Here is a 56,781-nt window from a genome sequence, read left to right as displayed (position 1 = left end):
CCGCCCACCCGGGTTCAGGATCCTCGCGACCTGTTCCAGCGTCGACCGCAGATCCATATGATGCAGGACGGCGATCATCGTCACCAGGTCGGCGCCTGTCGGCAGGTCTGCGAGGTCCGACAATGTCACCGTCGCATTCGGCAGCCCGGCACACCGGGCGGAACTGACCCGTCGCATGTCGGCGTCGATGTCGACGCCCTGAACCCGGTCGAAGCGTTCGGCGAGCAGTGCGAGGAGTTCGCCGCGGCCGCAGCCCACGTCGATCGCCAGTCCGTGCGCTGCCGGCAGGCGCGTCAGGATCCACGGATGGAAGGCATCGTTGTGATTCCACGGATGCCGACTGTTCAAGCGGCGCAACGCGTCGACAGTGCCCCCAAAGGGGCGCGGAGGTTCTCGTCGGTCATTCATGCCCACGACGATAGGCAGCCGACCGCATCGGAGTGTGTACGTACATTTGTCAGGGGTGGTCAGGAGGCGCCACGCAGACGTAGCGTGATCGCCGGATCGGAACACCCGCAGACGAGGGGATTCTTGATGGATGCGCGGCTACTGCAGCCGGAAAGGTGGGCCGGACATCTCGATCGGTTGCGTGCTGCGTTGCCACCGGATGCGGTGGCGGTGAGCTTCAGCGGGTCGATGAGCCGCGGGCAGCACGGCGGGAGTGAATGGTATGTCGCCGCGGTGCGTCGGCCGATAGCAGTGTCATCGGTGTATTGCCGGCGAAATATCTTCCGTCATTTCGGAGTTGGGGATAGTGCGTCGGCGTCCCACCAGTCCACGGCTGATCGCCACCCCCACCAGCGCCAGCGTTCCGCCGGCGATCCGGACCGCGGTGGGTACCTCGGCCAATAGCAGCCACGACATGACGACGACGATCGCGGGTACTGCCAGCGTCGTCGATGCCATGGCGCCGGCGTCGGTGCGGGCCAACGCATATGCCCAGGTGGTGAAGGCAACCGCGGTGGGTCCCACTCCCAGGTAGATGACGGCGGCCAGGTCGGGCCACGACGCGGCGGCCACCTCGGCGATGGCGGTGGGCGCGAACGGCAGGGTGACCGCGAGTCCGACGGCGGCACCGATGAGGGTGGCCGTCACGGTGTCGACGGTCCGTAGCACCACTTTCTGCAACAGCACCCCGGCCGCGTACAGCATCGCGGCCAGTAGTCCGAACACGATGCCGATCGTATCGGCATGTGCTCCAGCCGATTCCGGTCCGAAGGCAATGAGTGCGATACCGCTCAGCGCCACCGCCGTGCCCAGAGCCAACCGCATCGTGTATCTCTCGGAGAGAAACGCAGCAGCCCCGGCCGCCACGAGGATGGGTGCGAAGTTGACCAGCAGGGAGGCGGTGCCGGCGTCGACATGCTGCTCGGACATGTTGAGCAACACCGTGTATCCGCCGAACCATGCTGCGCCATAAAGGATGACCAGCAGCAGTTCTCGTCCGGTGAGCCTGCCCGAGCGCGCCGGGTCGGCTCGGTGGCGCCGTGCCGTGACCCGCCACACGACGGCGAGTGCGGTCACGCCGGTCACCATTCGCAGCAGTGCCATCGCGCCGGGGGAGAAGACATCGCCGAGGTGGCGGATCACCACGAACGCCGACGCCCAGAGAATGATGGTCGTCGCCGCGGCAAGTGCGGGTAGTGACGTGGTCCGAGAGAATCCGTTCTGGTTCATGTAGTCGATTGTGGACAGATGGATTAGACAGCACAACTGAAAATTTCTTACTAACATTTCAGTGGAGCTGTATTATTGTTCGGATGATTGATGTCCACAGGCTCCGGGTGTTCCGTGCCGTCATCGCCGAAGGTTCCATCGGCGGAGCGTCGGAGGCGTTGGGGTACACCGCATCCGCGGTCAGCCAGCACGTCAGCGCACTGCAACGAGAGCTCGGCCTGACGCTGGTCGAACGCAACGGTCGCGGGATTCGGCCCACCGAGGCCGGCCTTACCCTCGCCACGGGATCGGTGCGGGTCTTCGACGAGCTCGCCCGCGTCGAGGCGATGGTCTCCGACCTGCGCAACCACAGGTCCGGGCGGCTGAGCGTGGCCTACTTCGCGTCGGCCGGCGACGCGTGGATGCCCTCGATCGTGGCACAGATCCGCGACGAGTTCCCCGACATCCGGCTCGACCTGCGACTGATCGAATTGATGACCGCAGACCGCGAGTCCGCACCCGACATCGAGATCTGCGTCGACGACGATACGCCGGTGACACGAGCGGGATACCACAGTGTCCCGCTGCTCACCGATGAGTATGTGGCGGTGGTTCCGTCGGATTCGGGGTTCGGTGCGTGTGAGGAGGTGGTGCTGCGGGACCTGGTGTCGCTGCCCTGGATCGACAACGACGTGGCCCGCGGGATCTGCCGGGCCAATCTCTTGAAGGCTTGTACCGCAGCAGGATTCGCACCGGACTTCGCGGTGGAGGCCCACGACTTCCGCACTGCGATCCGATTTGTGGCCGCAGGTGTGGGACTGACCGTCGTACCCGGGCTGGCGGTGCGCGATCTCCCCGACGGCGTGCATGTCGTACGGATCTGCGATCCGACCCCCGTCCGGCAGATCGTGCTCCGCACGCGAAACGGTGTCCGCGGCGTTCCCGTTGCCGATCGAGTGATGGAGTTGCTTGTCGCCCAGGCGAATGCGATGGTCGGCGGGGCGGATGCCGGACTGCGTTGAGTCCGAAGGTGGCGATCACCACCGGGGGTGTGATGTCCGGATGCAGGCAGGTCGTGCGGAGCGGCTTGATGAGTGGAACTCCCGGATCGAACGGGGGACCCGTACATATGTCGACGGTGACGCGGCTGGAGACCGGCTTCGCGGTCCGATCCGACGAGGCGATCGCGGTGTGGCAGGCTCGTCAGATGGCATCGATTCAGGCTCTGAGCGATTCGGACCGCCGCACAGTTGCGCGCTGGGCGCTGGCTTGCGCTGAGCGAGTTGTTCCGCTGTTCGAAGCTGATCTATTGGCGCAGAATGATATTCAGGACGCGATCGCGCGTACTCGCGCCTACAGCGAAGGACGTGGTAGTACCGCCGAGGAGATCGGGAAGCGGATGATCGCGGTGAAGGCCGCAAAAGCCGCTACCACCCCCGCCGGTGCCGCGGCGGCGAGGGCGGTAGCCCAGGCTTCGGCCGTCGCTCACATGGGTGCGCATGCACTGGGTGCTGCGGCGTATGCGGTGAAGGCGGTCTCGTTGGCGAACAAGGATCAGCCGGAGCGGGTAGATGACGAGATCCTTTGGCAGATTGCGGATCTCAGGCCGAACGAACGTGCAGCGCTGCGACTGCTCCCACCTTTGGGGCAGGACCGGTCAGGTCCACTGGGTACCGGGCTTCTGTCGCAAGGGATTCTGGGGTCGACGATTCGTGAGATCCAGGCGCTGATTGGGTGAACGTCCATCCCGAAGCCAACAGCCTGGACAGACTATCGGGGACCTGCCAGTGCCAGTGAGCCGGGTCGGGCAACCGGCGGAATCACCGGTGACTACACGATCGGAGCAGGCAGTCGCTCTACGATGATGCGATGACCGATGAAGGCGGCACATTGCCACCCTGTCCACAATGCGCCGAGCCGTATGCCTATGAGCAGGGGCCGCTGCTCGTGTGCCCGATGTGTGGGCACGAATGGACGCCCGGCGAGAGCGAAGGTACCGACTCCGGGGCCGGTGACATCAAGGATTCGGTCGGCAACCCTCTCGCCGACGGCGACACCGTGACCGTCGTCAAGACCGTGAAGGTCAAGGGGGGTGGCGGTGGTGTCATCAAGATCGGCACCAAGGTGAAGGGGATCCGGCTCATCGCCGACGGCGTCGGCGACCACGACATCGACGCCAACGTCCCCGGGTTCGGTCGCATGCAACTCAAGTCGAGTGTGGTCAAGAAGGGCTGAGGGCCCGGATCACCTTCTTGCAGTGTGAGTTTGCTGCTGGTCCCGTTTTCCGGGATCAACAGCAAAATCAACGATCCGCGCGGCCGTCGTGTAGGCGAGCAGCTGGTAGTAGTCGCTGCTGCGTCCACGGCCGCTGTCGGTCAGCTTGTACTTGATGTACCCGACATAGCGGACCTGCCCCTCACGCAGGTCACGGAAGACGAGGTCCGGATACATCGCCACCTGGTTGCCCGCTCCCAGATACTCGGTCGGCTCATCGATCACATTGAGACGTCCACGCAGCTCCCGCCGGAGGCGCTCGCATCGGTGCGTGCGGCACAACGAATGAAATGTTGCTGTTAGTTCCGGATTTCGGAACTAACAGCAACATTTGCGGGTTTGCCGACAGTCAGTCCGCGTGCACGATGACTCCACGGATGTTCTTACCTGCGCGCAGGTCCTCGTAGCCCTCGTTGACCTGCTCCAGGCTGTACTTGGTAGTGATCAGCTCGTCGAGCTTGAGCTGACCGGCGTCGTAGAGACGTAGCAGCCGGACGATGTCGTACTGCGGGTTCATCGAACCGAACAGTGTGCCCATGATGGTCTTCTGGTTCAGTGTCAGATCGCAGCCCGAGACGTGCACGGTCAGCTTCGTCGGATCGGCCAGACCGGTGATCACCACCCTTCCGCCCTTGCCGATCACCGCGGTCGCGGCCGACACCACGGCCTCGTCGACGGTGCCTACCAGGATCAGGGCAGCGTCGGCGCCCTGTCCCCAGGTCAGTTCGGTGACTTTGGTCTGGGCTTCCTCTGCGGTCGCAAAGGCATGTGTCGCACCGAATTTAAGCGCCTGGTCGCGTTTCATCTCCACCGGGTCGACGACGACGACGTACTTGCATCCGGACGCCACCGCACCCTGGACGGCGTTGATGCCCAGGCCGCCGATCCCGTAGATGACGGCGGTGTCGCCGGCTCGCAGGTTTCCGGCCGTGGTCGCCGTTCCCCAGCCCGACGGCACACCGCAGCCGACCAGCACAGCGGTCTCCAAAGGTAGCCAGTCGTCCACCTTGACCACTGAATGCTGGGAGATCGTCGCATACTCGGAGAAGGTGCCGAGCATGCACATGGCGCCGAAATCCTGGCCGTTGCCGTGGAATCGGAAGCTGCCGTCGGGCATGGAGCCCTCCAGGATCGTCGCTCCCATGTCGCACAGGTTCTGCCGTCCGGTCGAACAGTACCGACAGGTGCCGCAGTTCGGAATGAAGCTGCACACCACGTGGTCACCGGGCTTCACCTTGCCCACCCCGGGCCCGACTTCCTGGATGATCCCGGATCCTTCGTGCCCGCCGACGATCGGATAGCGCGGCGGCAGGTCGCCGTCGGTCAGGTGCAGATCCGAGTGGCACAGTCCTGCGGCGGTGTATTTGATCAGAACCTCGCCGACTCCGGGTGCGTCGAGGTCGAGTTCCATCAATTCGAATGGCTTACCTGGTTCGAGGAGTACTGCGGCCTTGGTCTTCATTTCTCTCCTTTGAGATGGTGTGGGTATGTGTGGGTGAATATCGCACCTACAGTGCGATATTCACGGCCTTTACCTGCGTGTAGAGATCGATCGCGGAGTCGCCGAGTTCCCGGCCCCAGCCCGACTGTTTGAAACCGCCGAAGGGCAGCGCGGTGTCGAAGCCGTTGTACTGGTTGACCCACACCGAACCGGCTTGCACGGCGGCGGCGGTGCGATGCGCTTTCGACAGGTCCTTGGTCCAGATCCCGGCGGCCAGGCCGTAGATCGATTTGTTGGCGGCCGCTGCGATGTCTTCTTCGTCGTCGAACGGAAGTGCGGCCACCACCGGGCCGAAGATCTCTTCGTCGACCACGGAGAATCCGGGTTCGACGTCGACGAAGACGGTCGGCTCGATGAAGTAGCCGCTCTCGCCCCAGCGTTTTCCGCCGGTGAGTGCACGTCCGCCGTCGGCCAGCCCCGCTTCGATGTATCCGCTGACCCTGTCGAACTGCTCCTGAGACACCAACGGGCCGAGTTCTGTCGTCGGGTCGAGTCCCGGTCCGATCTTGGCCTGGGCGGCGGCATCGGCGACGGCCTGGGTGAAGTCGTCGAAAATATCGCGCTGCACGAACATTCGGGTTCCGGCCACGCAGCACTGACCGTGGTTGAACATCCAGGCCGCGACCGAACCGGCGACAGCGGCTTCCAGATCGGCGTCCGCGAACACGATGTTGGGGCTCTTGCCGCCCAGTTCGAGGGTCACCTTCTTCAGGTTCCCGGTCGCGGCGTGCACGATCTTCTTGCCCACCTCGGTGGACCCGGTGAAGGCCACTTTGTCGACGTCGAGGTGCGCGGCCAGGGCTGCACCCGCGTCACCGAAGCCGGGAACGATGTTCACCACCCCGGGCGGGAATCCTGCTTCCTCGAAGATCTCGCCGAGTAGCAGCGCACTCAGTGGCGTCTGCTCGGCGGGTTTGAGCACGACGGTGTTTCCTGCGGCGAGCGCGGGCGCCAACTTCCAAGTCGCCATCAGGATCGGGAAGTTCCAGGGGACGATCTGGCCGCACACGCCGAGTGCTTCGCGGCGGGTGTAGGCGTGAAATTGGCCGCCGGGCGCGAACGGCATCGACGGGTTCACCGAGGTGCCGGTGATCTTGGTGGTCAGTCCGGCGTTGTACCGCCACACGTCTGCCGACCAACCGACGTCGACGGCTGTCGCGATCGCCACGGATTTGCCGTTGTCAAGCGCCTCGAGCTGGCCGAAGATCTCAGCACGCTCGGACAGGAGATCGCCGACCCGCCAGATCAGGCGTTCGCGCTCGTTCGGCTTCATCCGGGACCATGGCCCCTCGAATGCGGCCCGCGCCGCGGTGACCGCGGCGTCGATATCGGCGGCCTCACCCATGGCGACACGGGTGATCAGGTTTCCGGTCGCCGGATCGTGGGTCTCGAAGGTCTTCCCGGATACCGCGTCGACCCAGCGCCCGCCGATCAGCATCTTGCGATCGGCGGCGACAAATTCGGCAACGGCGGGATGTAGGGCAGGGACGGTACTGGTCATCTGTGCTCCTGAGGACGGGCAACGATCTGTGATATCCGCCACGTTGGCGTATGTCATTTCTCGCATGGATCCCAGGCACCGGCATGTGCAGAATCTGGACAGTGCAGTCAGCTTCGTATGTCGAGTGCCCGCATTCGCGTGTAAAGGGTGGTGCGGCTGATGCCGAGGGCTTTGGCGGCCCGGCTCTTGTTTCTGTCGGCCGCGTCGAGGGCGCTGATGATCGCCTGCCGCTCGGCTCGTTCGCGGCCGAGCAGTCTGCCGACCCGCGTCGGTGTGCGGTGGCTATCGGGCAGGTCGGCGCCCGACACCTGGCGATCGCCGCGGCGCAGCGTCGCAGCCGCGGCCTGTTGCAGGACGATTCGCAGTTCGGTCAGGTTGCCGGGCCACTCCTGCGTCACCAGGCAATCAGCCGCATCGGCGTTCAGGGTCAGCCGGTCGTCGATGCCGGCGAGGAGTTGCTGAACCGTTGCGGCGAGTTCGGTTTCGCGTCTGCGCAGCGGTGCGAGGTCCACCCGGACGCCGCAGCAGGCGACGACTGCGGCGGCCGCGGCGGTGAGCTCGCCGGGTGGACCGGAAACGAGCACAAGCGGGGGCTGTTCTGGCGCCGCGGTGGTGACCGCGGTTCGCAGGAGCGCCAGCGATCTCCCGTCGAGGAAGTCGATTCCATCGATGACGAGCGGTCGTCCGGCGGTGCGCGCATGCCGTAGCAGCACGGGGACGTTCGGTGCCCTCCCGTCGAGGAGTCCGGCGGCGACGTCCACATAGATAGCATCGCCGGCCAGCATCCGTGCCCGCGTGGTGCGCCCGGTGCCCGATTCGCCACAGACCGCGGTGGTCGGAGAACCCTTGGCGTGCACGGCGAAACCGGCTGCGGACATCACGTCGTGATCGGCGGGGCGGAGCATGAAGACCGCTGCGTGAGTCACCCCGGGGACGCGCTGGACGAGGACCTCCATGGTGACACCGGAAACCAGCGTCACCGTCTCCGGTGCGAACGCTTCGGCCGCAAGTAGACGTAACGTGGCAAAATCACCGGGGCCCAGGAACTGTGCCGCCAAGCTGTTGGTCAGTTGGACGTCGTGTCCGACGGCGGCCACCCCCGCATCCCGCCGCATGCAAGCACGTTCGAACGCGGCGATCACCGTCCGGTTGTCGGCTCGCGAGCGGTCGAGGAGGCGTTCGGCTATATCGTCGACCACGCCGTGAATGAGCGGGACCGACAGTGGATTCATGCGGTCGGCGATCTCTGTCATGCAGATGGTGCCGGCGAGTCTGCGGGTGGCCGGATGAATGATCGGCCGGCCGAAACAGCTCATGATCCGGAACTGTTCGAGATAGTGTTCGCCGCTGTTGATCACCACGTCGCTGCGCACCTCGGCGGTGGTTCCGAGTGCGGTCGTACCCATGGTGGTCTCCTGGAAGTCGGCGCCGGTCACGGCGCCGGCCGCGGTCAGCAGACCTTCGAGCGTTGCGTCGCTGGTGACCCGAGTCACCAGTCGGCAGCCCGCGTCCACCAGTAGCAGCGCGGTGGAGGTGCCCGACAACGCTTCGGCGGCACGCGCCAGCACCGGGCGGGCGGCGTCGAGCAACGGGTCGGCGGCGGCGACGTCGGCCAGCGATGGTTCGGGGCGCACATCCTCTACCAGCCCGGCATGTCGTGAGCGGCGCCAGGACGCGGCGATGACGGGGCGTTGCGGCGAGGAGACGGCCATGTCTCCTACAGTGACATGAATCACTGGTATGGGCTTCCGGTTCAAGAACAGAAGCCAACTCACTCCTCAGCTACTATATAATTCGATATATAGCATGTCAGGAGGTGTGATGTGGCTGTGACGAGTGTTGATCTGGACCCGGCTTTGATCGAGCGGGCCAGAGAGCTGACCGGCGAGCGTTCGAACCGGGCCGTGCTCGACCTTGCGCTCAGGAGGCTCATCGCGTCAAAGCAGAAGGGTGCCATGATCGCGGGGATCGCCGGTCTCGACAACTTGGCGGAAGAGCTTGGGGCGCCGGTGGTTTCGCCAGGTGAGTCCGGCGATCGATGACCGACTACCTCGTCGACAACTCCGTCTGGGCGAGATTGGCCACCGGTGACCCGGCGATCACGGATCGGTTGCGGCGTATCGAGCGCGCACCCGCCGACTTGTTCGTCACCTGCCCGCCGCAGGTCCTGGAGTTTTGCCACAGCGCCCGTACGCCCGAGGATCACGCTCACTACCGTGAGCAGATCTCATTGGGGTTCCCCTTGGAACGCGCCCCTGACGAGTCCCTGGTGCTCGATATCCAGAGCGCGCTGTGGAATGCCGGCATGGTTCGCGCAGCCGGTTCGGTGGATATCCTCATCGCGGGGTACGCCATCGTGAACGATGTGACAGTCCTGGCGGCGGACCATGACTTCGGCTACATAGCGCGGGTGACGGACTTGCAGTTCGAGTATGTCGCCCCGACCGTATGACTCGTCCATCCGGGAGAGGTGCTTATCGCATGAATGAGACCGCCACGATCCTTCGGCTCTTGAAGAAAGGTTCATCGACCAGGCTGCTTTCGATACCCACCAGCGGCGCGTCGCCGGCAGTGAGTGGGGCAGAGCGACTGTGGGAATCGAACGCGACTACACGATCCGGACGGAAGGCTGACGCGCGACCGACGCTACGCCGGGCTGTGACGTGCGGATCTACTTTGCTGGTTGGTTGAGGAGTTCGAGTGTGCGGTGGTCGCGGTCGCCGTCGAAGTAGCGGTCGAGTACGCGGCCGAAGACGTCGCCGGTGGTCACGGCGTCGAAGAGCGTCATCGACGACCGGAGTTTCCTGGTGTCGATGTCTCCGAGGACGGCGTCGATCTCGGTGCCCTCCGGGAGTGCCAGGAGGAGTTCGCAGGCGTGGATGAGCCGTGGTCCGAGGACATCGTGTGCTGCGAACGCCCGGGCCTCCGCGGCCCCGTCGAGGCCGTACTCTTGGGCCGTCCAGGACCGTCCGAGCGCTGCGAGCTGCGGGAAGATCCACCACATCCAGTGGGTGTCCTTGCGCCCGGCCGCGAGTTCGGCCTTGACCTGGTCCCAGACATGGTCATGCGGTGCGACGAACCGCTCGATCCGGTCACTCATCGTCCCAAGATACTCGCAGTTGTGACTGCCTGACTTTGCCGCCGATCTCGGGTTCCGGGACCAACCGCAAGCTCGACGGGGAACCCTCAGCGTAGGCGCCGTTCGTCCGTTCCTGCGTTGTCAAGGTGACGTCCACTTTGCCACCCGCGCGGCGGATCTCGACACGATCGCCGGTGGCGTGGCGCGTAGGAGGGAGTTGCGCAGGTGCACGGCGACCGAGTTCGCCGCCTGCGCGGCCTTCCCCATCAACCTCGATTGCCGCCACAGTGTGCGCGTCCGGGCGCGGCGGATCCTGTCGTGGCGGGCGAGTGCGGCGGTGATGTCGCCGGAGCGCAGGAGCAGTACCAGCGTGGCGGCGTCCTCGATGGCCTGGCCTGCGCCTTGGCCCAGATTCGGGGTCATCGCGTGTGCGGCGTCGCCGAGGAGGACCGTCCGGTTTCGGACGAAGGTCGACGGCATTTTGGCGAGGTCGTAGATGTCGTGCCGCAGAATCGATTCGGCCGGGGTGTTGTCGATGCATTCGCGGATCGGTGGATACCAGGTGCCGAATCGGTCGAGCACCGCCGTCTTCTCGTCGGCCTCGTGGCCGCCCTCGGGAGTGGATTCGGTGGCGAACCAATACATTTGGTTGTCGGGCAGGGGCACGATCCCGAATACCCGGCCGGGGCCCCACGTCTCGCCGGCCCCCCGAGTGACATCGGGTGTTCGGTGACACCCCGCCACGCGGTGTAGCCGCAATAGTGCAGGCCGCTGTCGATGCCGAGTAGGCGGCGCGACCGGCTTCGGAGGCCGTCGGCGGCGACCACCAGATCGAACCGTTCGGTATCACCGTCGACGGTGATCGTGGGGGAACCGTCGGAGGGCACCTCGGCCGCCTGTCCCAGATGGAGTGCGCCGGTGGGCAATGCGTCAATGAGGGTGCGGTGCAGGGCGGAACGATGAAGGCTGCGGATACTCGGCACCATCGCCGACGGCATCGAGACCAGCCACCTACCCGACGGCAACCGCTGCCCGGAGCACATACCCGCGACGGCATCGCTACTCACGGCCCGCACACGATCGCCGAGGCCGATGGCGTCGAATGCGTCGATCGAATTGCCGAACAGCGTCAGGCCGGCCCCGGCTGCGGCCGGATCGGTTCGTTGCTCGAAGACGGTGACATCGTGGCCATCGTTCGACAGGCCAGCCGCAACCGTCAGACCGCCGATGCCGGCGCCGATCACGCCTATCCGCATATGCACTCCTTCGTGTGCTGCCACCTTAGCCGCGAGGTAGTCAGTCAGGAACCTCCTTCACGCTCAACGATTTTCCGAGCGTTAAGTACCCCGCGATCGGTTCATGCGGACGCAGGTGCCGGGAGGACACCGAGTTGGGTGAGTAGGCCTGCGACGTCCATGAGCATTCGACTCTCGACGAAGATCGAGTCACGGTAGCGGTCGACGGTCCAGGCACTGACGGTGACGGTGCGTCCGGTGGCCGGAATGCCCATGAAGTCGCCCTTGTGCGTGCCGGTCCAGGTGGAGACGCCCAGCACGCGGTCGTCCTCGACGAGCATGTCATCGATCGTCCAGCGCAGGTCGGGGAAGGCCGTGAACATCATGGTGAGGGCGCCGGCGAGACCGTCGCGGCCGGGGCCCTGCCCGGGTAGCGGAACCAGTTCGACGAAGTCTTCGGCGACCAGTTCGACGAGTGCTCCGTCGAGATCGCGGGCGTTGATGACGTCGTCGACGAACCGGTGAGCCAGATATCTGAGATCGGTTGCGGTGGTGGTCATGTCGATTCCTTTCGAGGGGGTGGAGAGCGAGTCAGAGGGGTAGGGGATTGGCGAGAACGCCGGTGCCGGGCAGCCTGCCGGCGAGGGTGCGGATGAAATCGAGTGCGTCGATCTCGATGTGCTCGCCGTCGACGCCATGCGAGAAGGTGCCGCCGGCGGGTCCGGTCAGCTGCAGTTCGAACGGTGCGCCGTGCACGTCGGCCCACTCGCCGACGATGTCGGCGACCAGGCGACCGTCGTGGTCGGGGTCGAGGTCCATGGGACGGCCGATCGCTGCGTGGATGTCGATTCGGTGGGCCCAGGTGTCACGGGTGAAACCGACCTCAAGCAGGTAGTTGACCGGCTTCCAGCCGATCGGTTCACCGATCGGCACCGGCACGTATCGCATGGGCAGGGGGGTACCGAAGCGACCTTTGACCGCCCGTGGACCGATCGTCTGAAGCTGCTCGACCACTTGGGAATTGGTGAGTTCTGCTCGTTCCCGGATCTGGAGCTCATTGAGGCCGTCGACCCAGTGGTGCGCGTCGATCTCCTTGTTGAGTGGGAGGCCGTGGCGCAGTTGGTGGGCGAAGACCAGCGGGGATACTTGCGCGTCGGCCGAGCCCAGGACATGCAGAACCATCGCGCGGACGTCCCAGCCGACGCAGTCGGTGTCGGTGGCCCACTCGTCGGGAGTCAGTGAGGCGGTCAGGTCGGCGAACCTGTCGAACTCGGCCAAGGCGAGGGTGCGGGCTTCGGAGCGGTTGATCCGCGTGACTCCGGAGGTGGTGGCATTCATGGCGTGCTCCTTGTGTTGGTGGCGGAGATGGCGTTGTCGACCAGGAGGTCGGTCATCCGGTCGAGGTGCTGTAGCCAGCGGGTTCCGCCCGGATCATTGGACAGTTGGGCGTCGATGAGGCCGGCGGTCATGGCGACGAGGCAGTCGACGTCGCCGGGGTCGGTGACGCCCGCCGCGGACATGATTGCGACCATCCTGCTCAGGACGTCCTGCGCGATCGCATACGACGGGGCACTCGGCTCGAATCCGGGAATGACCCGCGTGAAGAGCAACGAGTACCGGGCCGCGTCGGACACTGCGAAGTCGGCGAATGCCTTCAGTGCGGTCTTGAGTGCGGCCCGTGGGTCGGCCGGCAACTCCAGGGCGGACAGCACCGCGACCAACTGCCGGTTGCCGTCGGCGAACATGTCGTCGTAAAGGGCGTTCTTGGAGTCGAAGTACGCATAGAGCGACGGCTGCCGCATACCGACGGCCTTGGCCAGGTCCCGCATCGAGACCTGCGTGATGCCGTCTCGTCGCGCGAGATCCCAGGCCGCTTCGACGATGAGCGCGACCTTGGCCTCCCGCCGCTGCTGGACCTTGCTGACTGTCACCACGACTACACCTTCACTATCGCTGATAGTGTTAGAGACTATCACTGATAGGTATATTTGCCTATCGGTGATAGCTTGTCAAGGTCATGATGGCGCGGCGATGCGGAAATCGGTCAGCCGCGCGGGGTCGAGGACGACGTCCATGCGGACGATCCGGCCGTCGCTGATGGCGAGCGCGCCGACGCTGTAGACGGCGCCATCACGGTAGGCGATCCAGCCGGGCCACCCATTGATGAGTGCGGATCGTGCGTCGGTGTAGTTGGACGAGAATTCCCGGGCCCGGCCGGCGACGGATTCGGCACCCCGGATCTCGACAACCGGTTGACCGGCGATCGCGATTCTTTCGACGATCTGCGGGTCGAGCAGGTCCACGAGGGCGGCGACGTCGCCGCCTTTCGCCGCGGTGAGGAAGGCGTCGACAACGCTCTGTTCGGTGGCCGGCATCGCCGATTCGATGTGGCCGGGATCAGTGTGCCGAATGCGTCCACGGCCACGACTGGCGAGTGCCCGGGCGGCCTCCGGCGTCCGATTGAGCACCCTGCCGATCTCGGAATAGGGGAATCCGAAGGCGTCGTGGAGCAGGTAGGCGACCCGTTCGGCCGGCGTCATCGTGTCGATGACGATCTGCAGCGCCGAGCCGACGGTTTCTGCCAGCAGTACGTCGATGGCCGGATCCGGCTGATGCAGAGGATCATTCGATTCGGCGATCTGATCCAGGGGCATCTCGCGGCGGGTCGAGCGGGACCGCAGCAGATTGAGCCCGATCCGCCCGACCGTCGTCATCAGCCATGCTTCAAGGTTGTCGATCGACGCTCGGTCGGTGCGCTGGAGCCGTACCCACGCCTCCTGCACGGCGTCGTCGGCATCCGCGTCCGAGGTGAGCAGCCGCCGGGCGACGGCATTCATCTTCGGCCGGTGCTGCTCGAACTCCGCCGCGATGTCGTCGTACATCTCCACATCTCCTAGACCCGGGCCGCCCGCCGAACGTGACGTCACGTTTTCCTGCCCCCGCGGGTCTGGTTGTCGAAGGGGCAATCGGCCCCCACTCTACGAGAGAAGGAACGTCGACCCGATGAGCAATATCGCCGTCATCTACTACTCCGCGACCGGCAACGTGTACCGGCTCGCCCAGGCTGTCGCCGAAGGAGCCGCCGACGCCGGCGCCGAGGTCAGGCTACTGCGCGTGGCGGAAACCGCACCCGCGGCAGCAATCGATTCCCGGCCCGAGTGGCGTGCCCACGTCGACGCGACCGCCGACGTACCCGTCGCCACCAACGACGACCTGCGGTGGGCCGACGGCCTCGCGTTCGGCACCCCGACCCGGTTCGGCAACGTCAGTGCGCAACTCAAACAGTTCCTCGACAGCACGGGTCCGCTGTGGATGGCCGGTGAGTTGCCGAACCGGACCGCGACAGCGTTCACCAGCACGGGCACCCTGCACGGGGGCGCCGAGGCGACGATCCTCTCGCTGTACCAGACGATGTTCCACTGGGGGTCCATCGTGGTGGCACCCGGCTACACCCAGCCCGACACCCCCGGCGGTGGCCAGGCGCCCTACGGTGTCGCGCACACCGCAGGCAACGGACTGCCCGACGAGGCCGTCCTGGCCGCCGCCAGGCATCAGGGTTTGCGCCTCGGCATCTACACCGAGCGGCTCGTCGCGTCCGACTAGCCTGCCGCCGCGGGTGATCGGTCGAGTGTGCGGTTGATCCCGGAAATCGGGATCAACCGCACACTCGGCGTCCTGGGACCTACTCGTCGACACATCGGGCGACCACGCTAGCGTGTGACCATCGGTCGGCCGTCGACCGTGGCAAGGGGGAGGTACCGATCATGAAGAGACTCACGAGGATCAGATGCTGGTCCGTTGTCGCGGCCGTCGCCGCGGTCTGCGGCCTCGGCATGACCGGTGCGGGCGGCGCGGCCGCGCAACCGTCGTACAGCTATCTCGACGGATTGGCGGCGCAATTGACCGCACCGGGGCCGCCGCCGGGCGCCAACGACTGGAAATGCCGCCCCGACGCCGCCCATCCGAATCCTGTTGTCCTGCTGCACGGACTCAGCAACGACACCATCACCTGGAACACCCTGTCACCGGCCCTGGCCGACGCGGGCTACTGCGTGTTCACCACCACCTACGGCCGCGACTGGCTCGGTCCGATAGGCGCTGTCACATCGGTACAGGAGAGCGCACGTCAGATCGCCGCGTTCATCGACCGGGTACGCGCGGCCACCGGCGTGTCGAAAGTCGACCTGGTCGGGCATTCGATGGGCGGGGCAATCGGGTTCTACTACCTCAACCACCTGGACGGCATTCCGAAGGTCGACGACTACATCGCCCTCGCCTCGCCTCTGCACGGCACGGATATGAGCGGGGTACAGACGGCCTTTGCCGACATCCTGGGCATCCCGGCGATCGAGCGAAAGTGCGGCGGGCCATGCCAGGTGGGCGTCGGTTCGCCGTTCCTGCGGGTGATCAATCCCGATCCCGCGATCGCCCCCGCGATCAAGTTCACGACGATCGTGACCCGGTACGACCAGATCGCCACGCCGTACACCACCGGCATGCTGCGCGGTCCCAATGTCCGCAACGTCGTGGTGCAGGATCGTTGTGCCACCGACTACACCGAACACGCCGAACTGACCGCTGACCCGATCGCTGTGCGCGAGGTGCTCAACGCGTTGCGTCCGGCAACCGCAGTACGTCCCCGCTGCACCACTGTTCTGCCGTTCATCGGGCCGATCCGCTGAGGTTTGCGGTCGACTGCCACCTCAGCGTGTCCGGAACTGGACGCCGGTATGGGGGCATACTTGCCCGATGAAGGTGGCCTTTCGTTTCAGCGTCGCGAGTCTCGTCGTCGAGGAGCGTCGTGAATGGGCGTCGTTCCTGCGTACCTTGTCCAAGGAACAGTGGGATCGGCCGTCACTGTGTGATGGTTGGACGGTGCGTGATGTCGTCGCCCATGCGGTCAGTTATGAGGAGGCCGCGCCGCTGACCGTTGCCGGGCGTTTTGTGCGCGGCGGGCTGCGGCTTTCCGGCGCCAACGCGGTGGCCCTCCGTGAGCGGGGGCCGGTGCCGTCGGCCGTGCTCATCGACGAACTCGAACGCAATCTTCGGCCGCGCGGTCTTACCCGAATGTTCGGCAGCCGCATCGCACTGCTCGACGCGCTGGTCCACAATCAGGACATCCGGCGCCCGCTCGGTCTGCCTCGTGCGATTCCGGCGGAGCGCTTGGTTCCGTGCCTGAATTTCGCTCGGGTCGCACCGCCGATCGCCGCCTACCCGCGTATTCGTGGTCTTCGGATGACGGCCACCGATATCGACTGGTCGGCAGGCCGTGGCCCGGTGGTGAGCGGGCCCGCGGAAAGTCTGCTCATGGCGATCGCGGGTCGGCGTACCGATTACGACGATCTCGCCGGACCTGGCAAGACCACGCTCCTATCTCGTATCGGGTGAGTCGTTGAGGTTGCTGTGGGTTCCGGAAAGCGGCACTCACAGCAATCTCGACGTCGGATTGGTCAGTGTCGGGCCAGGATCGCCTGTAGGTCGGTGCCCACCGGGAGCGTGCCGTATTCGAAGCCGCGGTCGTCGCCGAGGCGGGCGGCGACGAAGGCGTCGGCCACCGCGGCGGGTGAGAAGCGCACCAGTAGTGAGGCTTCCAGGGCCAGTGCCATCGATTCGACGGCCCGCCGCGCGCGTCGCTGGGCGTCGGCGGGTCCCAGCCTGGCCAGTTCGGCGAGTTCGCGGCGCATCCGGTCCAGGTGGGTGTCGAGTACTGGGTATGTGCCGCGGGCGAGGTTCACCTCGGCGTCGAACGCGGCCACCGATTCGGGTTCGCGCGTCATGGCGCGCAGTACGTCCAGGGCGATCACATTGCCCGAACCCTCCCACACGGCCATCACGGGCTGCTCGCGGTAGCGCATCGCCATCGGGAATGCCTCGGTATATCCGTTGCCGCCCAGGCATTCCAGCGCCTCGTAGGCGTGGTGCGGTCCGCGTTTGCAGATCCAGTATTTGGCGACGGCGGTGGCCAGGCGGCGGAAGGCGCGTTCGGAGTCTCCGGCGTCCTCGTCGTGGGCGCGGGCCAGCCGCATGGCGGTAACCGTGGCGGCTTCTGATTCCAGGGCCAGGTCGGCCAGGACCGCGGTCATCGCCGGCTGATCGGCAAGTGTCGCACCGAAAGCCGCGCGGTGGCGGGCGTGCCACAGCGCCTCGGCCACCGACTGCCGCATTCCCGCGGTACTGCCCAGCACACAGTCGAGGCGGGTCTGGGCGACCATCTCGATGATCGTGCGCACTCCGCGGCCGGGTTCGCCGACCATCACCGCGACGGTGCCGTCGAGTTCGATCTCGCTCGACGCGTTCGACTTGTTGCCGAGTTTGTCCTTGAGTCGCTGGATGCGGAACACATTGCGGGTGCCGTCGGGCAGCACTCGCGGCAGCAGGAAGCACGAGAGTCCCTCGCCGCCAGGGCCTTCCGCCTGCGCGAGCACCAGGAACGCGTCTGACATCGGAGCCGAGCAGAACCATTTGTGGCCGGTAAGCAGATAGTCGGCGCCCGGACCACCCGCACCGACGGGCCGGGCGACGGTGGTGTTGGCGCGGACATCCGATCCGCCCTGCTTCTCGGTCATCGACATCCCGAAGATCGCCGAATCCTTGTCCGCGCTCAGCTCGGGGGAGTAGTTGCGGGACAACGCCTTCGGAACCCACAGTGCAGCGACGTCCGGTTGCAGTTCCAGCGACGGGATCACCGCGTGGGTCATCGACACCGGGCAGGCGTGTCCGGGTTCGATCTGCCCGAACAGCAGGAAGATCGCTGCGCGCGCCACATGCGAGCCGGGCTGCGGGTCCTCCCAGCATCGGGTGTGCGCACCGTGGGCGACGGCCGCCGAGATGATCCGGTGATACGACGGGTGATACTCCACTTCATCGATCCGGTGCCCCCACCGGTCGAAGGTGTGCAATTCGGGCGTCAGGGTGTTGGCGACCGCCGCGTCGTGCTGGAACTGCGCCGACCCGACCAGCGCGCCGACCTGCCGCAGTTCGTCGTCGGCCCAGCCGGCGTCGTGTCGGGCAACCGCCTCGGCGAGAACATGATTGAGTTCGTACTCGTTCACGTCGACACGCGGTGTGGACTGGTTGAACACCTCATGGGTGACATGTGGCCGCGGATGGGTCACTGGAGTGGTCGAGGTCATCGAGAACCTTTCTTTGGCAGAGGCTTTCGGATACGAGTAGGGAATCGGGTCACGCCGGATCGGGCGTGACGATCAGGTGCTTCTGCACCTTCCCGGTCGGGGTGTGCGGCAGTTCACCGGTCACATGGAACTCGCGGGGCACCTTGTAACGGGCCAGCCGTCCGAGCAGGAACTCCTTGAGCTCCTCGGGAAGCTCGTCGCCGCCGTCGGAACGGACGATGTGCGCGACGACGGTGTGTCCCCATTCCGGGTGTGGTCGTCCCAGGACGGCTGCCTCCACGATCGCCGGGTGTGCGGTGAGCGCGTCCTCGACCTCCTTGGAGTACACATTCTCACCGCCGGTGACGATCATGTCTTTGCTGCGGTCGACGATGAACAGGTAGCCGTCGTCGTCGACGCGGGCCAGATCCCCCGTGTGATACCAGCCGTCGGCATCGAGCGCGGCGGCGGTGGCCTCCGGATTGTCCAGGTAGCCGGTCATCGTCGACTCGGTGCGGATCCAGATCTCGCCCACATCACCGGCTTTCGCTTCGACACCGGCGTCGGTGATGACCTTCATATCAGCACCGGGCAGTGCCACCCGGCCGATCGAACCGGCCTTGCTGATCTGCTCCTCCGGGTACAGCACGGTGCCGACGGGGCCGGTCTCGGTCATGCCGTAGACCTGGAAGAAGTTGTCGCTGTGGAAGTTCTCGGCGAGCCGCCGGGACATGTCGGCACCGATAGGACCGCCGCCGTACATCCATACCCGCGTCGCGGACAGGTCGTAGTCGGCGAAATCCGGTACGGCCAGCGCCGAGGTGAACACGATCGGCGGACCGAAACACAGTGTGGTGCGGTGCTTTTGCGCAGCCGACAGGAAGTCGATGGGTTTGTGCTCGCGGACCAGGACCACGGTGCCGCCCGCGTAGAGCGTGCCCAGCAGCCAGTTGTTCAGCGGGGAGGCATGCCAGATCGGCACGGTCAGCAGCAGCCGGTCCTCACGGGTGATCGACAGGCCGATGACGGTGGTCATCGCGGTCAGGGTCACTGTGCGCTGGGTGTGCACACAGCCCTTGGGGCGTCCGGTGGTGCCGGAGGTGTACAGGATCTCGGCGATCGTGTCCTCGGGCAGACGCTCTGTCGACACCGGGATCGGTGCTGCCGAAGCGACTTCGGCGTCGAAGTCGGCGACACCGTCGACTGCGGTGTCGGTGGCGAGCGTAGTGATCCCGGCGCCGTCCAGTACCGCGTGCAGGCTGCCGTCGATGACGATCGCCGACGCCCCGGAATGATCGAGGATGTACCGGACCTCGGGTGGTGCGAGTTTGTGGTTGACCGGCACGACGGTGGCGCCCAGGCGCCACGTGCCGAGCATCGCCACCACGAAACCTGTTGTGTTGTAGCACATCAACGCTACCCGATCACCCGGTCCGATACCACGGCCGGCGAGCACGGTGGCCGCGCGGCGGCTGGACTCGGCGAGCTCGGCGTAACTGATCGCCGTGTCGTCGGGGCCGGTGCCACAGCTGATCAGGGCCGGTTTGGCCGGGAATTTCGTTGCGGCGCTGTCGAAGGCGGAGAGCATGTCCATCGTCGGACCTCCCTGGGGATCGGTGATTACTGGGGCTGGGTCACGAGCTGAGCGGCAGGTCGAGCATGGTGTCGGGGATGCCGAGGTGGGCGAACACCACCGCAACCGAGTCGGCGAGTGAATAGCCGACGTCCGGGGCGATCGCCGACATCTGTACGGCGACACCGAAAATTGCGGACCAGAACGCCTTCGCCTCCACCTCGATGGAGGTGCGCAGTTGCCATCCGGTCCGGGTCAGAGTGCGATGCAGGGCGGCCTCACCCCGCTCATGCAGCAGGCGCAGTGTGTCGCCGGTGAATGAGCGCAGGTCCTGCCGCCGGGACACCAGCACCATCGCGGTGGTGAACAGCTGCACGCCGTCGCGTTCGGGGCCGAGCAGGGTGCGCACCAGTGTGCCGGCGTATTCGCCCAAAGTAGTGGCGTCGGCTGCGGCTTCCTCGGTATGCCGCCCGGCGCGCAGCACGGCCGCGCAGGCGACCTCGACGAACAATTGCTCCTTGGAGCCGAAGTAGTAGGTGACCTGGTTGGGGAAGGTCTGGGCGCGCTCGCAGATCTGGGCGACCGAGGCCCGCTCACCGTGCTCGCGGAACACCTCGTCGGCAGCCCGGAGCAGCGCCAGGCGTGTCTGCTTTCCGCTGCTGCGCACCGCACGCTGGGCCGCGGCTCGCTGGGCCTGGGGCACGGGCACTCCTTCATCGCCGATGGCGTCAACTTTGTATGCCGCACAAGTTTGTATACGCGACAATAATAGGCGGCCGGATGTGAGTCAAGACACATCCTCAGTAACGTGCCGGTGGTCAAGGTCGCCTCGACCGAGGGCTCCCGCGACCAGGTGGCCGCGCGCGCAACGATGACTTGAACCCAGATTCAGCAGACTGCGTCCGCCATCGGCGCCGGGGGAGTAGCTTGGCTTCCCATGGGCGACGACGCCACCGGTGCGGCCGGTGAATTCAGCAACATTGTCGGTGAACACGATCTGCTGACCGGTGACGCGATCGGCCCCGACTACGCCCACGACGAGGCGCTGGTCGGGGAGCCGGTGACGCCGCGGTACGTGGCCAGGCCGCAGACCGCCGAGCAGGTGGCTGAATTGCTGGCGGCGGCGTCGGCGGCCGGGATCCCGGTCACCGCACGCGGTTCCGGCACGGGCCTGTCGGGAGCCGCCCGCCCCCACGCCGACGGACTGCTCATCTCCTTCGAGAAGATGGCGTCGACCCTGGAGATCGATACGGGCAACCAGGTGGCCGTCGTCCAGCCCGGCGTGACTCTGGCGGATCTGGATACGGTGACCGCCGAACACGGGCTGGTGTACCAGGTATTCCCCGGCGAACTGTCGGCGAGCCTCGGCGGCAACGTGGCCACCAACGCAGGTGGTATGCGCGCGGTGAAATACGGGGTGACCCGCCACAATGTGCTCGGTGTGCAGGCCGCGCTCGGCACCGGCGAACTGATCCGGGCCGGCGGCAAGATCACCAAGATCTCCAGCGGCTACGACCTCACCCAGCTCATCATCGGCTCTGAAGGCACTCTCGGGCTGGTCACCGAGGTGACGCTGAAACTGTATCCGCGCCTGGCGCATTCGGCCACGCTGCTGGTGCCGTTCGCCGACCTGGAGGCCATCACCCACGCAGTGCCCGCGGTGCTGCGTACCGGGGTCGATCCCAACATCCTCGAATACATCGACAGTCTCACCCTCGCCGCCATCGCCCACGCGCAGGGCCTGACCCTGGGCATCCCCGCCGACATCGAGCAGACGGCGCAGGCATACCTGGTGATCGGCCTGGAGAACCGCGACCACGACCGCCTCGACGGCGACGTGGAACTGCTGGGCGAACTCGCCGAGTCGTTGGGTGCCATGGACCTGTATGTGCTGGAAGGACATTCGGCCCATTCACTCATCGAGGCACGCGAACGGGCCTTCTGGATGGGCAAGTCCGCCGGCGCCGACGACGTCATCGACACCGTGGTGCCCCGTGCCCAGATGCACGAATTCCTCAACAAGGCAAGGCAATTGGCCACCGAGGTGAACGCGGGCGTCATCGGGTGCGGACATGCCGGCGACGGGAACGTGCACCTGGCGGTGTTCTGCCCGGACGACGACACCCGGCACGGGCTGTTGCACCAGATCTTCGCCACCGCGATGGAACTCGGCGGGGCCATCGCCGGTGAGCACGGTCTCGGCCGCGTCAAAGCCAGTCATTTCGCGGAGTTGGAAGACCCCGCCAAGATCGCCCTGATGCGCCGCATCAAGGCGGCCTTCGACCCGGCAGGGATTCTCAATCCCGGTGTACTGCTTACTAATTCGGATGACAAGTAAGGAAACCGCAGATGACCACTGGCGCTCAGGCCCTCATCTCCACCCTGCGCGATGCGGGCGTGCAGGTATGTTTCGCCAACCCCGGTACGTCCGAAATGCATTTCGTCGCCGCACTCGACGACGTCCCCGAAATGCACGGCGTGCTCTGCCTTTTCGAGGGAGTGGTGACCGGCGCCGCCGACGGCTACGGGCGCATCGCGGGCACTCCGGCGGCCACCCTGCTGCATCTGGGCCCCGGCATGGGTAACGGGTTGGCCAACCTGCACAATGCGCGCCGCGCGCACGTCCCGCTGGTCAATGTCGTCGGTGATCACGCCACCTATCACAAGAAGTACGACGCCCCGCTGGAATCGGACATCGAACCGCTCGCGGAATGGACGCATGGCTGGGTCCGGCGCATCGAATCGGGCGAGACCATCGGCGCCGACGCTGCCGCCGCGGTCGCGGCCGCCCAGGCCAGTCCCGCACAGGTGGCCACGCTGATCCTGCCTGCCGACATCTCGTGGAGTGAGGGCGGGGAACTGGCCCGTCCGGCCGAGCCCGAACCGGCGACGGCCCCGGACGACGCGGTCGTCGCCGAGATCGCCGAAATCCTGCGCAGTGGCGAACGCACCGTCATCCTGATCGGCGGTCCGGCCACCGGTGAGGCCGGGCAGAACGCGGCCGACCGGATCGCCGCCGCGACCGGCGCGGTCCCGCTCGTCGAGACCTTCCCGACCCGGCACACCCGTGGTGCCGGAATCCCCGCGATGGATCGCCTGGGCTACCTGGCCGAGGCGGCGATGGCGCAGCTCGACGGTGTCAAACACCTGATCGTCGCCGGAACCGGTGCTCCCGTCTCGTTCTTCGCCTACCCTGGCAAACCCAGCAGCCTGGTACCCGAGGGCACCCAGGTGCACACTTTGGCGAGCCTGGGCACCGACGTCGTGGCAGCCCTGGAACAGCTTGCCGATGCGGTGGCCCCCGGCACCGAACCGCGACCGGCCCCGGCCACCACCACGGAACTGCCGACCGGTGATCTCACCGTCCAGAACTGGGTGCAGGTGATCGCCGCCCTGCTGCCGGAGAACGCCATCATCTCCGACGAGAGCAACACCTCGGGGCTGATGCTGCCTGCCGCCACCGCCGGCTGCCCACGCCACGATGTGCTGACGCTGACCGGTGGCGCGATCGGACAGGGACTACCGGTCTCGACGGGCGCCGCAGTCGCCGCCCCCGACCGCCCGGTGATCGCCCTGCAGGCCGATGGTAGTGCCGCATATACGATTTCGGCGTTGTGGACGATGGCCCGGGAGAACCTGAACGTCACCGTCGTGCTCATCAACAACCACGCCTACGCGATCCTGCGGCTGGAACTGATGCGCACCGGTGCGGGCCAGGGCGGACCCAAGGCGCGTCAGCTGCTCGACCTGGCCAACCCGGACATGGACTTCTCGAAGATCGCCGCCGGATTCGGCGTACCGTCCACCGTCGCCACCACCTGCGAGGAACTCGCCGAACAGTTCAGTGCCGCGCTGGCCGAGCCGGGTCCGCACCTGATCGACGCCCGTATCCCACCCATGCTCTGACACTGCCGTCACAAACCCCACCAATAGCCCCCGGCATCGCAATAGTCTCCTCGCCGGCGCTGAGCGGTGGGGTTTGTGACGCGCCGATTCTATGTCCGGGGCACCATCGCTGCGGTGATCTCGGCCCCGGCCTCCTGCGGCACCAGATGCCCGACCCCGGCTAGCTCGACGTAGCGGGCGCCGGGGATCAGCCGGGCCAGCCGCATCCCGTTGCCGACGGGCATCAGCGGATCGCGGTTGCCGTGAATGACGGTGGTGGGGGCCTTGATCCGGGCCAGCCGGTCTGCGCCGTGCCAGCACCATAGGGCGCGGGCCTGGGCCATCATGCCGCCGCGCGGCGTGAGCCGGGCCATGATCTGGCCGACCAACTCCTCGATCACCTCGGGATGGGCTTCGGCGAAACCGGGTCCGGTGATGGGTCCCCAGGTGTCGGCGAGGAACTTGCCGATATCCTCGCCCTTGCCGGGCGAGTCGAGCAGCGAGGTCATCACCGACAGATCGGGCAGGATGTGGTCTGGGGTCGGTGGTCGGGTGCCGCACAGGATCAGTTCGTCGACGACCTCAGGATGCCGGATCGCCAACTCCTGGCTGATCATTCCGCCCATCGACAACCCGATCACCGACGCCCGGTTGATCCCGCAGGCGGTGAGGACATCGTAGGCGTCGTCCGCCATGTCGGCGACGGTGAACGGGGCGGGGGCGGTACGCGACCATCCGGTGCCGCGGTTGTCGATACGGATGACGCGGTAGCGAGATTCCAGGTCGGCCAGCCACGCCGACGGCCAGGTGACGCCGTTGGCGGTCCAGCCGTTGATCAACAGCAGCGCGGGCGCGGTTTCGGATCCGCCGACGTGCCAGTGGACCTTCGGGCGTGCGACGCCCGGCCGCAGCTGATGCGCATCTGCCACGGCGGCACGTTCTTTGCGGCGCCACCGGGTCGACTGGCGTTCGATACCGGTCAGCTTCTCGGCCGGCCGCAGCCACAGTTCGGCCAGCGCCCGGGTGCGGGCCTCGTTGCGGATCCCGATCTCGGTCAGCGTGCCGATCAGCTGATTGGTGGCCAGCGGCGAGAGCACCTTGCCGAACGTCTGGGTCGCGGAATCGGTGAGTGAAGTGGGCATGGTGACCGTCTGTTCTGAGTGAATTGGTGTGGACATCAGATCATCTTGCGCCGCAATAGTTTTCCTGTTGCGGTGCGGGGCAGGGCATCGGTGAACTCGATGATCTTGGGGACTTTGAAACGGGCGAGTCTGCCGGTCACCAGCTTCTTGACGTCGTCCTCAGTGAGTATCTCCCCGTCGGCGACGACGATCACGGCCTTGAGGACCTGACCGAACCGTTCGTCGTCGACGCCCACGACCGCGGCTTCGACGATCCGCCCATCACCGTTGAGCAGATTCTCCACCTCCAGCGGGTACACGTTCTCGCCGCCCGAGACGATCATGTCGTCCTCGCGGCCCACGATGAACAGCCGCCCGTCGGCGTCGAAATAGCCCTTGTCGCCCGACGACAACCCGCCGCCCGCCGACTCCTTGGTGGCGCCGTTGGTGTAGCCGTCGAAGCGGAAGGAGTTGGCGACGAACACCCGCCCGACGGTGCCGTCGGGAACCGGATTGCCGGCGTCGTCGAGGATCGCGATGCCGACTCCGGTGACGCGACGCCCGGCGGTCGTCGGGTGCCGTCGCAGATCCGCGGGGCCGGCGATGGTGGCCAGCGCGACCTCGGTGGAACCGTAGATGTTGTAGAGCACGGGGCCGAACCGGTCGAGGGTTTCGGTGACCAGCCCCGGCGCGATGGCCGAGCCGCTGGAGGCGATGAACCGCAGTGAACCGGTATTGAACCGGGCCAGCGTCGCGGGGTCGAGATCGCAGATGCGTCGCAGCATGGTGGGCACCACGATCAGGCCGTCAGCCTGAAAGCGATCGAGCTGGGTGATGGTGTCCGACGCGGAGAACGCGGGAGTGGTCACGATGGTCGCCGACATTCCCAATCCCAGCAGCAGCCCGTTGAGACCCCACGCATGGAAGAACGGGGCCGGGATGACGAGGGTGTCACGCAGCCGGAACGGGATCGACGAAAGTACCGACGCAGCCGCGTCGAGTGCGTTGGCCCCCGACGAGCGAGCCGCACCCTTGGGGGTTCCGGTGGTGCCGGACGTGAGGATCACCAGTTTCGATTCGCGCTGCGGCGGGGCCAGACGGCGGGTGTGCAGGGCGCCGATCAGTCCCCGCAGCCGCTCTCCGTCGAAGCATTCGACGTCCGGCCGCGACGACAGCAGCCCGACGAGGTCGGTATCACCGAGCACCGCCGTGATCGATTCGGCCGCGACCACATCGTCGAGCTGTGGGCCGCTCATCGCGGTGTTGAGCAGCACGACGGTCGCGCCGAGTTTCGCCGACGCGATCAGCGCGCGCACGAACATCGGCGAATTGCGGCACAGCACACCGACTGTGGTGTCCTCGGAGAGTCCGTGCGCACGCAGCCCGGCGGCCAGCGCATCGGTCTGTGTCCACATCTGCCCGTAGGTCATCCGCTCGCCGGGTCCGGTCACCGCGACCACCTCGGGATACCGTGCCGCCGACGCCGCCAGTCCGGCGAGCAGACCGGTGCCGTAGGGCAGGGCCGCGAGCATCGCCCGCGGCAGCCGGTCGGGACGCTCGAACAGCCGGGTGTTCGCCCGGGCCAGGACCGCCGAACTGCGTAGTTGCCGCAGGAGACCGGAAAGCTCGGGTGCGGGGGTCATCGTGGCCACCTCACGATCCTTTCGTTAGTTTGATGGGCGTGTGGAATGCATATCGACGCCTGGCCGATCAGTACGCCCGGGCCTGGTCCGCCGGAATCGGCTGTGTCAGCGACAAATGGGCCGATGCGATCGACTACTCCGGGTTCGTGCTGCCGGTCGCGGCCGTCAACGTCCGTTCGGCGGTGTCGTCGGTGCCCGGCGGAACCCGGCTGGTCGCCGCCGCCGACGACGCGTACTCGGCCATCACCCCGCCGCTCATCTCGGCGGTGGAGGCGAACTACGCCGCCGCAGAACGCATTCTGGCCGCGCAGCGTGGCTGGGTGGTCGCCTACCTGAAGATGTACTCGCCGGATCCGGCCGGTCACGTCGGGCAGAACGGCTAGCCGGACCCGTCTCAGGCCAGGGCGTCGACGATGCCGACGGTCTCGAGGTTCTCCCAGTTGGTGTCCACGTGGTGCGCCAGCATGAGGATGTCGTGCAGTGCGCCGTTGTGGTCGCGGATGTGGTCGCGCAGCAGGGCCTCACCGGTGAACCCGAGGTCGGTGAACAGTTCGACGACCGCGTCGGATTCGGTGGTCAATTCCACCACCACCTTGCGCAGCCCGGCATCGACCGCCGCCCGCAGGGAGTGCTGGACGAGCTTGCGGCCCAGGCCGCTGCCGCGCACATCCGGGTCGACGACCAGCCGCAGCTCGCCGACGTGGTCGGACCAGCCCGGCAGCCGGTTGACGGTGGCGTAGCCGACGATGGTTCCCGCCGTGTCGCGGGCGATCCAGCGCAGTTCCGGATTGTCGGCCAGGCGCGCGATGTAGTCGGTGTCGTCGACGAGCACCCGGATCGCGGTGATGTCGCCGTCGCCGAGTTTGCCCAGCAGGGTGCGGAATTCGGCGATGTCGCCGGCGGTGATGTTGGTGATGGTGATGTCCGGGTCGCTCACGCGCGCACCTCGCTCTGCTTCTTGAGAAATTCGATGATGGTGGGGATGGTGGTCTTGGCCGCGGTCCGTCCGACGACGAGGCCGATATGCCCGCCCTTGAGCCTTAGTTGTTCCGAATCGGTCGAGCCGACCAGGTCGTTGACCGGCGAAGCCACGTCGAGGGGGACGATGTGGTCCTTCTCGCCCAGGACCGACAGGAACGGAACGGTGATGTCGCGCAGGCTGATCCGGTCGCCGCCCAGGGTCACCGTGTCGTTCATGAAGGCATTGTCGTCCATGAGCATGTGGAACATCTGGCGGGCGGTCGCGCCGGGCAGCGGGATGTGGTCGGTGCTCCAGCCGTTCATCGCCTGGTAGGCCGCCACGTAGTCGTCGTTCCACATCCGGTCCAGCAGGTCGACGTAGCCGGTCACCTCACCGACCGGGCGCAACGTGCGGAACGAGTTGTAGATGACGCTGCCGGCGATATTGCCGTCGTCGCCGATCAGATCCTCGACGTCGGTGCCCACCTGCCGGAATGAGTGGCCCATCGGCATCTTGTCGTAGTCGACGGGGCAGGCCACGACGGTGTGGCTGCGGATCGGGGCATCGGGATGGTGCGCGCCGTGCAGCAGGGTGAGGTTGCCTCCGAAGCAGTAGCCGAGGATGTTCACCTCGTCGCAGTGCGAGGTGCGGCAGGTCGCCTCGATGGCGGCGGGGATGGCGCCGTCGGCGTAGTACTCCAGATTGTTGCGGGCGTCGCGCTCGTCCGGCACGCCCCAGTCGAGCAGGTAGACGTCGAGGCCCGCGCCGAGCAGGTGCTCGATGAAACTGTTGCCCGGCGACAGGTCCAGGATGTAGGCCTTGCTCACCAGGCTGAACACGATCAGCAGCGGTGGGCGATACCGTACGTCGTCGTTGCGATAGCGATACAGCCGGGCACGGCCGTTGCGCCACACCACATCCCGGGGCGTGGCCCCGACCTTGGGTTTGCCGACGCCGGCCACCATCTTGATTCCGTTGCGGGCGCGCAGCGAGTTGCGTTCGACCTCCTTGCGGATCCGGTCGACGGCGCCCAGGGGGTTGGGAATGTCCACTACTGGTTCTCCTTGCGGTCCCGGGATTCCTCATCGCTGTGGGATCGATCGACGTGATGGGCCTGTTCGCCCAGTTCCAGACGCAGCTGACGGACCTCGTAGTCGAGTTCGCCGATCTGACGGCGCAGCTTGCGGACGTCGGAGCCTGCCGGGATGTTCACCAGATGCCAGAGCGCGGCATTGGCGTCCTCGATGCGTTTGCTCGCCTCACGGCGGACCATGCCGATGATGGCGGTGGTGGTGGCGAATTCCTCGGAGTGCACCACCGCCTCGATGGTGGGGGTGAGCCGCTTTTCGGCGGCATCGTAGAGATCGCGCAGGGACGGCACGGTCATCGCCTTTCGCTGAGCCCGTACGGTGCGCGAGGCGCCGCCCGGGGCGTTGCCGGGTCATTGAACCGTACCGCGGAGTTCGGCCGAACCCCTGGTCGGCCGATCGCGCCTCATATTGCCGAAATGCTGCATGTGCGGCGACGGTATGGTTTTCAATGCTGTGGTATCAGTCACAGTCTAGGCATGCCAGTCACGCGTGGCGCATGCGGCCGGGGGAGTCGTCGCCCATCTGCCCGCCACACGGTGAACAACCCGCTAAGGAGACCCGGAACATGATCCAGTCCACGATGCAGGGCGGAAATCTCTCCCTCGCGACCCTCGTCGAGTACAGCCGAAAATCGTTCCCCGAGGGGCGGGTCCGAACGTGGACGGGTTCGGCTTTCCGCGACATCTCCTTCGCCGAGATCGGTGAGCAGGCCGCCCAGCTGGCGCACGCCCTCGACGGACTCGGCGTCGGTCGCGGCGACCGGGTGGCCACCTTCATGTGGAACAACAACGAACACCAGGTGGTCTACGCCGCCGTCCCGTCGATGGGGGCCGTGCTGCATACCCTCAACCTGCGGCTCTCGCCCGAGCAGGCGGTGTTCATCCTCAACCACGCCGACGACAAGGTGATCCTGGTCGACGCCTCGGTGGCGCCGATGCTGTCGGCGTACGTCGCGCAGGCGCCCGGGGTGCGGCACGTGATCGTCGTCAACGGTCCGGTCGAATCGTTCACCGCACCGGATTGGGTCACCGTGCACGCCTACGACGAGTTCATCGCCGGACAGCCCACCACCTACAACTGGCCCGGCGACATCGACGAGCGTTCGGCCGCCGTGCTCTGCTACACCTCGGGCACCACCGGTGACCCGAAGGGCGTCGTCTACTCCCACCGCAGCATCTACCTGCATTCGCTGACCGCCACGTCGACCACCGGCGTGGGGTTGTCGAACCGTGACTCGATGCTGGCCATCGTGCCGATGTTCCACGTGATGAGCTGGGGGCTGCCGTACGCGGTGATGATGTGCGGGGCGACAATGATCATGCCCGACCGGTTCCTGCAGCCCGAGCCGCTGCTGGCGATGATGGCCGAAGGCCGGCCGACGCTGGCCGCGGCGGTGCCCACCATCTGGCAGGGCGTGGCGGCCCGGCTGCATGCCGCGCCGCAGGACATCTCGCATCTGCGGGAGGTGATCGTCGGCGGTGCGGCGGTACCGCACACCATGATCCGGGCCTTCGACGAATTCAACGCACCGATCACGCATGCCTGGGGTATGACCGAGACCTCACCGCTGGGCAGCATCGCCCGCCCGCCGGCCGGCATCGACGACCCCGAGGAGGCCTTCGCCTACCGCGTCACGCAGGGCCGTTTCCCGCCACTGGTCGCCGGCCGCATCGTCGATGACGAGGGCAACGAACTGCCCTGGGACGGTGAGACTTCAGGTGAGCTGGAGGTGTCGGGACCGTGGATCACCGGTGCCTACTACCAGCCCGACGGCAATGTGAGCGCACCGGACAAGTTCCACGACGGCTGGCTGCGGACCGGTGACGTGGCCACCATCAGCCCGGACGGCTACATGAGGATCGTCGACCGCACCAAGGACATCATCAAGACCGGTGGCGAGTGGATCAGTTCGGTGGAACTGGAGAACGCGGTGATGAGCAATCCGGTGGTCCTGGAGGCCACGGTGATCGGCGTGCCGGACGCGAAATGGGATGAGCGGCCCTTCGTGCTGGCCGTCGTAGCGAGCGAGGCCGACGCCGACATCGAGGCGCACAAGGCATTCCTGGCGGATCTGGTGCCGCGCTGGCAGATTCCCGAACGCTGGTCGTTCGTCACCGAGATCCCCAAGACCTCGGTGGGCAAGTTCGACAAGAAGGCCGTCCGCAGCCGCTACGCCGAAGGCGGCTACGAGGTGTTCGGGGAACCCGCTCCCGAGTAGTCGCAGGAGGGTAGTCGCCGCTGGGTGGTCGCACTGACCCGCAGTCTCGAAACGCACCGATGGGCAGCCCCTGATCAGGGACTGCCCATCGTATGTGGTTGCGAGGTCACCGGGTTCGGTCCGCTGACCGCCCCCGGCCGGATGTCCGTTCGGGGGGCAGTGCGGGTGCGGCCGCGGCGACCTGGGTGCGGCGTGCCTACAGGTAGGCGCCGCACACCGGCCATGCGCCGGGGCCCTGGCCGGCCAGGGTGTTCTCGGCGACGCGGATCTGCTCTTCACGCGAGGCGTAGTGCGGGCTGCCGGAGCCGCCGTAGGCCTCCCAGGTGGATTGCGAGAACTGCAGGCCGCCGTAGTAGCCGTTGCCGGTGTTGATTCCCCAGTTGCCGCCGCTCTCGCACGCGGCCACAGCGTCCCAGTTGTGGCCGTAGGCAGATGCGGTAGCAGTCGCCAGACCGAAGGGAACCGCGGCCAGGGCGCCGATGATTCCGGCGCGGGCTGCGAACTTCTTCATGCTGGTGGTCATTGTTTCCTCCTGTCGTCCGCCCCGTGTTGGGCGGTGCGATTCTCGGACCGGTGACGACATTAGCGGTTAATAACGTTCGGGTCACGCCGCATTTGTGACCTGCGGTGATCCGATAACAGGCGGGTAACTCGGTGGATTCTAGGTAAATCTCCTGCATATTCCATGTATTGGTGAACAATCAAACATGAGAAATGAAAACGAATTTGTGACCGACAACACCAACAAATTGTGAACCCAATCACTCAGATCTTGCTGCCGCGCGGCCGGCCGTCGCAGATTCCGCGCCTTGTGTCGCTCGGCGCGACAATATGCGGAGTTTCCGATGGTCCCGTCAGAGGGTGGGGTCGGGGGGCTCGACCCATTGGACGAGTTGGTAGATGACTCCGTTGGGGTCGGCCATCTGGAAGTAGCGTTCGCCCCACGGCTCGGTCTCGATCGGGGTGACGATCTCGACACCCGCATCGCGCAGGCGCATGTAGTCACCGTCGATGTCCTCGACGGTGAACACCACGAGGAGCCCGGTGGCGGTGCCCGCCGCGGAGGCTGGTTTGAACGTCGGTAGGCCGGTGCGCAGGTAGATCAGGTTGAAACCGGCGTCGGGATGGGCGAGCGAACAGAAGCCGTCCGCGGACATGGCCGCGTCGAAACCCAGGTATTTGCGGGCCCATTCGGACGATGCCTGCACGTCGGCGACGTTGACGGAAATGGCTGATGCGGTGATCTGCACGGCGGCTCCTTCGATTCGGGTACTCTATACATTGTATAATGTACATCGTATAACGGGAGCGTGCCAGAATTGTTCCCGTGACCGACAACAGCACCGGGGCCGGCGAGCCCAGCCGTACTCTCGCGCTCCTGTGGGGTGAGCAACCCGCCCCGTCGCGACGTAAGGGGCCGGCGCGGTCGGTTACTGTCCGGCAGGTCGTCGATGCCGCACTGTCTCTCGCCGACGAACACGGCCTGGCGGCGGTTACCGTCCGCGCGGTCGCCGAGACCGTCGGGGTGTCGGCGATGTCGATCTACACCTACGTTCCGGGCAAACCGGAGCTGCTCGATCTGATGGTCGACACCTGTTACGCACGCATGGAGCGCAGGCCGTGGGGGAGGGAACTCTGGCGCGGCCGGCTGACGGTGGTGGCGGACGACAATCGCGGATTGCTGGTCGCGCATCCGTGGCTGACCGAGGTGGCCGCGCTGAGCCGACCACCACTCGGGCCCGGCGTGATGGCGAAGTACGAACACGAACTGGAAGCTCTGGACGGCACCGGACTGTCGGACCTCGACACCGACGCCGCCCTCACCTACCTACTCGGATTCGTCCAGTCGCACTGCCGGTCCGCGCACGACGCCGCCCGGACCACCACCGATTCGGCGATGTCCGACGCCGACTGGTGGGCGGCCAACCAGCCCATCCTTGCCCGGGCCTTCGACCCCGAACGCTATCGGCGGGCAGTGCGCATCGGCGCCGCCGCGGGCCAGGCACAGGGCAGCGCCTGGAACGCCGGCCGCGCCTGGGAGTTCGGGCTCGCCCGCACCCTCGACGGCCTGGCGGCGCTGATCGATCCGGTGCGCTGAACCGTCACGGCAGTGGCTGCGACGAGCCGACTGTCACGTAGCTCGGCCGGGACGGGTCGAGCTGAATGTGTTGCGGGCGCAGCTTCGACGCGTTGAGCAAGGGACGCAACGGAAGTCCCTTGGCCATGTTCATCGCGTACACGTCTATCCGCAGCCGGTGGCCCGGCTTGAGCAACAGGTCGGTGCCCAGCAGCCCGATGTCGACGGCCGTCGGCCGGCCCGGAATGATCCTCGTGCGTTTGGCCAGCGACAGATACGTGTACGGGTCGACGACGTCACCATTGGGTGCGAACTGCGAGCGCGCCGGGTCGTAGGCGGCCAGGGAGGCCACCGTCTGACCGGTCGTGAGCTGCGTCGACGTCCCGTCGGGTGCCACATCGTTGAGGGTGGCCACCCAGTAGCCGTCAGTGGCCTCGTGCACGGCATTCAGACGCACATTGGTGGGACCGCTGATCACTGTCGCCTTCCGGACTGGCGCCGAGGTGAAGGTCAGTGCCCCCGACTCGGCGATCCGCGAGTCCGTGGTGCATGCCGGGAACGGAACCGTCATGCCGATCAGCGCCTGAGCGGAGTCCCGCGAACACAGTGTGCTCAGCCCGGGCGCGACGGTCAGTCGCCGTGCCGATCCGGGCTGGTGGATCAGCGAACCGTCACGGGCGGCCGACGGCGCGGTACCGCTGCGCTTGGCGGACAGGTACATGCGCTGATAGCTCATCCCCGGCCGCGGAAAGTCGGTGGCGGTGCTCCAGCCGTTCCCGTGCTGGTACAGGGTGGCAGGCCCGAACCGATCGATACCGTTGTCGATTCCCTTGAGCCACTTGTCGAACCATGCCTTCTGCAGCACGTCGACGCGTGGTGGCTGTCCGGCACCGCCCATCGTGTCGCCCATGGTCCCGTGATAGGTCGGACTCATCACGAGCTGCTTCTGCCCGGCGGGCAGCCGCATCTTGCTGAACATGGCGAGTTCGTCGTAGGTGAACAGATCGAACCAACCGCCGATGATGAACGTAGGCACCCGGATTCGGTCGGCATGGTCGAGGTAGGCGCGGCGGATACCGCTGTCCGGGTTCACCACCGCCGCCACCTCGGGCGAGAGTCTGGTGGTGCTGGGGTTGGTCAGCGCCTCGATCAGGAGCGGGTAGAACGTGCCCGGGTCGCGGGCCCGGTCCCTAAGCCAGGTCCAGTCGAACGTTCCGTTGAGCATCGACGCGACGTTCGGGATGAGTTTGGTGCCGTTGATCGCGGTGAGCCAGCCGGGCAGGAAGCCGATGCCGACGGCGCCGCCCGGCGCGACGATCGAATGCACCAGGTCACCGCCCGGAACGACGGGGAAGATCGCTTTGAGATGTTTCGGGTTCTTGTTGGCGGCGTAGATCTGATTGATGCCCGAATACGAGCCGCCGGTCATACCGATGTTGCCGTCGGACCAGCGTTGCCGCGCCGCCCAGTCGATCACTTCGAGGGTGTCCTGCTGCTCGCGCTGCTGGAAGACGTTCCAGGTGCCCTGCGAGAAGCCGGTGCCGCGTACGTCGACCACGATCTGGGTGTAGCCGTCCCGGACGAGCCGGTAGTCGGCACCGAGGGCCCGGATGGCGCCGCCTTTGACGACGCCGAGGAACTGCTGGGCACCGGCGATCGGGGTGCCGCTCAGATTGACCGAGTCGACGAACTTCTCGACGGCCGGCCAGAGTATGGGGTCGCCCGCGGCCACGCCGCCGAGCGCGGAGATCAGCTTGGTGTACGGGGTGAGGTTCACCAGCGTCGGAGTCTTGGTGTCGATCGGGTGGCCGCGCCGATCCGCCGGCCGGTAGATGTCGGCCTTGAGCACCACTGCGTCGCTCATCCGGATGGCCACGTCACGCTGGACCGCGACCTTGGGATACCTGGGCGTCGACCGGTAGTCCGCGGTCCAGGATCGTCCGGACGCACCTCCCGCCGGATCGGCGTCGGCGGTGGGAACCGGCCCGCCGGTGACGAACAGGAGTGCGGCGGAGACCAGCAGTGTGGCCAGGCGAGCGCGGGAACACATGGTACGAAGACTCCGAACTGTTCCAAGGATGGGGCTGGTCGGAGGATAGCGGTTGCACAAACCCCACCGGTAGCCCCCGGCGAGGAGATTATTGCGATGCCGGGGGCTATCGGTGGGGTTTGTGACGGAGCGGTTGAGCGAGAATGTCGCGATTGTGTCATTCGGACATATATGTGATGGCGTTCGGCTACTGTTCGGCTCGGGACGCCTCCACGGGGGCATGGGGCGAGGGGTGCAGCCGCGGAACGGCGAGACCCCGCCCGGCTGTGTGGATCGCCCTGGACTGTCGAACTGTGCTGTCCGGCAATACATTCCGAAGGGATCACATGAAAACTGCACTCTCCCTGAAGCGGGTCATGCGTGCGTCCGTCGCTGTCGGTGCCGCAGGTGCCCTCGTGTTCGGCGGGCTCACCGCCTGCTCGTCCGACGACGACGACTCCGACTCGGCGAGCAATCCCGCCGGCAAGACCACCGAACTGCCGAGCAATCCGGCCACCGGCGATCCGATCAAGATCGGATTCATCGCGTCCGAGGGCGGAGCGGTGCAGATGCCGATGCTGCGTACCTCGGGTGAGGCGGCGGCCAAGTACCTGAACGAGAACGGCGGCGGCATCGGCGGCCACAAGATCGAGCTCGTCGTGTGCAAGCAGTCCGAGGAGCCGGCGTCGGCCACCAAGTGTGCCAACGAGATGGTGGAGAAGAAGGTGGCCGCGGTCCTCACGCCGCTGAGCTCGCAGGGCGCGGTGATGCTGCCGATCGTCACCGGCGCGAAGATTCCCTACATTGCTCAGGCGCCCGTGTCGCGGGCCGAATTCATGACGCCCGGCGCGTACATGCTCTCCGGTGGCACCCTGGCAGTGCTCTCCGGGCAGGCCGTGACTGCGGCCAAGGACGGCATCAAGAAGTTCACCGTCCTCATCGGTGACAGCGGCGACGCCGCCACCTCGGTGAAGGCCATGGCCACCCCGATCTTCAAGCAGGCCGGGGTCGAGCTCAAGGTGGTCGTCGTCCCGGTCGCCTCGGCCGACCCGACGCCGGAGATCACCGCGGGCCTCGCGGACAAGCCCGGCGCGGTCACCGTCCTCGGTGACACCCGCCTGTGCGTGTCGTCGATGAAGGTGCTGCAGTCGGTGGCCCCGGACGTGAAGAAGTACCTCATCGCCAGCTGCCTGGACAAGCCGGTCTGGGATGCCATCGGTGGTCAGGACAAGTTGATCGGCGCCAAGGCCTTCACTTCGGTGAACCTGTCGTCCGACGACCCGTCGGTCATCCTGTACCGCAGCATCATGGCCAAGTACGCGCCCGACGACGACCCGCAGGGTCTGGGCTACCTCGGCTACCAGGTGGTCATGGCGCTCGGAGCAATCGGCAAGGACATCAAGGGTGTCACCTCCGATGATCTGCGTACCGCGCTCACCACCGCCAGGGACGTGCCGCTTCCGGCGGCTCCGGGCCTGACCTTCACCTGTGACGGCAAGGCGATGCCGATGCTGCCACCGCTGTGCGGCAAGGCGATCATCGCCTCCGACGTCGCGGCGAACGGCAAGTTCGAGAACAGTACGGTGCTCAACAAGTAGCGGGCTCACCCGCGAATGAATCCCTCCGATGTCCCGGTCCGGGCGTGCGGCTATCACACCGCACGCACCGGCCGGGACATCGGCGGATACGTGACCGCCTGATCTACCGACACGTTTAGAGGACTCATGACCGACCATTTCGCATTCCTGGCGCTGGGCCTGGGCAATGGTGCCGTCTACGCCGCGCTCGGTCTCGCGCTGGTGATGACCTACAAGAGCTCCGGTGTGGTCAACTTCGCCACCGGTGCGGTTGCCCTGTACGCCGCCTACACCTACGCCTATCTGCGGCAGGGGGAGTTGCTCAACCCGATCCCCGGCCTCGAACCGCGGATCGACCTGGGTGGCAGGCTGGGCGTGTTGCCGGCGATGGTGGTGGCGGTCGTCATCGCGTCGGCTCTCGGGGTTGTGTTGTATCTCTTGATATTTCGGTGGATGCGGACGAGTCCGCTGCTGGCTCGGGCGGTCGCCGCGATCGGTGTGATGCTGATCCTGCAGGCGCTGCTGGGCCTGCGCGTGGGCACCAACGCACCCACGGTGAAGGCAATCTTCGCCTCGGGCACCTTCTCCATCGGCGACAGCGTGGTGCCCGTCGACCGGTTGTGGCTGGCCGCCGTGGTCGTGGCGCTGGCGATAGGCGCCGGACTTGTGTTGCGGTTCACCAGATTCGGTATTGCCACCGAGGCCGCGGCCGAATCGGAGAAGGGCGCGCTGCTGACCGGGTTGTCGCCGGAGAAGATCGCCATCAGCAACTGGGCGCTGTCGTCGGCGACGGCGGCGATCGGCGGCATCGTGATCGCGCCGATCGTTCCGCTCAACCCGGTGGCCTACACGATGTTCATCGTGCCCGCGCTCGCCGCGGCGCTCGTCGGCAACTTCGCCTCCGTCGGCGTGACCGTCGGCGCGGGCATCGCCATCGGCATGTTGTCATCGGAGGCCACCAACCTGCAGTCCACCATCGGATGGTTCCCCGACGCCGGTGTGGCCGAAGCGGTTCCGCTGATCCTGATCATCGGCTTCCTGCTCGTGCGCGGACAGCCGCTGCCGAGCCGCGGGATGGTCGCCCGCAGCGACATGGGGCGCTCGCCTCGTCCGCGGAACATCTGGCTGCCCATGGTGATCGGCGGCCTGGTGATCGCCATTGCGCTGATGGTCACCAGCGGTCAGCTGGGCAACGCCCTGGTCACCTCACTCATCTTCGGTATCATCGCGCTGTCGCAGGTGGTGATCACCGGATATGCCGGACAGGTGTCGCTGGCCCAGCTCATGCTGGCCGGTGTGGGTGCGTTCAGCCTGTCCCGGCTGACCACCGACCTGGGGATACCGTTTCCGATCGCACCGATCCTGGCGGCGGCGATCGCCGGTGTGGTCGGGCTGGTCGTCGGGTTGCCGGCGCTACGGGTTCGCGGTCTGCCGCTCATGGTGGCCACCATCGCGCTCGCGGTGTTCCTGGAGGCATTCTGGTTCCGGAATCCTTCGTTCAACGGCGGCATGCAGGGTGCGCCGATCGAGCAGCCGTCGCTGTTCGGTATCGATCTGAAAATCGGTGCGGGAGAAGGATATCCGCGCACCGCGTTCGGGATCATGTGTCTGGTCTTCTTCCTGCTGGTGGTGGCGGGCGTGGCCTGGCTGCGGAATTCGACACTGGGCGCGTCGATGCTGGCCGTGCGCGCCAACGAGCGGTCGGCCGCCGCGGCGGGAATCAACGTCGGCGTGGTGAAGCTCGCCGCGTTCGCGATCTCGGCGTTCATCGCCGGTATCGGCGGCGCCCTGATCGGCTATCAGCAGACGCTGGCCAACGCGTCGTCGTACACGGTGTTCCTCGGGATCGGCCTGTTCGCGGTCGTCTACATCGCCGGCGTCACCTCGATCAGCGGCGGAATCCTCGCCGGGGTGATGGCCTCGGGCGGCCTGCTGTACTTCGCAATGGAGAAATACCTGCACTTCGGGGACTGGTACGCACTGCTCGCCGGCGTGCTGCTGGTGGTGACGGTGATGGCCAACCCGGACGGTCTCGCCCACTACATCCACGAAATCCGGATTCCTGGTTTCGGCACCAAACTCGGCGACGACAAGCCCGTCCTCGACGCCGCGCAGGATATCGACGCCGGAACCATCGCGCCCGCCGCCGATGCACCGACCGGCGGGGTGCTGCTCGCGGCCACCGCCGTCGGTGTTCGCTACGGCCCGGTGACCGCGGTCGACGACGTGACCTTCGAGGTCCGTGACGGTGAGATCGTCGGTCTGATCGGTCCCAACGGAGCCGGCAAGACGACCCTTATGGACGCGATCAGTGGTTTCGTCCCCGCGACCGGCCGTATCGCGCTGGCCGGTTCGGAGGTCGGCGGGCGGGCGCCGCACCGCCGTGCCCGGGCGGGACTCGGCCGCACATTCCAGGACATCGAACTGTATGAGGAACTGACCGTCGCCGAGAACATCATGGTCGGGGCTTCCCACAGCGGTGGCCACGGCGCCGAGTCGGTGCGAGCGGCGCTGGCCCTGCTCGACATCTCCGAACTCGCCGACGTCGGCGCCGCCGACCTGTCCCAGGGGCAACGGCAACTGGTCTCGGTGGCGCGGGTGCTGGCCGGCCGACCGCGGGTGGCGCTGCTCGACGAACCGGCGGCCGGACTCGATTCGCTGGAAAGCCAGTGGCTCGGGCAGCGGCTGCGGGCGGCCCGTGACCGCGGGGTCACGATGCTGCTCGTCGACCACGACATGGATCTGGTGCTCGGAATCTGCGACCGCATCATCGTTCTCGATCTCGGTAGGGTGATCGCGTCCGGCACCCCGGACGAGGTGCGCGGCGATCCGGCCGTCGTCGGTGCCTACCTGGGCACGCCGGCCTCCGCGCAGGCCGCGCCCGGCGAGACCACCGCCACCACCGTCGATACCAAGAAGGTGCATCCATGAGCGTTCTGCAGTGCAGCGGGTTGTCCGCGGGCTATGCGCCGTCGTCGCCGGTGGTACGTGGCCTGGATCTGTCGATCGGCGAGGGTGAGATTGTGGCGCTGCTCGGTCCGAACGGCGCGGGCAAGACCACATTGCTGACCACGCTTGCCGGTCTGCTGCCGCAGCTCGCAGGCCGGGTCGAGGTGGCGGGTGCGGTACTGCCGTCGGGCAACGCGCGGGCCGCGGTGCGATCGGGCCTGGTCCTGGTCGCCGATGACCGCGCACTGTTCCGCAAACTCACCACCGAACAGAACCTCGCACTCGCGATCTCCGTGGGCGGGTGGAATCCCGCCGCCGCCCGCGCTGCCAGAAAGTCCGCCATCGAGGGCGTGCTCGGATATTTTCCTTCGCTGCGGCCACGCCTGAAGATCGCCGCCGGGCAACTTTCCGGCGGCGAACAGCAGATGCTCGCCATCGGGCGGGCGCTGCTGCAAAAGCCGAAGGTGCTGCTGATCGATGAACTCAGCATGGGGCTGGCCCCGGTGATAGTCGAGTCGATCCTGCCGGTCCTGCGTGAGGTGGCCGCCACCGGGACCTCGGTGCTGCTTGTCGAACAGCATGTGCGGATGGCGCTTGAGGTCGCCGACCGCGGCGTCGTGCTGACGCACGGTCAGGTGGTGCTTTCCGACGACGCATCCGCGCTGTCGGCCGATCTGGGCCGCGTCGAGCGGGCCTATCTCGGTGGGGCCGCCGCACAGGCGTAGTGATCGGCGGTGGCCCGCGACGGCCGCGTTGCCCCAAATAGCCGGAACGCGACGATGACCCGAGGGACGCGCGCGTACTCGTGGGTACTCGGTCGGCTTGACCGGGTTGGCGCAATGGCGCCCGCGCGGTTGCCCGATGGTGAACAATGGCAGCCGACCGTTCGCTTTTCGCAGCCCCGAAAGGTGCGTGCTGGTTATGTCATCAAAATGGACAAAAGTGTTGCCGTTGGCCCCGATAGCGGGTCTGGCCGCCTGGGACCTGCTGCAGAAACATCATGCTGTTCTCCGGAACTTTCCGGTGGTCGGCCATGCCCGATACCTGCTGGAGGAGATCGGGCCGGAACTGCGGCAGTACATCGTCTCCGGCAATGACGAGGAGCGACCGTTCAGCCGCAATCAGCGGCGCTGGATCTACGCGTCGTCGAAGCTGGAGAACAACTACTTCGGGTTCGGTGCCGACAACGACACCGAGTTCACCCAGGGTTACCCGATCATCAAGCACCGCACGTTCTCCGACATCGCGCCTGCCACGCAGGTCAATCATGGAGTGCACGGCGACGTCATCCCGGCGGCGAAGGTGCTCGGTGGCCATCGGGAGCGTCGTGGGGCGTTCCGGCCGGCATCGGTGGTGAACGTGTCGGCGATGAGTTTCGGTTCGCTGTCGTCGGCAGCGATCGAGGCGATCAATCGTGGCGCCGCCCAGGCCGGAGCACTGCACAACACGGGCGAGGGCGGGTTGACGCCGCACCACCTGCACGGTGCGGATCTGACACTGCAGATCGGCACGGCATATTTCGGATGCCGCGACAAAGCGGGCAGATTCGACATCGCCAAACTCAAGGACACGGTGGCCGCCAACCCGGTCCGGGCCATCGAGATCAAGCTGAGCCAGGGCGCCAAACCCGGTCTGGGCGGCCTGCTTCCGGGTGCCAAGGTCACCCCGGAGATTGCCCGGATCCGTGGTATCGAGGAGGGCCAGGATTGTGCGAGCCCGTCTCGGCACACCGAATTCGACAGTGCCGATTCACTGCTGGACTGGGTGGAGATGCTCGCCGACGAGACGGGGGTACCCGTCGGAATCAAATCGGCCGTCGGAAATCTCGACTTCTGGTGTGAGCTGGTCGATCTGATGAGCATGACCGACCGCGGTGTCGATTTCATCACCGTCGACGGTGGCGAGGGCGGAACGGGAGCGGCCCCACTGATTTTCAGTGAATCCGTGGCATTGCCGTTCCGCCTCGGATTTGCCCGCGTCTACGAGTTGTTCGCGCGCGCCGGGATCGCCGACCGGGTGGTGTTCATCGGGTCGGGAAAGCTCGGCCTGCCCGACAACGCGGTGGTCGCCTTCGCACTTGGTTGCGACATGGTGAATGTGGCGCGCGAGGTGATGATGTCGATCGGTTGTCTGCAGGCGCAGAAATGCCACACCGACAAGTGCCCGACCGGCATCGCCACTCAGGACAAGTGGCTCGCGCACGGACTCGATCCGACCATCAAGGCCGATCGTGCCGAGAACTACATCCGGACGCTGCGGCGCGACCTGCTCAAGGTGTCCGAGGCGTGCGGTGTGCCGCATCCGGGACTGATCAGCACCGGCGATCTCGACATCCTCAAAGGCCACGAGTCGGCGAGGTCGTTGCGTGAGGTGTACGGCTACGAAGCGAAGTGGGGCCTGCCCAACGAGTTCGACGCCGCCGAGATCGTCACGATCATGACCGGGCCGGCGCACGCGTAGTGCAGGGGTCGCCCGGCGCGGGTACCCGGTGATGCGCGACACTGTGCTGATGACCGAGATTCGCAGGCCCGTCGTCGCGGTGCTCACCGCCCTGCTCGCCGCTGCGGGATTGTGCTTGTCCGCGGGAGTCGTCAGGGCCGACGAGACGCCGCAGTGGCGATACACGCTGGTCGGGTTCAGCAACGACAGTGCCCGCGACATGGACGTGTACGAGTCGGCCGACGGGACCGATTTCACGGTGGTGCGCAAGTCGGCTTACCGGCCGCCGACGGGCTACGTACGGGACCCGAGCATCATGCGGCACGCCGACGGCCGGTACTACGTCGTCTACACCACTGCCGCCGGCGCCACCATCGGTATCGCGCGCAGCACCGACCGCCGAACCTGGCAGCATGTGCGGACCATCCCGCTGCCGCTGTGCTGCGCCTTCCTGCATGGCACCGGCGACGGCACGGGCTCATCGGCGCCACCGCCGCTGTCCGGGTCGGCCGGGTTCGATGAAGGTCCGTCGCTGTCGCCGTTCACCACCAAGGCGTGGGCGCCCGAGTGGTTCGTCGACGGTGGCCGGGTGAACATCATCGTGTCCCTGTCCACTGGCGGCGGCTTTGTGCCGTATCTGCTCACCGCCACCGATTCCTCACTGCGGCAGTGGGGTTGGCCGATTCCGATCCTCGGCATCGGCGCCGACCATATCGACACCACCGTGATCAAGGTCGGCTCGCGGTATCACGCGTTCACCAAGAACGAGACCAGGAAGGTCATCCAGCACGCCGTCTCCCCCACCCTTGTGGGACCGTATTCCTTTGTGCGGCCCGGTAACTGGGGATCGAAGGTGGAGGGTCCGGCCGTCGTGAAACTGCCGAACGGCAAGTGGCGCATGTACTTCGACGCCTACACCAAACGCAAGTACCTGTACTCCGACAGTGCCGACCTGACCCATTGGTCGGCGCCGAAGCAATTGCCCGGACTGTCGGGAACGGTACGTCACTTCAGCGTCCTGCGGGAACCGGCCAGGCCATAGATTTTCTGGCCGAACGGCATCCCGCGAGGGCGTATGCCCCTGCGGGAGGCCGTATCGCCGGAAAGTTGACGCGATCCGCGTCGCATTCCTGCCCGACCTGCCATTCTGTCCTCGTGCAGGAACTCAGGGTCACCTCGCTGGACGAGGCATTTGTCAATCTGGCCAACGATGCGGTGATGTCGGTGCATTTCGAGGTCCGGGTCGCCGGTCGCCTCGACGCCGACAAGCTCACCCGGGCGATCAAGGAGGCGATGGCGGCGCATCCGCTCTCGCGAGCCCGGCTGCGGGCGCCGACCCTGGGGACCCGGACCCTGACCTGGCAGATCGATGACGAGGCCGACTTTTTCGCACTCGAGGTGGTTGACGGGCCTGCCGGACCGGCCCGGGACCGGTTGCAGTCGTTGTCGCCGGACCTGTCCGCGAGTCCGCCCTTCCGCGCGATGCTGGTGCGCGAGGACGGTGGGGATCGACTGATCCTCAACTGCCACCACGCCGCATTCGACGGGATGAGCGCCATGCGGTTCACCACGTCGATCGCGCAGGCGTACGCCGGTGACCCGATCGACCTCGACGGCCCGACCCTGGAAGATGCCCGCAACCTGCGCAAGCTGGTCGGTTCCCGATCCATCGAAGACCTCAAACCCCGGGTCGCGAAGGTGGGCAAGGACATCCTGAACCGTCGCCGGATCGCGCGGCTCGCTCCGGAGGGCGGCATGCAGACCGGCCGCGACCACATCGTGTCGCATCTGAAACTGACCGCGGACGAGGTGGCGACGGTCTCCGGCAAACGACCGAAGGGCGCCACCCTCAACGATGTCGCGATCGCCGCGCATGCCCTGACGATCATCGGCTGGAACGCCGGCCGCGACGTCAAGCCTGCCGACACGGTGTCGGTACTGATGCCGGTGAATCTGCGGGCCAAGGAATGGTCGAACCATGTGGTATCCAATTTCGCGAGCTATCTGACGATCTTCGTGCCCACCGATGTCACCGACCTCACGACGGCCACCGAAATCGTCCGGGACGAAACGCAATTGGTGAAGGAGAACGGCGCCGCCGGCTGGATCGTCGACATCCTGGAACCCGGCAACAAGCTGCCCGCGGCACTCAAGCGCGGACTCACCTCGATGCTGCCGCTGGTGGAACGGCAGTTCGTCGAGACCACCGCGCTGTCGAACCTGGGGCGCCTGGCCATCCCGGACTTCGGCGATGCCGGAGCGGTGACCGAGGCGTGGTTCTCGCCGCCGCCGCTCTCGCCGACGGTGCCGATCGCCCTCGGCGTGGCGGGACTTGGCCGCGAAATGTTCCCTGGCTTCCCCGGCGGCCGCCGCGCCCTCGACGCCACTGCCGTCGACCGTTTCGCCGCCTCGTACCGCACGACTCTCCTGGAGGGCTGACCGTCGAGATCGGTGTGGCAGTCGTCGAGAACCAGCCGGACCGCTGATAGATCGGCGATGAACGATCATCACTTCTCGTCTACTCTGTTGTTCGCGCATTTCGAGGAGGCCCTCGGTTCGGCTCATTGAACCGGCCGCCAGCCGACCGATGAACCCGAACTGTCAGTCCATGGTGGTGACGGTGAGAGTGCGTAGGTGGGTCCGGCCACCGTCGGAATCCACCGAGATCGCGGTGCTCGACGGGTTCGGGAACACGAGGTCGGTGATGGCGTGTGTGCCGCGCTGTGCGAACACCTCCACCGACGTGGTGTCGACGTAGACGTCGAGATCGAGGGCACCTGCGCGGAGCGGTACCCGCACCGACTCCACGGACGGGAACAGGGGGCCGAACAGGATGTTTCCCGAGCGTGTGCGGTCCACCGACAGGGTGCCGGTGGCGACGTCATAGCTGATCCGGGTGCGTTCGGTGCCGTCGGCCGAGCGACGCACGGTGACGCCGAAACTTTTCGCCGATCGGTGGGTGAACTCGGCGTGGACGCGGTAGGTGCGGGCGCGGACCGGAAGCCTCATGCCGCCGCGTCCGACGGTGATGCCGTTGCGGGAGTATGTCTTTCGTCCTCCGGTGGCGAGTGGACCAGTGACGCGGGAGACCAGTGCGGGTTTCCCGTGGACGGTACGCAGTCTCAGCTCACGCGGCAGGGTCATCGCTCCGCGCCACCGGCCGGTCGGCGTTTGCTGAGCGTAGAGCCAGTTGCTCATCCACCCCAGCATGATCCGTTTGCCGGCCGGGGCGTCATTGAAGGTGACGCCGGCGTAGAAGTCTCGGCCCTCGTCGACGAACTCCGGTGGGCCGTCGGCGGTGAATCGCTCGCCGTCGAAATCTCCGACGAAATAGCGGGTGCCGGTGCCCTTGAGCAGTTTCGGCGATACGTCCGCGGCGGGTGGGAGTACGTCGACGGTCGCCGGGTTGTGGCTGACCACCAGAACCCACTTGACTCGATCCGGATTGCCGTCCACCGGCAGCGGGAACAGGTCGGGGCACTCCCAGATGCCGCGGTAGTCGCCCCGGGGGCCGAACTCGCTGAGCGGGCGCCACTTCTTCAGGTCGTCAGAGCGATACAGCACCACCTTACGGTCGAGTGCTTCGACGGCCACCATCACCCAATAGCGTTTCGACGGGCCGTCGTCGTACCAGAACACCTTGGGATCGCGGAAGTTCGTGGACCGGCGGTCCACGACCGGGTTGCCGCGGAACTTGCTCCACGTCGCTGCGCCGTCGGTGCTGTAGGCCAGCGACTGGGTCTGGCGCCCGCTCCGGTACTTGGCGGTGTAGATCGCCACCATCGGCGGGTTGTCGGCGGTACCGAAGCCGGAGGTGTTGTGGTGGTCGACCACGGCTGAGCCCGAGTAGATCTGGGCGTCACGGTCGCCACCGATGGCGACCGGAAGTTCGCGCCAGGTGCGCAGATCGGGGCTGACCGCATGCCCCCAACTCATGTTCGCCCAGCCCGGCCCTGACGGATTGTGTTGGTAGAAAAGGTGATACTGCCCGTCCCGGTAGACGAGTCCGTTCGGATCGTTCATCCAGTTCCGCTTCGGCGTGTAGTGAAGGAGGGGTCGGAACGGGTCTGCCGGGTTTGCGACTGCCGGCGCGGTCGACGTCGCCGCAGCGGTGGCCAGAATCGCGGTCGCCAGGACCGCTGCGGCAGACCTGGAGCGCCTGCCGGGCCCGCGGCGAGATGACGGTTGCACCTGTGGGTTGTACCAGGACGCCCGGCATGCGGTCGACTCCGCGTCCGCACACCGCTGGGACGGATTCGGGGCTGGTTGTGCCGCTGCTCACGTGCTATCTTGAGCATCAAAGAAACAAACTCTCTGATCTATTCCAACAGCTCGGGGTGCGGAGAGTTCGAGGCTTGGGAGTAACTCGGTGACCATCGCTGACAGCACCACACCCGATACGGTCCTCTCCGGGGATGCGGCCACGCGGAACGACTCCGCCCCGTCCTTCGAGGAAGGCGTCCGCCAGGCGCGGCCGATGCCGGTGTCCACCGCCGTGGCGAACCAGGTCGAGCCGCTCGGGCCGAACTCGCTGGTGTGGAAGTACTACGGCGACAACCGGCAGATCCTGGGATTCCAGCGTGTTGCCGGTACCGAGAACTGCATCGAACAGCTCGCCAAGGGCGTCGAAGAGCATTCGGTGATCTTCTCCGACTTCAAAGGACGTGCCGAGCGTACGGTGCCGCCCATCATGAGCACCGTCTACAGCGCCGATCCGCACGGCTGGGGCCGCAAGGTCCGCGACTTCCATCGCAACATCAAGGGCACCATCGACAGCGACGGATCGTCGTACCACGCGATGAATCCGGAACTGTTCTACTGGGCGCACGCCACCTTTGTCGACCAGGTCATCTACGTCACCGACACCTTCATCCGGCGCCTCAGCCACGCCGAGAAGGCGCAGATGTTCGAGGAGAGCAAGCGCTGGTACGCGCTGTACGGCGTCAACGACCGCGCCGAGCCCCAGACCTACGAGGAGTTCCTCGCCTACTGGGACGAGATGCTCGACCGCTTCGTGCCCACCAAGACCATCGTGTACGCCACCGGTTACCTGCGTAAGGGACTGCCGCGGCCCAAGCAGGTGCCGGCGCCGGTGTGGCGGGTGGCCTCGATTCCGATGAACTCGCTCCTGCGCACCCTCGTCATCGGTACGCTGCCCCAGCAGATGCGCGATGTGTGCGACCTGCACTGGGACGGCCGGATGCAGAAGCGCTTCGACCGGATGTCCGCGCTGATCAGGGCGCTGAATCCGGTCATCAACAGGCTGCCGGTGGCCAAGCTGTACTCGCCGTGGGCGGTCGAGGCCTGGGAGCGGACCGGTGTCGATCCCCGGCCGATCAACAACGGAAAATAGCAGCCCGCCTTATCAGGAGTTCCCGAGATGACCAGCTACCTTGCCGAGGCACCCGCCGGCAGCGGATTGAAATCGGTCCCGTGCTCGAACATTCCGGGCGTGATCGAGGTGCTCTCCACGCGCCGCGACCCCTACGCCAAGACCGCCAAACGTGTGGCGCAGATGGGTCCGATCTCGGGCATGAACGCCTTCGGCCTCAAGATCGTCAACGTGTCCGGGGCCGCCGGGGCGCAAGAGATCCTCATGAACAAGGACAAGGCGTTCGCCAACGGTCCGGCGTGGAGCTACTTCATCGGCCCGTTCTTCCATCGCGGCGTCATGCTGATGGACTTCGACGAGCACCGCCACCACCGCCGGATCCTGCAGGCGGCGTTCACGCCCACCGCGCTCAAGGGCTACCTGCAGGAGATGCAGCCGGTGATCGCCGACCAGGTGCATCAGCTGCCGACCGGCCGGGTGGAGATGTTCAGCTGGATCAAGCAGCTCACCCTGGACGTGGCGCTTGAGGTGTTCCTGGGTGTCGAGCTACCGCGCGAGGAGGCCGACAAGCTGAACAAGGCGTTCATCGAGACGGTCGCGGCGGGCACCGCCCTCGTGCGCAAACCCGTACCCGGTGGGCGCTGGTGGAAGGGTCTGCGTTCGCGCAAGGTGCTCGAAGAGTTCTTCTACGCCAACATCGCCGAGAAGCGCGCCCGGCAGACCCCCGATCTGTTCTCGGCGCTGTGCCACGCCGAGAGCGAGGACGGCGACAGATTCACCGACGAGGACGTGGTCAACCACATGATCTTCGTCCTGATGGCCGCCCACGACACCTCGACGATGACGATGTCGCAGATGGTGTACTGGACGGCCAAGAATCCACAGTGGCAGGATCGCGCCCGGGCACAATCGCTCGAACTCGAACCGGAGATCGGCTACGACACACTGGGCAAGTTCACCGAACTGGACCTGATCATGCGCGAATCACTGCGGATGTGCCCACCGGTCCCGGCGTTGCCGCGGATGGCGATCAAGGACACCCAGATTTTGGGTCACTACATTCCTGAAGGTTCGATCGTGGCGGTGCTGCAGCAGACCAACCATCGTGATCCGACGTATTACACCAATCCGAATATCTTTGATCCCGAACGCTTTTCACCCGAACGAGAAGAGGACCGCGGGCACCGGATGGCGTGGGCGCCGTTCGGCGGTGGAGCACACAAATGTATCGGGCTGCATTTCGGTCAGATGGAGATCAAGACCGTGATGCACCGGCTGCTGCGCGAATTCGAATGGTCGGTGCCCGACGGCTACGAGGTGCCGATGGACTACAGCTCGCTGCCGGTGCCCAAGGACAACATGCCGGTCTACATCCGCCGGCGCTGACGAACGACGATCAAGGGGAGACATGGGCAAGACCTGGAGCCGCGCCGCCGCGCCGTCGGTGGCGGGCAAGATCGTCGCGGTCACCGGCGGTGCTCGTGGAATCGGTTTCCGCACAGCGCAATTGCTCACCGAGGCCGGTGCCGTCGTGGCGATCGGCGACGTCGATGCCGACGTGGTGGCCAAGGCGGCCGCCGACATCGGGATCGATGGTGGTCATGTGGACGTGACCGACCGCGCATCGTTCGAAGGCTGGCTCGACGGAGTCCAAGAGCGGCTCGGACCGCTAGATGTCCTGATCAACAATGCCGGGATCATGCCCGCCGGAGCATTTCTCGACTACGACCCGGCGCTGATCCGTCGCACCGTGGAGATCGATCTGCTCGGGGTGTACACGGGTTCGCAGCTGGCCGCCCGGCGGATGGTCGACCGCGGATCCGGTCATATCGTCAACATCGCGTCGGTGGCCGGACGTCTGCCGACGCCGGGGCTCAGCATCTACAACGGCGTCAAGGCCGGTGTCATCGAATTCTCCGAGGCGCTCGACGCCGAGCTGCTCCCACTGGGTGTGCGCGTGTCGGCGGTCCTGCCGACGTTCACCCGTACCGGATTGATCTCCGGCCTACGGACCAACTCCGTCGTGCAGGCGGTCGAACCCGACGACGTGGCCGAGATCATCGTGAAAACCATTGCGCAGCCGCGTGTCCGGGTGACCGCGCCGAAGACCATGGCCTGGGTGCATGGCAACACGTTGATCGGTGCCGGGGTGAAACGGCGCATCCGGCGGTCGACCGGTCTCGACCGGATGTTCCTCGACTACGACACCGGCGCACGGGCTGAGTACACCGAACGCATCGCAAGGTAACTCCACTCCCAGGCCGCCCCGGAGGGGCGGGTGGCGCAACATTCGGCAATGTGTGATGGATGCCACATTTCCGGTGTACGGTCGTGAACTATCCGCAGCCCCGGATAGTGAGGACACCCGTGTGAACCTGCTGAAATGGAGTCAGCGACCCGCGGTCGGCGTAGACGCCAAACGTCCCGAGCACAACATCGTGCGCGGTCTCGTAGCGCGTGCGACCACCCCGCTGCTGCCCGACGACTACCTGCATCTGATCAATCCCCTGTGGTCGGCCCGCGAGTTGCGCGGCCGGGTCGTCGCGGTCAAACGCGAGACCGAGGACACCGCCACTGTCCGGATCCAGACCGGATGGGGATTCCCGGAAACCTACAAACCGGGCCAATACGTCGGCATCGGCCTGCAGATCGGTGGTCGCTGGCATTGGCGGTCGTACTCGCTGACCTCCATCGGGGAGGCGACGGCCAAGACGATCTCGATCACAGTCAAGGCCAACCCCGACGGATTCCTGTCGACGCATCTGGTCGAGGGCGTGACCCCGGGGACGATCATCCGCCTGGCCGCGCCCAAGGGCGACTTCCATCTGCCTGAACCGCTGCCGTCGAAGATCCTGTTCATCACAGCGGGCAGCGGGATCACCCCGGTGATGTCGATGTTGCGTCATCTGGTCAAACGCGGCAATGTCCCCGATGTCATCCATATCCATTCGGCACCGACACTCGATGACGTGATCTTCCGGGATGAGCTCGAACGGATGCAACGCGACGTCGACGGCTATCACCTGCAGTTGCAGGCCACCCGGTCCGACGGCAAGTTCGACCTGGCCGCACTGGACGCACATGTATCGGACTGGCGTGAACGGCAGTGCTGGTCCTGCGGCCCGATCGCGCTGCTCGACGATATGGAAAAGCACTACGAATCCAACGGCCTGCGGGGACTGCTGCACATCGAGCGGTTCGCAATCGCTCGCACCGATCACGGCGGCGAAGGTGGCACCGTCACCTTCGGAAGATCCGGTAAGACAGCCGAACTTGATGGCGCCACAACACTTCTCGAAGCCGGGGAGGAGCTCGGGGTGCAGATGCCGTTCGGCTGCCGGATGGGTATCTGCCAGACCTGCGTCGTGCAATTGACGTCCGGCTATACCCGCGACTTGCGTACCGGCGAAGAGCATCGCGAGGGCGACCGGATCCAGACCTGCGTCAGTGCCGTCGCCGGCTCCTGCACGCTCGACCTCTAGGGTGACACATGGCCATCACAGACATCGATGCCTACGCACATCTGACGGACGCCGACATCGAGATCCTCGGCGCCGAGTTCGACGCCATCCGCCGTGACATCGAGGCGGCGCGCGGTGAGGAAGACGCGCGCTACATCCGGCGGGCCATCACCATCCAGCGTTCGCTGGTGGCCGGCGGCAGGGTCGTGCTGCTGTTCAGCAACCGCAGACCGCTGTGGTTGCTGGGCACGGCGCTGCTCGGTGCGGGAAAGATCATCGAGAACATGGAACTGGGCCACAACGTGATGCACGGTCAGTGGGACTGGCTCAACGACCCGGAGGTGCATTCGACCACCTGGGAGTGGGACAACACCTGCCCGTCGGTCCAGTGGAAACACTCACACAACTTCGTGCACCACAAGTTCACCAACGTCATCGGGATGGACGACGACGTGGGCTACGGCATCCTGCGGGTGACCCGCGACCAGGAGTGGGAGCTGCGGCACCTGGGAAACCCGATCTACAACTTCCTGCTCGGCACGTTCTTCGAGGTGGGGGTGGCCCTGCACCACCTCGAGACGGAGAAACTGCGCAACAAGGAGAAGACGTATGCGCAGGCGGCCAAGGATATGCGGCTGGTCGGCAAGAAGGTGGGCAAGCAGGCTGCCAAGGACTATCTGATCTTTCCCGCGTTGTCGCTGAAGAACTGGCGCAGCACCCTCACCGCGAACTTCACGGCCAACATCATCCGCAACTACTGGGCGTACATGGTGATCTTCTGCGGTCACTTCCCGGACGGGGCGGAGAAGTTCACCGCCGAGGAGTTCGAGAACGAGGATCAGGCGCGCTGGTACCTGCGGCAGATGCTGGGGTCGGCCAATTTCACCGCCGGACCGCTGATGCGGTTCATGAGCGGTAACCTCAGCCACCAGATCGAGCACCACATGTATCCGGATCTGCCGAGCAACCGGTACGAGGAGATCGGTGTGCGGGTGCGCCTGCTGTGCGAGAAATATGACCTGCCGTACACGACGGGCTCGATCCTGCGTCAGTATGCGCTGACGTTCCGCACGATCCTCAAGCTGTCATTGCCCAACAGCATGCTCAAGGCGACATCCGACGATGCCCCGGAAACGTCGTCGGAACTGCGGTTCGACGTTCTGGAGGGTATGTCGATCGAGTTCGGCGTCGATCCGGACACCGGAAAACGGAAGGGACTGCGCACGGCGCTGAAAGCACTCAGAACGGCACAGGTACGACCGGCCTGACCGGGATCGACACCGGGTCTCGGTGTTGTGGAGGAGGAGGCCGGAACGCCGAAGGGCGGCCCCGTGACGGGGCCGCCCTTCGGTGGCTGTGAGGGTCAGTACCCTGCGCTGGGCGCGGGGATCCCTCGGTCAGGCTGCTGTCTATCCGGTGAGCGGGTGGCTCACAGGTAGGCGCCGCACGTCGGCCATGCGCCGGGGCCCTGGGTGGCCAGGGTGTTCTCGGCGACGCGGATCTGCTCTTCACGCGAGGCGGTGTGAGGCATGCCGTAGCCGCCGTTGGCGGCCCAGGTCGACGGCGAGAACTGCAGGCCGCCGTAGTAGCCGTTGCCGGTGTTGATTCCCCAGTTGCCGCCGCTCTCGCACGCGGCCACAGCGTCCCAGTTGTGGCCGTAGGCAGATGCGGTAGCAGTCGCCAGACCGAAGGGAACCGCGGCCAGGGCGCCGATGATTCCGGCGCGGGCTGCGAACTTCTTCATGCTGGTGGTCATTGTTTCCTCCTGTCGTCCGCCCCGTGTTGGGCGGTGCGATTCTCGGACCGGTGACGACATTAGCGGTTGATAACGTTCGGGTCACGCCACGTTCGTGACCTGCAATGGGTCGATAACAGACGGATAACAGGATTGTATTTCGGTAAACTGCCTGCGTAGCCCACATATTTGTCAATGAGCCAAGAAATGAACTGGAAAGCAAAATGTGACACAGAACACCATTGAATTGTGAAGCCAATCACTCATATTTCCTGATTTTGTCCGAGAAATCCTCGCCGATTGTCCTCGGATTCGCGGTCCGGGGAACTTGGACCCGTCTGAAACCGGTGCTCAGGATCGGGTGAAATACGCACGGAAACCCTGTTGACTGGGGTTGTCCGAGTCACCCGAGAAAGGTAGATGAACGTGGATCACACCGAAACACACGCGAGCGGCCCCGCAGATGTGGCGGCAGTCACTCCCGGACCTGTCGCAGTGGACGTCGAAGCGCCGCTGGGCATCATCACCCTGGCCGCTCCACGTCGGCGTAACCCCCTGTCGACCGACACGATGCGGGCGATCATCGCGGCCCTGCGTGAGCTCGGGGAGAACGACGAAGTCAGGGTGGTGATCGTGCGCGCCGAGGGGCCGGCCTTCTCCGCCGGCCACGACCTGGCCGAACTGCGCGACCGCACGCTGGAGGACGAACGCGCCGTATTCGACACCTGCGTGGAGCTGATGACCGCAGTACACGACCTGGACCGTCCGGTGATCGCGGAGGTGGCCGGCGCCGCATTCGCCGCCGGCTGCCAGCTCGTGGCCACCTGCGATCTCGCCGTCGCGTCGACCGAGGCCACCTTCAGTACCCCCGGCGTGCGGATCGGGCTCTTCTGCTCGACACCGATGGTGGCCCTCACCCGGGCGGTGGGCCGCAAGCGCGCGATGAAGATGCTGTTGACCGGCGATCCGATCGACGCGGCCACCGCCGCCGACTGGGGGCTGGTCAACGACGTCGTCGAACCCGGAGAACTGGCCTCGACGGTGCGCGGGCTCGCCCTGCGGATCGCCGGTTCGAGCCGGTCGACGGTGTCCATCGGCAAACGGGCCTTCTACGCGCAGGTCGACGCCGCCGAACCCGATGCCTACGCGTTGATGGCGGAGACGATGGCCGGCAATGCCGTCACCTGCGACGCGCAGGAGGGGATATCGGCGTTTCTCGGCAAACGGGCGCCGGTATGGGCCGACCGCTGACCGTTCCTGAGCGGCGTGGACGCGAAGACCCGTCGGCACTGTCGCCGGCGGGTCTTTTGTTTCGCGAACCAGATATGGTTCGAAAATTCTGGTGGTAACGAGCCGGAAACCGGTTGTTTATGTGGATTCACATGGCGGTAACACACCGGCCCTATCTTTCTCTCTTGTATACAAACCCTGTATACGCGGTTGAACCGCCCCGGGTGTTCAAAGATGATCATGCTGCACCGACGGAATTGTTTTCCGTGTTGTAGTCGCGGCATACCCGGTGTCATCAGAGATGCTCAAGAAAGGCTCCCTTATGCCGTCAGACTTCCCGACGCGAACAGGTGCGTCCCGCCGTAGAAGCCCCCGCCGACTCGCCCTGGCGCTGCCGGCCGCGTTGTCGGTGGTGGCTGTGGCGCTGAGCGCCTGCGGTGCCTCCGCCGACGACGAGAGCTCGTCGTCGGCCGCATCGTGCGTGGACACCTCCGGCAGTAAGATCAAGGTCGGCTCGCTCAACTCGCTGTCGGGAACGATGGCGATTTCCGAAGTCACAGTTCGTGATTCGATCAAGCTGGCGGTCGAGCAGATCAATGCCTCCGGCGGTGTGCTGGGCAAGCAGATCGAGTTGGTCGGCGAGGACGGTGCGTCGGAACCGACGGTGTTCGCGGAGAAGGCCGAGAAGCTCATCAGCGGAGACTGCGTGGCCGCGGTGTTCGGTGGCTGGACCTCGTCGAGCCGCAAGGCGATGCTGCCGGTGTTCGAGGACAAGAACGCCCTCCTGTACTATCCGGTCCAGTATGAGGGCCTGGAATCGTCGAAGAATATCTTCTACACCGGTGCCACCACCAATCAGCAGATTGTTCCCGCCCTGGACTACCTGAAGGAAAAGGGCGTCAAGTCCATTTACCTGGTGGGCAGTGACTACGTCTTCCCGCAGACCGCGAATCGGATCATCAAGGCATACGCCAAGGCGAACGGAATCGAGATCAAGGGTGAGGACTACACCCCGCTCGGCTCCACCGACTTCTCGACCATCGTCAACAAGGTGCGTTCGGCCGGTGCCGGGGCCGTGTTCAACACCCTCAACGGCGACTCCAACGTCGCGTTCTTCCGCGAGTACAAGAACGTCGGCCTGACCCCCGCCAAGATGCCGGTCGTGTCGGTGTCGATCGCCGAGGAAGAGGTGGGCGGCATCGGTGTCCAGAACATCGAGGGCCAGCTCACCGCGTGGAACTACTACCAGACCGTCGACACCCCTGCCAACAAGGCGTTCGTCGAGGCGTACAAGGCCAAGTACGGTGCCAAGAAGCCCACGTCCGACCCGATGGAGGCCGCCTACACCTCGGTCTACCTGTGGAAGAAGTCGGTGGAGAAGGCCAACTCGTTCGCGGTGCCGGACGTCCAGAAGGCCGCCGGCGGCGTGAGCTTCGACGCGCCCGAGGGCACCGTGACGATCGACGGCGAGAACAACCACATCACCAAGACCGCCCGGATCGGTGAGATCCGCAACGACGGCCTGATCTACACGGTGTGGGATTCGGGCAAGCCGATCGATCCGGACCCCTACCTCAAGGGTTACGACTGGGCCAAGGGCCTGGGATAGCACAGGCCTGGGATAGCACGGGCCTGGGATAAGGCGGGCCTGACAACCCTGTGACCGCTTCGGGCCGGTGCGGGCATTGCCGCGCCGGCCCGAAGTGCCACCTGTCGCCCTGCCGGGGTGACCGACGTAGAGAGGAAGAGGAGTGGAAACGCTGGTAGGTCAGACGTTCACCGGTCTGAGTCTCGGATCCATCCTGCTGCTCGCGGCACTGGGCCTGACGCTCACTTTCGGCCAGATGGGCGTCATCAACATGGCGCATGGCGCCTTCATCATGGCCGGTTCATACACCGCGTACACCGTGCAGGAGCACATCGTCTCCAATGCCGATGTGTCGCTGTTGGTTTCGCTGGTCATCGGATTCATCGTCGCCGGCCTGATGGGTGTGCTGCTGGAGGTGACGCTCATCCAGCGGATGTACGACAGACCGCTGGACACCTTGCTGGTGACCTTCGGCGTCGGGCTGGTGCTGCAACAGCTCGCCCGCGACATCTTCGGGGCGCCCGCCGTGTACGTCGACGCGCCCGGATGGCTCGACGGCTCGTTCGACATCCTCGGGGCCGTCGTCCCCAAGACCCGCATCTTCATCATGGTGCTCGCGGTGGTCTGCGTGTGCGCGGTGGCCGCCGCGATGCGCTACACCGCGGCAGGCCGCCGGATCAGAGCCGTCGTGCAACACCGCGACCTGGCCGAGACGAGCGGCATTTCGAGCCGCACCACCGACATCACCACCTTCTTCGTCGGTTCGGGGCTGGCGGGCGTCGCGGGCGTCGCGCTGACATTGATCGGTTCGACGAGCGCCAACACCGGAATGTCGTACCTGGTGGACGCCTTCCTGGTCGTCGTCCTCGGCGGACTCGGCCAGATCCGCGGTGCGGTGATCGCGGCATTCGCTCTCGGCCTGCTCAATTCATTCATTGAATACAGCACCACCGCATCGGTGGCCAAGGTCGTCGTTTTCGTCATCATCGTGATCGCATTGCAGATCAAACCGCAGGGCCTGTTCACGGTCCGGACGAGGAGTCTGGTGTGAGAAACAATCTGGCAAATAGCTGGAAGGTGTACGCCGGCTTCGCAATTGCCGCGATCGTGCTGTTCGCGATCGCTCCGGCGCTGCTGTCGGACTTCCGGCTCAATCAGCTCGGCAAATACCTCTGCTTCGGTATCGTCGCCGTCGGAATCGGTCTGGCGTGGGGGCGCGGTGGAATGCTCACCCTCGGTCAGGGCGTGTTCTTCGGTCTCGGCGCCTACATGATGGCGATGCACCTGAAGATCGCCGACGCCGACCTGCGCGGCCAGGATGTGCCCGACTTCATGCAGACCGCGGGCCTGACCGAACTGCCCGGCTACTGGGTACCGTTCGCGTCGCCTGTGGTGACCATCGTGGGCATCGTCGTCATCCCGGTGCTGGTCGCGGTGATCCTCGGTCTCGGCGTGTTCAAACGCAAGGTCAAGGGCGCCTACTTCGCGATCCTGTCGCAGGCGCTGGTGGCCGC

The 56,781-nt window shown here is 65.9% G+C and carries 52 protein-coding genes and 2 pseudogenes (1 of these 54 only partly in view); 28 read left to right on the top strand and 26 right to left on the bottom strand.

Annotated elements, in window-relative coordinates; all coding sequences use genetic code 11:
• Both Q0627_RS16475 and Q0627_RS16470 read right to left on the bottom strand, forming a co-directional pair.
• Positions 1-408, bottom strand: the 5' portion of a protein-coding gene (locus tag Q0627_RS16475) for a class I SAM-dependent methyltransferase (RefSeq protein ID WP_291015747.1). It extends 276 nt beyond the left edge of the window; only the first 408 of its 684 coding nucleotides appear in the window; it begins with the start codon at positions 406-408; its stop codon lies beyond the left edge, outside the window.
• Between the two features lie 294 nt (positions 409-702).
• Positions 703-1,677, bottom strand: coding sequence for a DMT family transporter (locus Q0627_RS16470; RefSeq protein ID WP_291015746.1), 975 nt, complete (start codon positions 1,675-1,677; stop codon positions 703-705).
• 83 nt (positions 1,678-1,760) lie between these two features.
• On the opposite strand from Q0627_RS16470, the gene Q0627_RS16465 reads away from it, so the two are divergent.
• The 3 genes from Q0627_RS16465 to Q0627_RS16455 all read left to right on the top strand — a co-directional run bounded on the left by Q0627_RS16465 (position 1,761) and on the right by Q0627_RS16455 (position 3,891).
• Positions 1,761-2,678, top strand: coding sequence for a LysR family transcriptional regulator (locus tag Q0627_RS16465; protein WP_291015745.1), 918 nt, complete (start codon positions 1,761-1,763; stop codon positions 2,676-2,678).
• Positions 2,679-2,785: 107 nt separating this feature from the next.
• The gene (locus tag Q0627_RS16460; protein WP_333716292.1) at positions 2,786-3,394 is read left to right on the top strand and encodes a putative immunity protein; all 609 of its coding nucleotides are present in this window, start codon (positions 2,786-2,788) and stop codon (positions 3,392-3,394) included.
• Between the two features lie 131 nt (positions 3,395-3,525).
• Positions 3,526-3,891 (top strand): zinc ribbon domain-containing protein YjdM, encoded by a 366-nt coding sequence (locus tag Q0627_RS16455; protein ID WP_291015744.1) that lies wholly within the window; start codon positions 3,526-3,528, stop codon positions 3,889-3,891.
• Positions 3,892-3,900: 9 nt separating this feature from the next.
• Here Q0627_RS16455 and Q0627_RS16450 read toward each other — a convergent pair whose 3' ends face one another.
• The 4 genes from Q0627_RS16450 to Q0627_RS16435 form a co-directional block, all read right to left on the bottom strand.
• Positions 3,901-4,155 (bottom strand): hypothetical protein, encoded by a 255-nt coding sequence (locus Q0627_RS16450; RefSeq protein WP_291015743.1) that lies wholly within the window; start codon positions 4,153-4,155, stop codon positions 3,901-3,903.
• 124 nt (positions 4,156-4,279) lie between these two features.
• Positions 4,280-5,392: an NDMA-dependent alcohol dehydrogenase gene (locus tag Q0627_RS16445; protein ID WP_291015741.1), complete on the bottom strand. Its 1,113-nt coding sequence runs from the start codon at positions 5,390-5,392 to the stop codon at positions 4,280-4,282.
• A 46-nt stretch (positions 5,393-5,438) separates the two neighbouring features.
• Positions 5,439-6,932 (bottom strand): aldehyde dehydrogenase family protein, encoded by a 1,494-nt coding sequence (locus tag Q0627_RS16440; RefSeq protein ID WP_291015740.1) that lies wholly within the window; start codon positions 6,930-6,932, stop codon positions 5,439-5,441.
• 107 nt (positions 6,933-7,039) lie between these two features.
• On the bottom strand, positions 7,040-8,644 hold the full coding sequence (locus tag Q0627_RS16435) for a helix-turn-helix domain-containing protein (protein ID WP_291015739.1): 1,605 nt from the start codon (positions 8,642-8,644) through the stop codon (positions 7,040-7,042).
• Positions 8,645-8,755: 111 nt separating this feature from the next.
• Here Q0627_RS16435 and Q0627_RS16430 point away from each other — a divergent pair, with 111 nt between their 5' ends.
• The gene (locus tag Q0627_RS16430) at positions 8,756-8,974 is read left to right on the top strand and encodes a type II toxin-antitoxin system VapB family antitoxin (RefSeq protein ID WP_291015738.1); all 219 of its coding nucleotides are present in this window, start codon (positions 8,756-8,758) and stop codon (positions 8,972-8,974) included.
• The gene (locus Q0627_RS16425) at positions 8,971-9,384 is read left to right on the top strand and encodes a PIN domain-containing protein (protein WP_291015737.1); all 414 of its coding nucleotides are present in this window, start codon (positions 8,971-8,973) and stop codon (positions 9,382-9,384) included. The genes Q0627_RS16430 and Q0627_RS16425 overlap by 4 nt, the downstream gene beginning before the upstream one ends.
• A gap of 219 nt (positions 9,385-9,603) precedes the next feature.
• On the opposite strand, the gene Q0627_RS16420 is transcribed toward Q0627_RS16425, so the two are convergent.
• The 7 genes and pseudogenes from Q0627_RS16420 to Q0627_RS16395 all read right to left on the bottom strand — a co-directional run bounded on the left by Q0627_RS16420 (position 9,604) and on the right by Q0627_RS16395 (position 14,173).
• A complete protein-coding gene (locus Q0627_RS16420; RefSeq protein WP_291015736.1) occupies positions 9,604-10,032 on the bottom strand; it encodes a DUF1810 domain-containing protein in 429 nt (142 codons plus the stop codon).
• A gap of 120 nt (positions 10,033-10,152) precedes the next feature.
• Positions 10,153-10,677 carry an FAD-dependent monooxygenase gene (locus Q0627_RS16415; RefSeq protein WP_291015735.1) on the bottom strand — a complete coding sequence of 175 codons (525 nt, stop codon included), beginning with the start codon at positions 10,675-10,677 and terminating at the stop codon, positions 10,153-10,155.
• Positions 10,678-10,796: 119 nt separating this feature from the next.
• Positions 10,797-11,267 (bottom strand): annotated as a pseudogene (locus Q0627_RS22530) (FAD-dependent oxidoreductase); the annotation flags it as partial.
• Positions 11,268-11,368: 101 nt separating this feature from the next.
• Complete coding sequence (locus Q0627_RS16410) at positions 11,369-11,806, bottom strand: ester cyclase (RefSeq protein ID WP_291015734.1); 438 nt, start codon at positions 11,804-11,806, stop codon at positions 11,369-11,371.
• Positions 11,807-11,837: 31 nt separating this feature from the next.
• Complete coding sequence (locus Q0627_RS16405) at positions 11,838-12,584, bottom strand: maleylpyruvate isomerase family mycothiol-dependent enzyme (RefSeq protein ID WP_291015733.1); 747 nt, start codon at positions 12,582-12,584, stop codon at positions 11,838-11,840.
• Positions 12,581-13,177 (bottom strand): TetR/AcrR family transcriptional regulator, encoded by a 597-nt coding sequence (locus Q0627_RS16400; RefSeq protein WP_298811470.1) that lies wholly within the window; start codon positions 13,175-13,177, stop codon positions 12,581-12,583. Before Q0627_RS16400 ends, Q0627_RS16405 begins: the two co-directional genes overlap by 4 nt.
• A gap of 84 nt (positions 13,178-13,261) precedes the next feature.
• A complete protein-coding gene (locus tag Q0627_RS16395; RefSeq protein WP_291015730.1) occupies positions 13,262-14,173 on the bottom strand; it encodes a sigma-70 family RNA polymerase sigma factor in 912 nt (303 codons plus the stop codon).
• Positions 14,174-14,249: 76 nt separating this feature from the next.
• On the opposite strand from Q0627_RS16395, the gene wrbA reads away from it, so the two are divergent.
• From wrbA to Q0627_RS16380, 3 genes are all read left to right on the top strand, one after another.
• Positions 14,250-14,849 carry an NAD(P)H:quinone oxidoreductase gene (gene wrbA, locus Q0627_RS16390; protein ID WP_291015728.1) on the top strand — a complete coding sequence of 200 codons (600 nt, stop codon included), beginning with the start codon at positions 14,250-14,252 and terminating at the stop codon, positions 14,847-14,849.
• 161 nt (positions 14,850-15,010) lie between these two features.
• On the top strand, positions 15,011-15,928 hold the full coding sequence (locus Q0627_RS16385) for a triacylglycerol lipase (RefSeq protein ID WP_291015726.1): 918 nt from the start codon (positions 15,011-15,013) through the stop codon (positions 15,926-15,928).
• A 67-nt stretch (positions 15,929-15,995) separates the two neighbouring features.
• A complete protein-coding gene (locus tag Q0627_RS16380; protein ID WP_291015724.1) occupies positions 15,996-16,634 on the top strand; it encodes a maleylpyruvate isomerase family mycothiol-dependent enzyme in 639 nt (212 codons plus the stop codon).
• A gap of 62 nt (positions 16,635-16,696) precedes the next feature.
• Here the strand turns inward: Q0627_RS16380 and Q0627_RS16375 are convergent, their stop codons facing one another.
• The 3 genes from Q0627_RS16375 to Q0627_RS16365 are packed head-to-tail and all read right to left on the bottom strand — an operon-like array spanning position 16,697 to position 20,634.
• Positions 16,697-18,379: an acyl-CoA dehydrogenase family protein gene (locus Q0627_RS16375; RefSeq protein WP_291015722.1), complete on the bottom strand. Its 1,683-nt coding sequence runs from the start codon at positions 18,377-18,379 to the stop codon at positions 16,697-16,699.
• Positions 18,380-18,428: 49 nt separating this feature from the next.
• On the bottom strand, positions 18,429-19,952 hold the full coding sequence (locus Q0627_RS16370) for a class I adenylate-forming enzyme family protein (protein WP_291015720.1): 1,524 nt from the start codon (positions 19,950-19,952) through the stop codon (positions 18,429-18,431).
• 40 nt (positions 19,953-19,992) lie between these two features.
• Positions 19,993-20,634, bottom strand: coding sequence for a TetR/AcrR family transcriptional regulator C-terminal domain-containing protein (locus tag Q0627_RS16365; protein ID WP_298811460.1), 642 nt, complete (start codon positions 20,632-20,634; stop codon positions 19,993-19,995).
• 234 nt (positions 20,635-20,868) lie between these two features.
• On the opposite strand from Q0627_RS16365, the gene Q0627_RS16360 reads away from it, so the two are divergent.
• Entirely contained in the window at positions 20,869-22,269 is a 1,401-nt protein-coding gene (locus Q0627_RS16360) for an FAD-binding oxidoreductase (RefSeq protein ID WP_298811458.1), read from the top strand.
• A gap of 11 nt (positions 22,270-22,280) precedes the next feature.
• Complete coding sequence (locus Q0627_RS16355) at positions 22,281-23,837, top strand: acetolactate synthase large subunit (RefSeq protein ID WP_291018137.1); 1,557 nt, start codon at positions 22,281-22,283, stop codon at positions 23,835-23,837.
• Positions 23,838-23,926: 89 nt separating this feature from the next.
• On the opposite strand, the gene Q0627_RS16350 is transcribed toward Q0627_RS16355, so the two are convergent.
• Both Q0627_RS16350 and Q0627_RS16345 read right to left on the bottom strand, forming a co-directional pair.
• The gene (locus Q0627_RS16350; RefSeq protein ID WP_291018134.1) at positions 23,927-24,994 is read right to left on the bottom strand and encodes an alpha/beta fold hydrolase; all 1,068 of its coding nucleotides are present in this window, start codon (positions 24,992-24,994) and stop codon (positions 23,927-23,929) included.
• Positions 24,994-26,580, bottom strand: a complete 1,587-nt coding sequence (locus Q0627_RS16345; protein ID WP_291018143.1) for an AMP-binding protein — start codon at positions 26,578-26,580, stop codon at positions 24,994-24,996. The genes Q0627_RS16350 and Q0627_RS16345 overlap by 1 nt, the downstream gene beginning before the upstream one ends.
• A gap of 38 nt (positions 26,581-26,618) precedes the next feature.
• Here Q0627_RS16345 and Q0627_RS16340 point away from each other — a divergent pair, with 38 nt between their 5' ends.
• Positions 26,619-26,963 carry a hypothetical protein gene (locus Q0627_RS16340; protein ID WP_298811455.1) on the top strand — a complete coding sequence of 115 codons (345 nt, stop codon included), beginning with the start codon at positions 26,619-26,621 and terminating at the stop codon, positions 26,961-26,963.
• An 11-nt stretch (positions 26,964-26,974) separates the two neighbouring features.
• On the opposite strand, the gene Q0627_RS16335 is transcribed toward Q0627_RS16340, so the two are convergent.
• From Q0627_RS16335 to Q0627_RS16325, 3 genes are read right to left on the bottom strand one after another with little or no spacing between them, the layout of a single operon-like run.
• Complete coding sequence (locus tag Q0627_RS16335; protein WP_291018128.1) at positions 26,975-27,517, bottom strand: GNAT family N-acetyltransferase; 543 nt, start codon at positions 27,515-27,517, stop codon at positions 26,975-26,977.
• A complete protein-coding gene (locus Q0627_RS16330) occupies positions 27,514-28,593 on the bottom strand; it encodes an alpha/beta fold hydrolase (RefSeq protein WP_291018125.1) in 1,080 nt (359 codons plus the stop codon). The genes Q0627_RS16335 and Q0627_RS16330 overlap by 4 nt, the downstream gene beginning before the upstream one ends.
• Positions 28,593-28,928: a hypothetical protein gene (locus tag Q0627_RS16325; protein ID WP_298811449.1), complete on the bottom strand. Its 336-nt coding sequence runs from the start codon at positions 28,926-28,928 to the stop codon at positions 28,593-28,595. The genes Q0627_RS16330 and Q0627_RS16325 overlap by 1 nt, the downstream gene beginning before the upstream one ends.
• A 269-nt stretch (positions 28,929-29,197) precedes the next feature.
• On the opposite strand from Q0627_RS16325, the gene Q0627_RS16320 reads away from it, so the two are divergent.
• Positions 29,198-30,850, top strand: coding sequence for a long-chain fatty acid--CoA ligase (locus Q0627_RS16320; protein ID WP_291015943.1), 1,653 nt, complete (start codon positions 29,198-29,200; stop codon positions 30,848-30,850).
• A 196-nt stretch (positions 30,851-31,046) separates the two neighbouring features.
• Here Q0627_RS16320 and Q0627_RS16315 read toward each other — a convergent pair whose 3' ends face one another.
• The gene (locus tag Q0627_RS16315) at positions 31,047-31,373 is read right to left on the bottom strand and encodes a transglycosylase family protein (protein WP_298811447.1); all 327 of its coding nucleotides are present in this window, start codon (positions 31,371-31,373) and stop codon (positions 31,047-31,049) included.
• 331 nt (positions 31,374-31,704) lie between these two features.
• Positions 31,705-32,100 carry a VOC family protein gene (locus Q0627_RS16310; protein WP_291015035.1) on the bottom strand — a complete coding sequence of 132 codons (396 nt, stop codon included), beginning with the start codon at positions 32,098-32,100 and terminating at the stop codon, positions 31,705-31,707.
• Between the two features lie 77 nt (positions 32,101-32,177).
• Here Q0627_RS16310 and Q0627_RS16305 point away from each other — a divergent pair, with 77 nt between their 5' ends.
• Positions 32,178-32,948: a TetR/AcrR family transcriptional regulator gene (locus Q0627_RS16305; protein WP_291015037.1), complete on the top strand. Its 771-nt coding sequence runs from the start codon at positions 32,178-32,180 to the stop codon at positions 32,946-32,948.
• A 4-nt stretch (positions 32,949-32,952) separates the two neighbouring features.
• Here Q0627_RS16305 and Q0627_RS16300 read toward each other — a convergent pair whose 3' ends face one another.
• Positions 32,953-34,977 (bottom strand): CocE/NonD family hydrolase, encoded by a 2,025-nt coding sequence (locus Q0627_RS16300; RefSeq protein ID WP_291015040.1) that lies wholly within the window; start codon positions 34,975-34,977, stop codon positions 32,953-32,955.
• Between the two features lie 326 nt (positions 34,978-35,303).
• Here Q0627_RS16300 and Q0627_RS16295 point away from each other — a divergent pair, with 326 nt between their 5' ends.
• The 6 genes from Q0627_RS16295 (at position 35,304) to Q0627_RS16270 (ending at position 44,360) form a co-directional block, all read left to right on the top strand.
• A complete protein-coding gene (locus tag Q0627_RS16295; protein ID WP_291015043.1) occupies positions 35,304-36,554 on the top strand; it encodes an ABC transporter substrate-binding protein in 1,251 nt (416 codons plus the stop codon).
• A gap of 126 nt (positions 36,555-36,680) precedes the next feature.
• The gene (locus Q0627_RS16290) at positions 36,681-39,464 is read left to right on the top strand and encodes a branched-chain amino acid ABC transporter permease/ATP-binding protein (protein WP_298811444.1); all 2,784 of its coding nucleotides are present in this window, start codon (positions 36,681-36,683) and stop codon (positions 39,462-39,464) included.
• Positions 39,461-40,207, top strand: a complete 747-nt coding sequence (locus Q0627_RS16285; RefSeq protein WP_291015047.1) for an ABC transporter ATP-binding protein — start codon at positions 39,461-39,463, stop codon at positions 40,205-40,207. Before Q0627_RS16290 ends, Q0627_RS16285 begins: the two co-directional genes overlap by 4 nt.
• Before the next feature lie 196 nt (positions 40,208-40,403).
• Positions 40,404-41,942, top strand: a complete 1,539-nt coding sequence (locus Q0627_RS16280; protein ID WP_291015050.1) for an FMN-binding glutamate synthase family protein — start codon at positions 40,404-40,406, stop codon at positions 41,940-41,942.
• Between the two features lie 49 nt (positions 41,943-41,991).
• The gene (locus tag Q0627_RS16275; RefSeq protein WP_291015052.1) at positions 41,992-42,963 is read left to right on the top strand and encodes a glycoside hydrolase family 43 protein; all 972 of its coding nucleotides are present in this window, start codon (positions 41,992-41,994) and stop codon (positions 42,961-42,963) included.
• A 113-nt stretch (positions 42,964-43,076) separates the two neighbouring features.
• Positions 43,077-44,360, top strand: coding sequence for a condensation domain-containing protein (locus Q0627_RS16270; protein WP_298811441.1), 1,284 nt, complete (start codon positions 43,077-43,079; stop codon positions 44,358-44,360).
• 162 nt (positions 44,361-44,522) lie between these two features.
• On the opposite strand, the gene Q0627_RS16265 is transcribed toward Q0627_RS16270, so the two are convergent.
• Positions 44,523-46,112, bottom strand: a complete 1,590-nt coding sequence (locus Q0627_RS16265; protein ID WP_291016219.1) for a glycoside hydrolase family 32 protein — start codon at positions 46,110-46,112, stop codon at positions 44,523-44,525.
• A 286-nt stretch (positions 46,113-46,398) separates the two neighbouring features.
• On the opposite strand from Q0627_RS16265, the gene Q0627_RS16260 reads away from it, so the two are divergent.
• From Q0627_RS16260 to Q0627_RS16240, 5 genes are all read left to right on the top strand, one after another.
• Positions 46,399-47,274 (top strand): oxygenase MpaB family protein, encoded by an 876-nt coding sequence (locus tag Q0627_RS16260; RefSeq protein ID WP_291016226.1) that lies wholly within the window; start codon positions 46,399-46,401, stop codon positions 47,272-47,274.
• 27 nt (positions 47,275-47,301) lie between these two features.
• Positions 47,302-48,639: a cytochrome P450 gene (locus Q0627_RS16255; protein ID WP_291016221.1), complete on the top strand. Its 1,338-nt coding sequence runs from the start codon at positions 47,302-47,304 to the stop codon at positions 48,637-48,639.
• Between the two features lie 22 nt (positions 48,640-48,661).
• Positions 48,662-49,501, top strand: coding sequence for an SDR family oxidoreductase (locus Q0627_RS16250; RefSeq protein WP_298811437.1), 840 nt, complete (start codon positions 48,662-48,664; stop codon positions 49,499-49,501).
• 121 nt (positions 49,502-49,622) lie between these two features.
• Positions 49,623-50,735: a ferredoxin reductase gene (locus tag Q0627_RS16245; protein ID WP_291016223.1), complete on the top strand. Its 1,113-nt coding sequence runs from the start codon at positions 49,623-49,625 to the stop codon at positions 50,733-50,735.
• An 8-nt stretch (positions 50,736-50,743) separates the two neighbouring features.
• Entirely contained in the window at positions 50,744-51,982 is a 1,239-nt protein-coding gene (locus Q0627_RS16240; RefSeq protein WP_291016224.1) for a fatty acid desaturase, read from the top strand.
• A 161-nt stretch (positions 51,983-52,143) separates the two neighbouring features.
• Here the strand turns inward: Q0627_RS16240 and Q0627_RS16235 are convergent, their stop codons facing one another.
• On the bottom strand, positions 52,144-52,470 hold the full coding sequence (locus Q0627_RS16235) for a transglycosylase family protein (RefSeq protein ID WP_298811435.1): 327 nt from the start codon (positions 52,468-52,470) through the stop codon (positions 52,144-52,146).
• 444 nt (positions 52,471-52,914) lie between these two features.
• Here Q0627_RS16235 and Q0627_RS16230 point away from each other — a divergent pair, with 444 nt between their 5' ends.
• The 4 genes and pseudogenes from Q0627_RS16230 to Q0627_RS16215 form a co-directional block, all read left to right on the top strand.
• The gene (locus Q0627_RS16230; protein WP_291017059.1) at positions 52,915-53,700 is read left to right on the top strand and encodes an enoyl-CoA hydratase; all 786 of its coding nucleotides are present in this window, start codon (positions 52,915-52,917) and stop codon (positions 53,698-53,700) included.
• 301 nt (positions 53,701-54,001) lie between these two features.
• Complete coding sequence (urtA, locus tag Q0627_RS16225; protein WP_298811432.1) at positions 54,002-55,288, top strand: urea ABC transporter substrate-binding protein; 1,287 nt, start codon at positions 54,002-54,004, stop codon at positions 55,286-55,288.
• A 142-nt stretch (positions 55,289-55,430) separates the two neighbouring features.
• Positions 55,431-56,318 carry an urea ABC transporter permease subunit UrtB gene (gene urtB / locus Q0627_RS16220; protein ID WP_291017054.1) on the top strand — a complete coding sequence of 296 codons (888 nt, stop codon included), beginning with the start codon at positions 55,431-55,433 and terminating at the stop codon, positions 56,316-56,318.
• Positions 56,315-56,781 (top strand): annotated as a pseudogene (locus tag Q0627_RS16215) (urea ABC transporter permease subunit UrtC); the annotation flags it as partial. The gene urtB and the pseudogene Q0627_RS16215, both read left to right, overlap by 4 nt.

Origin of the sequence: uncultured Gordonia sp. (assembly GCF_937858515.1) — a bacterium.
Lineage (GTDB): Bacteria > Actinomycetota > Actinomycetes > Mycobacteriales > Mycobacteriaceae > Gordonia.
Note: the sequence above shows the minus strand (reverse complement) of the source record. Positions and strands in the feature narration are given on the sequence as shown.

Excerpts from the sequence above, each read along its gene's own strand:
- Q0627_RS16470 (WP_291015746.1), bottom strand. The coding sequence starts at position 1,677 with ATGAACCAGAACGGATTCTCTCGGACCACGTCACTACCCGCACTTGCC.
- Q0627_RS16465 (WP_291015745.1), top strand. The coding sequence starts at position 1,761 with ATGATTGATGTCCACAGGCTCCGGGTGTTCCGTGCCGTCATCGCCGAA.
- Q0627_RS16460 (WP_333716292.1), top strand. The coding sequence starts at position 2,786 with ATGTCGACGGTGACGCGGCTGGAGACCGGCTTCGCGGTCCGATCCGAC.
- Q0627_RS16455 (WP_291015744.1), top strand. The coding sequence starts at position 3,526 with ATGACCGATGAAGGCGGCACATTGCCACCCTGTCCACAATGCGCCGAG.
- Q0627_RS16445 (WP_291015741.1), bottom strand. The coding sequence starts at position 5,392 with ATGAAGACCAAGGCCGCAGTACTCCTCGAACCAGGTAAGCCATTCGAA.
- Q0627_RS16440 (WP_291015740.1), bottom strand. The coding sequence starts at position 6,932 with ATGACCAGTACCGTCCCTGCCCTACATCCCGCCGTTGCCGAATTTGTC.
- Q0627_RS16435 (WP_291015739.1), bottom strand. The coding sequence starts at position 8,644 with ATGGCCGTCTCCTCGCCGCAACGCCCCGTCATCGCCGCGTCCTGGCGC.
- Q0627_RS16425 (WP_291015737.1), top strand. The coding sequence starts at position 8,971 with ATGACCGACTACCTCGTCGACAACTCCGTCTGGGCGAGATTGGCCACC.
- Q0627_RS16420 (WP_291015736.1), bottom strand. The coding sequence starts at position 10,032 with ATGAGTGACCGGATCGAGCGGTTCGTCGCACCGCATGACCATGTCTGG.
- Q0627_RS16410 (WP_291015734.1), bottom strand. The coding sequence starts at position 11,806 with ATGACCACCACCGCAACCGATCTCAGATATCTGGCTCACCGGTTCGTC.
- Q0627_RS16405 (WP_291015733.1), bottom strand. The coding sequence starts at position 12,584 with ATGAATGCCACCACCTCCGGAGTCACGCGGATCAACCGCTCCGAAGCC.
- wrbA (WP_291015728.1), top strand. The coding sequence starts at position 14,250 with ATGAGCAATATCGCCGTCATCTACTACTCCGCGACCGGCAACGTGTAC.
- Q0627_RS16385 (WP_291015726.1), top strand. The coding sequence starts at position 15,011 with ATGAAGAGACTCACGAGGATCAGATGCTGGTCCGTTGTCGCGGCCGTC.
- Q0627_RS16380 (WP_291015724.1), top strand. The coding sequence starts at position 15,996 with ATGAAGGTGGCCTTTCGTTTCAGCGTCGCGAGTCTCGTCGTCGAGGAG.
- Q0627_RS16375 (WP_291015722.1), bottom strand. The coding sequence starts at position 18,379 with ATGACCTCGACCACTCCAGTGACCCATCCGCGGCCACATGTCACCCAT.
- Q0627_RS16370 (WP_291015720.1), bottom strand. The coding sequence starts at position 19,952 with ATGGACATGCTCTCCGCCTTCGACAGCGCCGCAACGAAATTCCCGGCC.
- Q0627_RS16360 (WP_298811458.1), top strand. The coding sequence starts at position 20,869 with ATGGGCGACGACGCCACCGGTGCGGCCGGTGAATTCAGCAACATTGTC.
- Q0627_RS16355 (WP_291018137.1), top strand. The coding sequence starts at position 22,281 with ATGACCACTGGCGCTCAGGCCCTCATCTCCACCCTGCGCGATGCGGGC.
- Q0627_RS16350 (WP_291018134.1), bottom strand. The coding sequence starts at position 24,994 with ATGTCCACACCAATTCACTCAGAACAGACGGTCACCATGCCCACTTCA.
- Q0627_RS16345 (WP_291018143.1), bottom strand. The coding sequence starts at position 26,580 with ATGACCCCCGCACCCGAGCTTTCCGGTCTCCTGCGGCAACTACGCAGT.
- Q0627_RS16325 (WP_298811449.1), bottom strand. The coding sequence starts at position 28,928 with ATGACCGTGCCGTCCCTGCGCGATCTCTACGATGCCGCCGAAAAGCGG.
- Q0627_RS16320 (WP_291015943.1), top strand. The coding sequence starts at position 29,198 with ATGATCCAGTCCACGATGCAGGGCGGAAATCTCTCCCTCGCGACCCTC.
- Q0627_RS16315 (WP_298811447.1), bottom strand. The coding sequence starts at position 31,373 with ATGACCACCAGCATGAAGAAGTTCGCAGCCCGCGCCGGAATCATCGGC.
- Q0627_RS16300 (WP_291015040.1), bottom strand. The coding sequence starts at position 34,977 with ATGTGTTCCCGCGCTCGCCTGGCCACACTGCTGGTCTCCGCCGCACTC.
- Q0627_RS16295 (WP_291015043.1), top strand. The coding sequence starts at position 35,304 with ATGAAAACTGCACTCTCCCTGAAGCGGGTCATGCGTGCGTCCGTCGCT.
- Q0627_RS16290 (WP_298811444.1), top strand. The coding sequence starts at position 36,681 with ATGACCGACCATTTCGCATTCCTGGCGCTGGGCCTGGGCAATGGTGCC.
- Q0627_RS16285 (WP_291015047.1), top strand. The coding sequence starts at position 39,461 with ATGAGCGTTCTGCAGTGCAGCGGGTTGTCCGCGGGCTATGCGCCGTCG.
- Q0627_RS16280 (WP_291015050.1), top strand. The coding sequence starts at position 40,404 with ATGTCATCAAAATGGACAAAAGTGTTGCCGTTGGCCCCGATAGCGGGT.
- Q0627_RS16275 (WP_291015052.1), top strand. The coding sequence starts at position 41,992 with ATGACCGAGATTCGCAGGCCCGTCGTCGCGGTGCTCACCGCCCTGCTC.
- Q0627_RS16260 (WP_291016226.1), top strand. The coding sequence starts at position 46,399 with ATGCCGGTGTCCACCGCCGTGGCGAACCAGGTCGAGCCGCTCGGGCCG.
- Q0627_RS16255 (WP_291016221.1), top strand. The coding sequence starts at position 47,302 with ATGACCAGCTACCTTGCCGAGGCACCCGCCGGCAGCGGATTGAAATCG.
- Q0627_RS16250 (WP_298811437.1), top strand. The coding sequence starts at position 48,662 with ATGGGCAAGACCTGGAGCCGCGCCGCCGCGCCGTCGGTGGCGGGCAAG.
- Q0627_RS16240 (WP_291016224.1), top strand. The coding sequence starts at position 50,744 with ATGGCCATCACAGACATCGATGCCTACGCACATCTGACGGACGCCGAC.
- Q0627_RS16235 (WP_298811435.1), bottom strand. The coding sequence starts at position 52,470 with ATGACCACCAGCATGAAGAAGTTCGCAGCCCGCGCCGGAATCATCGGC.
- urtA (WP_298811432.1), top strand. The coding sequence starts at position 54,002 with ATGCCGTCAGACTTCCCGACGCGAACAGGTGCGTCCCGCCGTAGAAGC.